We start from the raw sequence: 42504 nt of genomic DNA, 5'->3' as shown, positions 1-42504 counted from the left end.
CGGCTGACGGTGGTGGAAGTACTATTCCTAGCCTTGGCGGGTCGGGTGGGCTGACAGGGGCGGCCAAAGTGGTTCACCGCCGCATTGAAGTTCAGCCGGTCGATCCTGCTACCTACACGGTGGAAGATCACGAGGCATGGATCGCTGACCAGATTGCGCTGAACGGGCCAAGGTTCGCGTAAGTTGGAAACGGTGTCCGACGATTTCTCGATAAAACCTATGAAAGTTGAAAAACGGTCCTCCCTTTGACGGGAGGCCGCCGGGTGTATCAGCACCCAGCGACACGGGGCCAAATTTCTTACAGCCGACCCCACCGACCAGCAAGTTAGAATTCTGTCCGGAAGTCAGCGCATATCTGTCCAGAAGTCAGCGCCGCGCCACAGTTTTGGCGGTTTTCATGCACCCCCTGTGGCACGAGGCTTGGGGTGCCGACGCAGTGTGGGGGTGAAGCACGAAGTTGACCTTCGTGCTGTGTGCAGTGAAAGTCTCAAATGAGGCCTTTGTGACCTTGCCACAAAGGGCAGCGCCCGACCGCGGGTGGGCATCGGAAGGTCAGTGGATGCCACTTTATGTCTAATCTTTGGCGTGTGGGTGATGAACCGCAATACGGTGAGGAAGCGCCCGCCCGTCGCACCAAAGGTGCGCCGATACCTTCAGGCACGCCTCCGGCGTGACGGGCGGTCGGGCGCTGCCCGGCGGTGCTTTGCACCTTGATTCTGGGCTTTGGTGGTTGGCAGCTTTGTCCCCTTAGCCGCCATTCACGACGACCACGATTAATGTCCCGAAACATCCGATCTGTGCATGCTTATGTGTGCAGTGTGCAAGGTTATGCCCATGTTGAAAGACGGGTCGTCCCTAAGTCGCTGTTCGAAAATCCCTTTTTAACCTCATGAACGGGGCCGAAGCGGTCGGGTGTGCGCGCTTGTGCGAGCAAGACTTCGCCTTGCGCATCGCCCTTTGCTTTGTTGCTCTCCACGAAAGCTCCACAAAATCTCGGCGGTTCTTCCACTCGGCGATGCCATTTGGTTGCAGTGTGAAACCGTCGGGGCCTCCTATGACACGCAGCAAGATCCTTATCCTGTCCTTCCTCAGCCTGGTGGCCGTGGCGGTGGTCTCGTTTCAGTGGGGGCCGCGTTCGGACGCTGCCGCTTCGCAAGAGGCCGGCGTGGAGCCGGCGGTGCAGCTGACCGTGGCGACCATCGAGCCCGAGCGGATCGTGCTTATGTCCGAGTATTCGGGTCGCGTTGCGGCCAGCCGGCGGGTGGAGATACGTCCGCAGGTGGGCGGCCTGATCCTTGAGCGCAATGTCGAGGAAGGCGCGCGGGTCTTGGCTGGTGACGATCTCTTCCGCATTGATCCCGCGCCGCTGAAAGCGGATCTTGCTGTCGCAGAGGCGGCCCTGGCGCGCGCCGAAACCACTGTGGCGCATGCGCGGCGCGACGCCGAGCGCTCGGATTCGCTTTTGGCGAAGAACATTGTCAGCCGTCAGGCCAACGACAATGCGCACAATGCGCTTAGCCTGGCGCACGCCGGAGTTAAGGAAGCGCACGCTGCGGTGGAGCGCAAGCGCCTGGATCTCGATTTCGCGACCCTGCGCACACCGATCGGCGGCTACGTCGCGGCAGGTCTGGCCGAGATCGGCGGACTGGTCTCGGTCGGCGGGGACACGGCGCTGGCTGTGGTGCAGGACCTCGAGACCGTAAATGTCGATCTGCGCATACCCGAGGGGGATCTTGACGCGGTCCTGGGGGCGGCAGAGGACGGGCTGGGTACGGTCACGATCCACAAGAACCGCGGCGCATCAGAGCCGTTGACCGGGAAGCTGAAATCGTCGGACGTCATCGTCGACCAGGGAACGGGCTATGTCAGCGTGCGCATTGAGGCGGCGAACCCTGGCCTTGCCCTTCTGCCGGGCATGTTCGTCCGCGCGCGCCTCCCCCGCGGGGTGATCGAGGGTGCCCTTGTCGTGCCCGAGGACGCCGTGTTGCGCACGTCGGCAGGAGGGGCGCAGCTTGTCATCGTCTCTCCGGACGGCAGGGCCACGCGCCGCAACGTGGAGCTGGACGCGCGCGTTGGTAACCGCATTGTGGTCGCCGCGGGCCTCAGGTCCGGAGAGATCGTGGCGATACGCGGCCAGAACCGCGTGCCCGCAGGCGCGAGCGTCGCGGCTGAGACGCGCAGCTCTGATGCCGCCGCTCCTGATGTCCACTCTTGAGAAGCGTACGACATGGCCCAGTTTTTCATCCATCGCCCGGTCTTCGCCTGGGTCATCGCGATCTTCATCGCGCTCGCCGGGATCGTCGCGATCCCGAAACTGCCCGTCGCGCGCTTTCCCGACATTGCGCCGCCAAGCGTCAGCATCTTCACGAGCTATTCCGGGGCCGACGCCCAGACCGTCTCCAACAGCGTCATCCGGCCGATCGAGAAGGAACTCTCGGGTGTCAAGAACGTGCTTTACTACGAGTCGACCGTCGATGCGACGGGCGGCGCGAACATCATGCTGACCTTTAAGCCAGGCACCAACGCCGATCTGGCGCAGGTCGAGGTGCAGAACCGTCTGAAGAACGCCGAGGCCCTGCTGCCCGAGCCGGTGCGCCGCTCGGGCGTGAGCGTGGAGGCGGCGGACTCCAGCTTTCTCATGGTGATCACGCTGCGGTCGAAGAGCGGAGCCACGGATGAACTGCGCTTGGGCGAATACCTCAACCGCACGCTTGGCGAAGAGCTCAAGCGCGTGCCCGGTGTCGGGCGGGTGCAGTCCTTCGGGTCCGATCGCGCGCTCAGGGTCTGGGTCGATCCGGTAAAGCTTGCGGGCTACAATCTTACCATGGGCGACGTAACGGCGGCGATCGCGCGCGAGAATGCGCAGGCTGCGCCGGGCCGTGTGGGCGACGATCCGACCGTGCCGGGCACCCGCACCTCGACCCCGCTGACCATCGAAGGCAAGCTGACCTCGCCCGGGGCCTTTGCCGCGATCCCCCTGCGCGCCACCGCGGATGGCGCACGCCTTGTGCTGGGCGACGTGGCACGGGTGGAGATGGGCGCGCAGACCACTGCCTTCAGCGTCAGCAGCAACGGCAAGGCCGCCGCAGCCGCGGCGGTCCAGATGACGCCGGGTGCCAACGCTGTCCGCACCTCTGCCGCCATCGAGAAACGTCTGGACGCGTTGCGCCTTGCCATGCCGGACGACATGGAGGTGTCGATCTCGTACAACACCGCGCCCTTCGTGAAGGTGTCGATCTCGAAGGTGATCCACACGCTGATCGAGGCGATGGTGCTGGTCTTTGCGGTGATGCTGCTGTTCCTGCAAAAGCTGCGCTACACCCTGATTCCGGCTATCGTCGCGCCCATCGCGCTTCTTGGTACCTTTGCGGTGATGTGGGCGGTGGGCTTTTCGATCAATGTGCTGACGATGTTCGGCATGGTGCTGGCCATCGGCATCATCGTCGACGACGCCATCGTCGTGGTCGAGGCGGTCGAGCGGATCATGGCGCGGCAGGGGCTGTCGCCCAGGGCCGCAACGCAACAGGCGATGCGCGAGATCACCGGGGCCATCGTCGGCACGACGCTTGTCCTTGTCGCGGTATTCATCCCGATGGGCCTGGCGAGCGGATCGGTCGGGGCGATCTACAAGCAATTCACGTTGTCGATGGCCGTGTCGATCCTGCTGTCGTCGGTCCTCGCGCTGACCCTGACACCGGCGCTTTGTGCTACGCTTCTGCGCCCGGTGACGGACCATGCTGCGGCCCGCGGGTTTTTCGGGTGGTTCAACCGCAGGTTCGACGCGTTGACGCGGTCCTATACCGGTTGGGTCGGCTGGACCCTGCGTCGCGGGGGGCGGATGTGTGTGCTTTACATCGCGCTTGTCGCGGTGCTGGCCGTCGCCTACACGCGGATCCCAACCTCTTTCGTTCCCGAAGAGGACCAGGGCAGCTTCATGGCGATGTTCGAGCTTCCGGCGGGTGCAACGGCCGAGCGCACCAAAGACGTGATCGCCGCCTACGAGGCGCATACCGCCACCCGTCCCGACATCGCCGAGAACACCGTGATCCTTGGCTTTGGCTTCTCGGGCTCGGGGCCGAACGCGGCGCAGGCATTCACCAGCCTCAAGGATTGGGATAAGCGGAGGAGTAGCGTGGACGAGGAGATTGCCGCCGCGGAAGCCGCGATGGCCGACATTCCAGAGGGGATTGCCATGATCATGAAACCGCCCGCCATCGAATCGCTTGGCACGACCTCGGGCTTTTCCCTGCGTCTGGAAGACCGTGCCAACGCTGGTCCCGAAGCGCTGAAGGCGGCCGAGGACAAGCTGGTTGCCCTCGCGTCCCGGAGCCCGACGCTCTCGGGCGTGATGAGCGAGGGGCTGCCCGACGGCATGGCCATCGCGCTTAAGATCGACCGCGAAAAGGCGCAGGCGCTCGGACTGGGCTTCGATGCGATCACCGACACGATCGGCACCGCCATCGGATCGACCTACGTCAACGATTTTCCATATCAGGGCCAGATGCGGCAGGTCATCGTGCAGGCTGAGGCCCAGGCCCGGATGCATGCCGAGGATGTACTGCGGCTTGAGGTGCGCAGCGACAGCGGCGCCATGGTGCCGCTTTCCGAAGTGGTGACGCCGGTCTGGGAGCCCACACCCTCGCAGCTCGAGCGCTACAACGGCTATCCTGCCGCGCGGATCTCTGGCGAGGCGGCGGGCGGCGTGTCGAGCGGCGCCGCCATGGCCGAGATGGAACGTCTGGCCAGGGAGCTGCCGTCCGGGTTTGCCGTGGAATGGACCGGGCAGTCGTTTCAGGAGAAGCAATCCGCCAGCCAGGCACCGATGCTTTTCGCAGCCTCGATGCTGATCGTGTTCCTTGTGCTGGCGGCGCTCTACGAGAGCTGGTCGATCCCGTTCGCGGTGATGCTGGTGGTGCCGCTGGGGGTCCTGGGGGCCGTGACGGCGGTGCTGCTGCGGGGCGCGGACAACGACGTGTTCTTCAAGGTCGGGCTGATCACCATCATTGGTCTCTCGGCCAAGAACGCGATTCTCGTCGTCGAATACGCCCGCCACCTGCGCGCGGGCGGCATGGGGCTGAACCGCTCGATCTTGCAGGCCGCGCGCCTGCGTCTGAGGCCCATCGTGATGACCTCGCTTGCCTTCATCCTCGGCGTCATTCCCCTTGTGATGGCCAAGGGCGCGGCGTCCGAGATTCAGAACGCGATCGGCACCGGCGTCTTTGGCGGTATGCTCTCGGCCACGGTCCTCGCCATATTTTTCGTGCCGCTCTTCTACGTCGCGGTCAGCCGCCTCGTACCGGGTGCTTCGCAAGCCGACCCTGAAGCGCAGGAGGCCTCTGCATGACCGGCTCCCTGATCCTGATCGTCGAGGATGAACCCGAGATCGCCGAAATCCTCGAAGGCTATTTCGCGCGCGAGGGCTTTCGTGTGATTTGCGCCCGCGACGGCACCACCGGCCTTGCCCATCACCAGACCCTGCGGCCCGACCTGGTCGTGCTTGACATCAAGCTGCCGGGGAAGGACGGTTTTGAGGTTCTGGCCGCGATCCGCCGCAGCGGCGAGACGCCGGTCATCATGGTGACGGCTTTGGCCGAGGATCTTGACAAGTTGCAGGCGCTCCGGATCGGGGCCGATGATTACGTGGTCAAGCCGTTCAACCCCCGCGAGGTGGTCGCCCGCGCCCGTGCCGTGCTGCGCCGCACGATGGGCCAGACGGGGAAGAGCCTTTTGCGGGTGGGCTTGCTTACGGTCGATCCCGAGGCCCATCGCGCGACGCTGGACAGCGACGGCGCGCCGGTCTCGCTTGACCTGACGCCGACGGAGTTCCGCATCCTGTCGCACATGGCACGCGCGCCGGGGCGGGCGTTCAGCCGCGCCGACCTGGTCGATGCCTGCCTGCCCGAGGGCGCCGCGCTTGACCGCACCGTCGACAGCCATGTGAGCAACCTGCGCCGCAAGCTTGCGGCGGCGGGTGCCGGCGACATGCTGACCGGCGTGCGCGGCTTCGGTTATCGTCTGGATGTGTCCCATGGCCGCTAACCTGAACGCGCGGATCTCGCGCACCATCGTGGCGCTGACGCTGATCGCGGCGCTGATCGTCTGGCTTGGTCTGATGGCCTATTTCTTCGTGATCTATGAGTGGCTCTATCCCGTCGAGCCAGAGGGGTTCGTGGGCTGGCGGACGGCCGACACCGTCATGGTGCTGACCGTGCTTGCTTTCGGTCTGCTTACGGCATCGTGGATCGGGTGGCGCCTTGCGCGGCGGATCACCGAGCCGCTGAAGTCGGTCGGCGGCGCCGCGCGCCGGATCGCCGAGGGCGATTTCTCCGCCCGAGCGGAGGGCCCCCATGGCAGTTTCCGCGAAGCCGCGGACCTGCTGACGGACTTCAACGCCATGGCCCAGCGCCTTGAGCGCGCCGAGGCGGAGCTTGCCTATTCCAACTCGGCCATCGCGCATGAACTGCGCACGCCGCTGACCATCCTGCGCGGCCGGTTGCAGGGCCTTTCGGATGGCGTCTTTGATCCAACGCCCGAGGCCTACGGACGGCTCATCGCGCACGTCGACCATCTCGCGGCGATCGTGGAGGAGCTGCGCACGCTTGCGCTTGGCAATGCCGGTCGGCTGGAACTGACGGGGGTGCGGCTTGATCTGGCCGAGGAGGCGGGTGCGGCCCTGAGCAGCCTCGAGGCGGAACTTGACGACGCAGACATCACCGTGACCCGTGCGCTTGGCTCGGCTTGCGTCATGGCAGACCGGACGCGGCTACGTCAGGCATTTGTCGCGGTTCTGGAGAACTGCCGCTGCTACGCCCCGCAAAGCCGCGTTCACGTCGAAACCCTGGTGGAGGGCGATCACGTCGTCTTCCGCTGCGCCGACACCGGACCGGGGCTTGCCGAGGAAGATCGGTCCCGCGCCTTCGACCGGTTCTGGCGCGCGGACGCCTCGCGCGGGCGCAGCCACGGGGGCTCGGGCCTTGGCCTGTCTATCGTGCGTGCCATCGCCCGCGCCCATGGAGGCGAGGCGCGCGTCCTGCCGAACGCACCCACGGGCCTGATCGTCGAAGTCCGGCTTCCGAGCAAGGCCCACTCTTGAGGTCAGACAAATGACCGACGATCCCGAAGCCTGCGCCGCGCGGCATGTGTCGATGCGGCGTGTCCTCGCGCTCTTCGCCCCGTTCCGGGTGCGGATCGCCGGGGTGATGACGCTGATGGTGCGCGCCTTGGCCATCGGACTGGCCGGGCCGTTCGTGTTGCGCGCGATCACGCGACACAGAAGGGCCTGGGCCTTCGTCGCAAAGTCACGAATGACCGCTGTCGGGTAAAAACCTCCGGTTGGAGCAGGTGGGACAAATACGGTGGTTTTTGTCACTCTGCGAGGCTTGGCCTAAGTTGTGACTCTTCACGATAAATGGCACTGATATTTGCACGCTAATTGGCACTCTCGGTGCGTTGGAGGGTGCGGTAGATCGTAGGCCGCGAGACGGCAAATACATCTGCGAGATCGCTGACGGAGTAGTCGCCGGTGTCGTACATGCGGCGCAGCTCGCGGTGCTGTTTTTCGGAGAGCTTTGGTTTCTTGCCGCGCAGCTTGCCCTTGGCGCGGGCGATTTTCATGCCTTCGCGGGTGCGCATCCTTATGAGGTCGGACTCGAACTCGGCGAAGGTGGCGAGGATGTTGAAGAACATCTTTCCCATGGGATCGGTTGGATCATAGACCGAAGCGCCCAGGGCGAGGCGGATGCCGCGTTCCGCCAAGCCGTCTGCAATGGTGCGGGCATCGGGAGCAGACCGCGCCAGCCTATCCAGCTTGGTCACGACCAGAGTGTCGCCTTTTCGGACTGCGGCCAGGGCCTGATCGAGGCCCGGTCGGGCGCGCGTGCGGCCTGTCAGGCCGTGGTCAGTGTAGATGCGATCCGGGGCAACACCGAGGTCGATCAGGGCGTCCCGCTGTGCGGTCAGGTCCTGTTTGTCGGTGGAGCAGCGTGCATAGCCGATTTGGGTCGATGTCATTAACTGATTGTACGTAAGAGCTACCTCTATTGCAAATCAATGCGTACCATTCTTATGGTACATCATGACGTCAAAGAAACCTGATCCTGCTAATGCGCCGACAAACCGTCCGCTGATCGATCCTCTTACGGACAGCCTGGCTGCGTTTTCAGACGAGGATCGGGCCGCAGCAATGGAGCGGTTCCGGGTCCTGCAGCCGCACATTGAGACCGGCGTCCCGCTGACAGGAGTGGCGGACACATCGGGCCATCCGATCCGAACACTGCGCCGGTGGGCGGCGCGATATCATGAGGCCGGGCTTTCAGGATTGGTACGGCGTCAGCGCTCCGATGCAGGACGCCGGAAACTCCATGCCGATCTGGCGCAACAGATCGAGGCCCTTGCCTTGCAGAAGCCGCGCCTGTCGGCGGCTTTGATCCATCGGCGCATCGCGGAGGCGGCAAAGGCAGAGGGCCATCCTGCCCCATCACACGCGACAGTGCGCAGGGTGATGGGAGCGCTTGATCCAGCCATGCTGTGCCTCGTCCATGAGGGTCCAACCGCCTATCGTGACCGCTACGAGCTGATCCACCGGCACCGCGCTGAGCGCCCCAATGCGGTCTGGCAGACGGATCACACCCAGCTCGATCTCCTTATCCTCGACGCAAACAGCAAGCCCGCCCGTCCCTGGCTGACCATCGTGCAGGATGATTATTCCCGCGCGGTCGCAGGCTATTGCGTGTTCCTGGGCGCACCCTCTGCTTTGCAAACCGCTCTGGCTTTGCGTCAGGCAATTTGGCGAAAGACGGACCCGGACTGGCCGGTCTGCGGTATCCCCGAGACGCTCTATACTGACCACGGATCAGACTTCACCAGCCAGCACCTGGAGCAGGTCGCGGCAGAGCTACGGATCGAGCTGGTATTCTCGGCCGTGGCGCGCCCGCAGGGGCGGGGCAAGATCGAACGGATATTCGGCACGGTGAACACCGAACTCCTGCCGGAACTTCCGGGCTATCTTGCCGAGGGTAAAACAAGACGCCCGCCTGCGCTGTCGCTTTCAGAGCTAGATCAAGCTGTCGGGCACTTTCTGGTCGGAACACACAATGCCCGCCGCCACAGCGAGATCGGCATGGCTCCCAATGCGGCCTGGCGCGGCGACGGTTGGCTGCCAAACCTGCCTGAAAACGTTGAAGCCTTGGACCTGTTGCTGCTCACCGTTGCCAAAGCCCGGCTCGTGCGTCGGGATGGCATTCACTTCCAGGGCCTGCGCTACATGGACCCGACGCTGGCCGCATTCGTCGGCGAGCACGTCACCATCCGTTTCGACCCCCGCGACATGGCGGAAATTCGGGTGTTCCACCGAAACCTCTTCCTCTGCCGCGCGGTCAGCCCGGACCATGCCGGGCGCACGATATCCCTCAAAGACATCCAGCAGGCGCGTGTCGCACGGCGGCGCTCCTTGAGACAGGAGATCAAGGCGCACACCGGTTCCGTGACCGACCATCTGCCGGACGCCGATCAAAAGCCGAAATCAAAGCCTCCGGCACAATCCAAACTCCTGCTCTACAAAGAAGACCGGCGCACATGACAAACACCACCTTCATCGAAACAAGCGCCCATAAGCGCTTCGTGGAGTTCGCCCGCACCGTGCGCAAGGATCGCACTATCGGGCTGTGCTATGGCCCCGCCGGGGTTGGCAAAACACTGTCTGCCCGGCGCTATGCCAAGTGGGACATCGCGGAGCCACTTCTGGAAAGCTGGGGGCCTCGCGATCCATCCGATGAAAAGGTCTACGCTGCCCTGGCGCGATCTCGCACCGTCTTCTACACGCCGCCGGTCGCAAGCGCCTTCGCTGCGTTGCGCAAGGACCTGAACCAGCTCAGAAACCGTGTCGAAGCCTGCATCGACCAGGCCCTCGACCCGCGATCCGCCCAACCGACAAGGCCACGCGAGGGTCACACTGAGCTGATCATTGTCGATGAAGCCGAGCGCCTGACAAACAGCGCCTTGGAATACCTGCGCGACCAGTTCGACCGCGCCGAGATCGGGCTGATCCTGATCGGCATGCCCGGCATAGAAAAACGCATGAGCCGCTATCCGCAGCTCTACAGCCGCATCGGCTTTGCGCATCCCTATCCGCCGCTCTCGCGCGACGAGATGGACTTCATCCTCAAGAAGCAATGGCAAAAGCTGGGGAAGGAATTCGACGCCGAAGACTTCGCAGATGTTCAGGCTGCCACCACGATCTCCCGCCTCACAGGCGGCAACTTCCGGCTGCTGCAACGCCTTTTCAACCAGATCGACCGAATCCTCCACATCAACGAGCTGCGCGAAATCACCGATGACGTCATCCAGGCCGCCGCCTCAACCCTCGTCATCGGAGCGGCCAATTAACGTGCAAAAATCAGTGCCACTTACCGTGAAAAGTCACACTAAGTCGTCAAAAAACCTTGTGCCACAAACCTCTGGCAAAACTGTTCTGAGTTTTGTCACGTTTTTGGCCACCCGGTTAAAAGCTGCCGTTCGTGCCATGCGCAGTGACCTGCTCCACGCTCAATTTACATCTGCTGCGTTTACCATCTGTTAACATCTTTGCGCTTAACTGAAGCGGCACGGGCGTGTGCGCACAAATCAAAACGGGCTGCCCCGGTCAGGACAGCCCGCACGGGTCGAAACGGATTGGCAGCTTTGGTCAGGCGGTCGCCATTCCGGCCTGGTCCCACGAAACGGCGGAACTGACGTTCATGATCGCCGCCTGCGTGTTGTCGCCGCTGATGTTCAGCTTGGGGCCCATGGGCACCGCGCTGAACCCCAGTCGGGTCATCCAGCGTTGGAAAATCGCGGGGACGATGCCGATCACGAACTTCGCGCCTTGGGCGTTGGCCGAACTGGCCATCGCCTGCATCAGCTTTGTCTGCACCAGAATGCGCCGCTCGGCCGAGACATCCGGCGTGATGAACAGGCGGGTGGCCTCGATCACGTGGGGGGCTACGGGCGCTTCTTCGTACAGGACCGTTTCGGGGATGTCTTGCAGCATGCCGCGCTGGGCGTCCTTCAGCATATAGGTATAGCATCCACAATAGGCCGTGGTCGGCAACAGGCGCACGCCGCCCAGCACACGCCCGAATTCGTGAACCACAACAGCCGAACTTTGCGGCGTGTCGTACTGATCGAATTCCATGCCGTCGGTGTTGGGCAGGTCCCACTTTTTATGGTCGATAAAGACGCGCTTTCTGGCGCGCAGAAAATCAACATACAACTCGCCGAACCGGTGCTGGTTCGTCACCGAAATGGTGGTCGCCATGATCCGGTCGGTCGGCAGTTTCACAGCTTCAACGTTCACATATGCGGAACGGGGCTTGATTGAACTGTCAATTCTGGCAGTCTGTTCTGGAGCTTGCGGGCGCAGGCCGGGAAATACATCAGCGGATGTTCCGTTTCTTGCAGGGGTTTCCATCGTGTTCTTTGACCTTCTAGATTGAGCTTTCCCTGGAAATACAACTAATACGATTAGATGCCCTATTCGCCACTTTGTTGACAATATTTCCCGCTAAAGTGGTTTTGTTGACCTTTCTGCAACAATGTGGATGCGCCCAAATAGGCAAGAGACCAATATGGAGATGACAAAGATTGTTGTTCCTGACACGCCGCTCCTGCTGAGAGCACACGTGACCTGGGCCGATCGGCACCGGCTGCGCGACTACGCGCAGATCGGTCAAAAGCTGTTTATCCAGCGTTTTTTGATCTACTCGGCGGCCATTGTGCTGACCGGTTTTTACTATGATTGGGGCGTTGCCGCATTCTATTTTGGTGCCGTAGGGTTGTGCGAACTCTTTGATTTTACGGTGTTTCGTCGCATTCTGAACCGCAAGACGCTGACCCCGCGCATGTTCCACAGGGATATGGTGCGCATCTATGTCGGCACGTTTTGCAGTGCCCTGACCATTTCGATGTTCTGCGTCTCGATCGCAAGGCTTCAGGGGCTGGGCGGCGGGCACTTCTTTCCGTTGTTCATGCTGGTTTCGGCCTCGATCTTTGCGGCGATGAACAACCACCACTTCCTGCCGGTTCTTGCCTTTAGATTGATCATTTACGTGGCGGCAATCTTGTACATACCGATTCGCGACGTGGTTATCGTCAATCCGCCGCTGTCCTCGGAAATGTGGATGAGCCTGTTTACTGTGCTTTTTGTGCTGGGGTTCATCGTTGAACTGGCCCGAAATTTTCTGACCAGTTACTCAGAGCAACTTGCCAGCCGGGTCGAGCTTGAGAATGAACACAAACGTGCCCTGATGGCCGTCGACGCCAAAACCCGCTTTCTGGCGACCGTCAGCCACGAACTGCGCACGCCGCTGACCTCGATCAAGGGGGCGCTGGACATGATCAATTCGGGCGTGGTGGGCGAAGCGCCGGCCAGAATGCAGCGCCTGCTTGAGATGGCCGGGCGCAACAGTGACCGTTTGGGCGATCTGGTGGGCGATCTGTTGTTCCTGCAATCGTCGGATTCGGGGCATCTGGTGCTGAACACCGAACGGCTGGACCTGGGCCGGCTGGCGCATGAAGCGGTCGAACAGACCTTGCCTTTTGCGCAGCGTGCGGGCGTGACCATCCATGTCGATGCAACGCCCAAGGCCTATTGGATCGACGGCGACAAAAAGCGGATCGAACAGGTGCTGCTGAACCTGTTGTCCAACGCGGCCAAGTTTTCGAACGCCGGCGGCGATGTGCGCGTCAGCATCGACACGCACGAGGATCAGGTGCGCCTGCACGTCAAGGATGATGGCATCGGCATTCCCAAGGGGACCGAGGTTCAGGTGTTCGAGGAATTCTTCCAGATCGACAGTCAGGACGACCGCCGGTTCGAAGGGTCGGGCCTGGGGCTGAGCATTTCGAAACGCATCGTCGAGGCGCACGGCGGCCAGATCACCTATGAAAGCGAACTGGGTGTCGGCACCACCTTCAGCGTCACTTTCGCCGCGGCTGATCCGTTGGTGTAACGCGGTTATCGCCCGCTATGGGCTTTCATACATATTCGTAAGCTTCGGACAAACTGGGTGACCGGCCCGTCCGCCATACCAAGCTCAAGACGTATCGTTGATTCGCGCGATACCGAAAGGAGTTTGAACTGATGGCAGCTATCAAGGAACACACCGTTCTGGTCTTGCAAGGCGGCGGCGCGCTGGGCGCTTATCAGGCCGGTGCCTATCAGGCATTGGCCGCCTCCGGGCTGGAGCCCGACTGGGTTGCGGGGATTTCCATCGGGGCCATCAACGCCGCCTTGATCTGCGGCAACCGGCCCAAGGACCGGCTGGCCGCGCTTCAGGGGTTTTGGGACCGCGTCACCTCGCGCCTGTGTGTGACGCCGTGGCTTGCCGGTCCCCTTGGCCGTGCGATCTATGGCGAGGCGGCCGCCGCTACCGTCATGGCAACCGGCGTTCCGGGGTTCTTCAAGCCGCGCCTGCCCACCGCATTTCTGCCCGATGCTTTTCTTCCCATGTCCCAGCACACCGCAGTCAGCGTCTACGACACAGCCCCCCTGCGCGACACGCTGCTTGAGTTTGTTGATTTCGATTATCTGAACCTGACCGGCCCCCGGCTGAGCGTCGGGGCGGTCGATGTGGAAACGGCAAATTTCATCTACTTTGACAGCGCCAAAACACAGATCACCCCCGAGCACATCATGGCCAGCGGGGCCTTGCCGCCGGGATTTGCGCCGGTCCAGATCGACGGGCATTTCTATTGGGATGGCGGGCTGGTGTCGAACACGCCGCTGCAATTCGTCATGGACAACCTTGGCACCGAACCGACGCTGATCTTTCAGATCGACCTGTTCAGCGCCCGCGACACGATGCCCGCCGCGATGGCCGATGTGGCACAGCGTCAAAAAGACATCCAGTATTCCAGCCGCACGCGTCTGACCACCGACCGCTATCGCCAGTTGCACGACATCCGCATGGCCGCGAACCGTCTGGCTGCCGCGCTGCCGCAGGATCTGCGCGACAACCCCGACCTGCGCGCCTTGCAGGCCACCGGCCCCGATTGCCCGATCACATTGGTCGAGCTGATCCACCGCAAGCAAAGCTTCGAAGGCAGCGCCAAGGATTACGAATTCTCGCGCCTGTCCATGACCCAGCACTGGCAAGAAGGCCAGCAGGACGTGGACCGCACCCTGAACCACAAGGACTGGACCGCGCGCATCGCAGGGCAGGACGGTTTGCAACTGTTCGACCTTGGCGCGCCCGAAACCCCCACCAAAGGAAAATCGAAATGAAAGTTGCAGATGTCACCGCCCGGGCCTTTTCCATGCCGCTGACCAGCCCGTCGTACCCGCGCGGTCCCTACCGGTTTGTGAACCGTGAATTCCTGACCATCACCTATCGCACCGATATGGACGCCCTGCGCGCCGTGGTGCCCGAACCGCTTGAAGTGACGGAACCGCTGGTCAAGTTCGAGTTTATCCGAATGCCCGATTCAACCGGATTTGGCGACTACACGGAATCCGGTCAGGTGATCCCGGTCACCTACAAGGGCCAAAAGGGCGGCTATGTGCATGGCATGTACCTGAACGACGATGCCCCGATTGCCGGAGGACGCGAGATCTGGGGCTTTCCCAAGAAGCTGGCGGAACCCGCCCTGCGCGTCGAAAGCGAAACGCTGGTGGGCACGCTGGACATGGGGTCGGTGCGGGTGGCCACCGGCACCATGGGCTATAAACACCGCCCGCTGGATCATGACGCGGTCCTGCAAAGCCTGACCGCCCCCAGCTTTCTGCTGAAGATCATCCCCCATGTCGATTGCACGCCGCGCATCTGTGAGCTGGTCCGCTACTACATGACCGATCTCACGCTGAAAGGCGCGTGGGAAGGCCCCGCCGCACTGGACCTGCACGCCCATGCGCTTGCCCCCGTCGCGGATCTGCCGGTGCGCGAGGTCGTCAGCGCCGTGCATCTGGTGGCCGACCTGACGCTGGGTCTGGGCGAAGTCGTGCACGACTACCTCGGCAGCGCCCGCTGACATTTTCTTAATCTCCCAACCGAAAGGAACCCAAACCATGAACCTCAAAGACAAAGTGTGCATCATCACCGGCGCGGCCAGCGGCATCGGCCTTGGCATCGCCAAACGCTACGTGGCCGACGGCGCGCGTGTCGTCATTGCCGACCTCAAGCTGGACGTGGCCGAAAAAGTGGCCCGCGACCTGACCGCCCAAGGTCCGGGCAAGGCGATGGCCGTGGAAATGAACGTCACGGATGAAAAACAGGTGAACGACGGCGTGGCGCAGGTGGTCAAGGCCTGGGGCGGCGTCGATGTGCTGGTGTCCAACGCCGGCATCCAGATCGTGCACCCCTTGCAGGACTTTCCCTATGACGAATGGAAAAAGCTGCTGTCGATCCACCTCGACGGTGCCTTCCTGACCTCCAAGGCGTGCCTGCCGCATATGTACAAGGCGGGCAGCGGTTCGATCATCTTCATGGGCTCGGTCCACTCGAAAGAGGCATCGGCGCTGAAATCGGCCTATGTCACCGCCAAACACGGCCTGCTGGGGCTGGCCCGCGTCATCTCGAAGGAAGGCGGCGAAAAAGGCGTGCGCGCCAATGTGATCTGCCCCGGTTTCGTGAAAACCCCGCTGGTCGAGAAACAGATCCCCGAACAGGCCCGCGACCTTGGCATTTCCGAAGAGGATGTCGTGAACAAGGTCATGCTGGGCGAAACCGTCGACAAGGAATTCACCACCGTCGAAGACGTCGCAGACGTCGCCTGGGTCTTTGCTGCCTTCCCGACCAATGCGCTGACCGGGCAATCGCTGAACGTCAGCCACGGCTGGTCGATGACCTGACCGCGCCGGGCTGGTGCTGCATCTGAAACCGAAATCTGAACACGAATGGAGAGAGAAAATGAATGAACTGATCGTCATCGGGTACGACACCCCCGAAGCCGCCGAAGCGGCCCGCACCGAGCTGTTCGGCATGTCGCAGGAATATCTTGTCGATGTGGCCGACGCTGTCGTCGCCACTGCCGATGCGGATGGCAAGATCAAGCTGAACCAGATGGTCAACACCTGGACCGTCGGCGCCACCGGCGGTGCCTTCTGGGGGCTTCTGGTGGGGATGCTGTTCTTCAACCCGCTGCTGGGCGTCGCCGTTGGGGCAGGGGCCGGTGCGCTGTCGGGCGCGCTGACCGATTATGGCATCAACGACGACTTTATGAAGGACGTCTCGAAGGTGCTGCAACCGGGGCAGGCGGCGCTGTTCATGATGATGCGCACCGACGCCAGCGACCGCGTGATCAAACGGCTGGGCATCAAGGGCGGGCACATCCTGCGCACCAACCTTGACCGCAGCAAGGAAGACCACCTGCGCCGCGCCTTCAACGAAACCCACGCAGGGATCAGCGCGGACACCGCCGCCTGATCCGGTGACCCGCCAGACGTCAAAAAGGCCCGGCAAGTGTGACTTGCCGGGCCTTTTCTTTTCCAGATGAACAGGCCTTACGCCCGACGCACCAACCGGATCAACAGCAACAGGATCACCGCCCCGATGGTGGCATGGATGATCGACGCCAGAATACCGCCGCCCAGCGCCAGCCCGAACATCGGGAACAACAGCCCCGCGATAAACGCCCCAAGGATGCCGACCGCGATATTGCCGATCAGGCCAAAGCCGTAGCCATCCACCAGCAAACCGGCCAGCCAGCCTGAGACTGCGCCGATCAGGGCGACGATAAGAAGTGATTGCAGTGCCATGACGAACCCCTTTCAAGGATTGCTTCCGTGGCCGCCACCCTGCCTGCGCGCTTATGCCTGCGTCTGGCGCAAACCTTACAAATCCGACAACTTCGCCGCATCCTTCGACCCGAACACCACCCGCACCCGCAGCCCCGGCGCGTTGTCGGACAGCGTGATCGCCGCCCCGTGCCGGTCCGCCACGCTTTTGACCAGCGTCAGGCCCAGCCCATTGCCCGCAGTGCTGCGTGCCTCTTCGGCGCGGAAAAAGGCGTCGAAGACCCGCGCCTGATCGCCCGGCGCAATGCCGGGGCCGGTGTCGGCCACCTCGATCGCGGGGCCTTGCGGACTGTGGGACAGGCGCAGCGTGATGTGGGTGCCGTCGGTCCCGTGGGTCACGGCGTTTTGCAGCAGGTTCGCCAACATCTGCGTGATCATCCGCGCGTCGCCGCGTACTGTCGGCAGCGCGCCATCGGGCAGGTCCAGTGTCATGGCCTGACCGCTTTCTTCGGCCACCACCTGATATGTCTCGGCAATGTCGCGCACCACCGCGACCAGATCCACATCTTCGGGCTGCGCCATCCCCTGATCCGCATCAATCCGCGCGATCCGCAGGATGGCGTCGAAGATACCGTTCAGGTTGACCAGTTCTGCCAGACTGTCCTCAAGCGTCGCTTGCGGAACCTGGCCTTGCTCGGCCAGCACCAGCGCGTGTTCCATCCCCAGCAACGCCCGCGCCAGAGGCCGCTTCAGGTCGTGCGAAATCGCCACCGCACTGGTGCGCGTTTCCGTCATCAGCACCGACAGCCGGTCAAGCTGGCCGTTCATTGTCTGCGCGATCCGGTCCACCTGATCGTTGGTCGTGGCCACCGGCAAGCGCGCATCGGTGTCGCCACCCGCAAAGGCCCGCAAGGCCGCTCCCATCCGCTCGAGCTTGCGCTGCACGCTGTGGCTGGTCAGATAGCCCAGCGCGATAAAGGCCAGCGACAGAAACGCGCCGATGATCATCAGCGTGCGGATGAAAATGATCTCGACCCGCTCCAGCGGCGCCAGCGCCTCGCCAAAGACGAACCGCAACCCGCCGATCTGTTCAACGCGCAGGTAATACCGCTCGGGCGTGCCGTCGGCTGCTGCTGCAATGTCCTGCACCTGCCAACCGCCGGGCGGCAGCGTCAGGTCGAACCGCCCGCCAACTTGCGCGCCGCCTTCATCGCGCACGCTCAGCACCCGCTCGACCGGGCCGAGCCGCGCCGGCGTCCCGCGCAGGTGGGCCACCACCGCCGCATCGCCACCCCGCGCCTGAATATCGCGGTACATGTCGATTACCGGCGCGGTGCGGGTGCGGGCCTGTTCGTATTGCTCTTCTTGCAAATAGCGGTATCCGGCAATCGCCGTTGCCACGAACACGATGGCCAGCACCAGCGTTGCATAGACCGTGACCCGGAACGCGCCGCCGGAAAAGACGTTACCGCGGTCCATGCATCGCATACCCGGTGTTGCGGATGGTGTGGATCAACGCCACGTCAAACGGCTTGTCCACCTTGGACCGCAGGCGGCTTATGTGGGTCTCGACCACGCTGGTGTTGGGGTCAAAGTTGAAATTCCACACTTTTTCCAGCAGCATGGTGCGCGTCACGATCCGCCCTGCGTTGCGCATCAGGATCTCAAGCAGCGCGAATTCCTTGGTCTGCAATTCGATCAACTGGTGTTGCCGCTGCGCGGTGCGCGCCAGCAGGTCCAGCGTCAGGTCATGCACCACCAGTTCGGTCTGGGTGACATGATCGGTGCGCCGCCGCGTCAGCGCCAGAACCCGCGCCAGCAGTTCCGAAAAATGGAACGGCTTGGCCAGATAATCGTCGGCCCCTGCCTGCAACCCTTCCACGCGGTTGTCCACATCGTTCAGCGCGGTCAACATCAGCACGGGCATGTTCTTGCCCGCCGCGCGCATCGCCTTGAGCACGCTCAACCCGTCCATGCCGGGCATCATCCGGTCCAGCACCGCAACATCACAATCGTTGTACATCGAATAGCTTAGCGCATCGCGCCCGTCGGTGACGTGATCGACACTGTGGCCGCTTTCCTCGAACCCCGAGACGATGAATTTCGCAACCTCGGCGTCGTCTTCGGCCAGCAGGATTTTCATATGACATAGCTCCCGAACGGTCCGCACGCCGGACCGGATGTTGACTGCAATCATCCGGTGGGTGGGCGTGATAGACAACCCTGTACGGCCTTTCTGAAAAATAAGTAAGGTTCGCACAAGGCTGGGACCGGACCACGGGCCCATATGTGTGGCAACAGTCATCGCCACATGGCGCAGCCAAAGGAGACTTTCATGCCAGGTCACATGCTTTCCCCAACCGCTCTTTCGCGATCCGCGCGGTCCTTTCGCACGGTCGGCATCGTCTTTGCGGGGCTGGGCGTCCTCGCCATTCTGATCCCCGCCGCCGCGACCGTGATCGTCGAACAACTGGTCGCCTGGCTGATGCTGTTCTGGGGCGTCGCGGGGTTGTTGTTTGCGCGGTCGTTCAAGGCGTTCTCGGAATGGAAAATCGTCGCCGCAGGCTTTGCCGTGGTTGCGCTGATCGGGCTGTTCTTCGTGGTCTATCCGGGCACGGGCGCGGCGGTCATGACCGCGATCCTGATCGCTGTGTTCCTGATGGAGGGCATCCTGTCGATCCTGCTGGGTCTGCGGACAAGCGGTCAGGTCGCGCATTGGCAATGGGTCGTGGCCAGCGGCGCCTGTTCGTTCATCCTGGGCGCTGTGATCCTGTCGCAATGGCCACAAACGGCGAATTGGGTTGTGGGCTTTCTTGTCGGTCTGAACTTTCTCAGCACCGGCCTTGCAATGCTGCTGCTGTCGCGCGCCGCGCGCGGCTGATGCTGCACCGCGCCCGTAGCAAGCCATTTGCCAAACCGCTTGGCCGGGCGGCAAAACCGGTGATATTGGCCGGGCCGGGGCACACCACCGCAGGGGAACACCATGATCGAACGCTATTCGGAACACGCCGCGAACGAACGCACTTTCCTGTCATGGGTCCGCACGGCTCAGCCAGACCCGCGCCGACCTGTGGTCCGAGGTGGCGATGCTGGCGGCGGGCGCGCTGGTGATCCTGCTGGCCTTCCTGCGCATGCGCCACGTGCGCCGCAACATCGCCGCAGCCGAGCCGATCGACGACACCGCGCTGACGGCGGATGCCTTTCTGATGGTGCTGGTCGCGGCCTTGTTCGGGTTGATCGCGGCCTTTGGCTTCCACGTCACCCCGCAGTAGGGGCTGCCCCGGCCCATGCATTGCGCTGGGCTGCCGAATAGACTTCCGCCGTGCCATTGTGCACCGCGTCAAAGAAGATCGCGGCGGCGGTTTCGGCGGTGAGGGGTCGGATGTGTATCGTCATAATCTTTCCGTTCAACCTGCGCGCCTAAAACCCCACCGCAGCCCCGTCCTTGCGCGGGTCCGATCCGCCGGCATAGCCGCCTCCCGACAGCCGGTGGATCAACTGCGCCCCGCCAAAGCCGAACGCGTTGTCGGGCGCTTCCAGTGTGATCTGGTGCCCCAGATCGCGCAGCGCCTGCAAGGTCGCGGCGGGCAGGGTGGTCTCGCAGGCCACGCCCAGTCCTTCGGTCACCCGCCAGCGCGGTGCGTCGGCTGCGACCTGCGGATCATTGCCCCACACCTGCGTGCGCAGCACCATCTGCACATGCCCCTGCGCCTGCATCGGCCCGCCCATCACGCCAAAGCTCATGCGTGGCCCTTCCGGTCCCATCAGGAACGCCGGAATGATCGTGTGAAAGGGCCGCTTGCCACCGGCCACCACGTTCGGGTGACCCTGGTCCAGCACAAAGCCCCCGCCACGGTTCTGCAAGGCCACGCCGGTGCCCGGCACCACCACGCCCGAGCCGAAGCCCGCATAGTTCGACTGGATGAACGACACCATCATCCCCGACGCATCCGCCGCCGCCAGATAGACGGTGCCGCCCTGCTTGGGTGCGCCTGCGCCAAAATCCTGCGCCCGGGCGGGATCAATCAGCGCCGCACGGGCCGCAAGATAGCCGTCGTCCAGCATGTCCTGCGCCGTGACATCGACCATATGCGCAGGATCGGCCACATAGGCCTCGGCGTCGCGCAGCGCCAGTTTCATCGCCTCGATCTGCAAGTGCAGCGCCTGCGGGTCGTCGGCGGCCATCTCGCGGATCGGCGTGTGGGACAGAATGCCCAAGCCCATCAGCGCCGCGATGCCCTGACCGTTGGGCGGAATCTCGTGCAGCGTCGCGTCGTCGAATGCGGTGCTGATCGTGCCGCACCATTCGGGCCGGTGGCTGGCCATATCCGCAAGGCTCAGCGCCGCGTCGTGCTTTTTGGCAAAGGCTGCGATGGCCTCGGCAATCTCGCCTTCGTAAAAGTCGCGGCCATGCGTCTGCGCAATCGCCCGCAGGGTGCGGGCATGGCCCGGCGCGCGAAACCGCTCTCCGGCGCGCGGGGCGCGGCCATCGGGCAGGAACGTTTCGGCAAATCCGGGCTGGTCGCCCAACTGCTCGGCGGCCCGCGCCCACAGCGCCGCAATCACCGGCGACACGGCAAACCCGTCCTCGGCATAGCGGATGGCAGGCACGAAAAGATCGGCAAAGGGCAGGGCGCCGAACCGCTTGGACAGCGCCACCCAGGCCGACACCGCACCGGGCACCGTCACGCTTTCCCAGCCGCGAAACGGCATCTCGACCCGCCCGGCAAAGCGCTGGGCGTTCCACGCTGCAGGTGCCGCCCCCGAGGCGTTCAGCCCGTGCAATTCCTGCCCGTCCCACAGGATGGCAAAGGCATCCGACCCCAGCCCGTTGCCCGTGGGTTCCAGCACCGTCAGCGCAATCGCCGTGGCCAGTGCCGCATCGACCGCATTGCCGCCCTGCGCCAGCATCGCCAGCCCCGCCTGTGCGGCCAGCGGCTGCGAGGTCACCACCATATTGTCCGCCAGCACCGCCGAGCGGCGCGCGGGATAGGGGGATTGGGCGGCGATCTGCATGGGCTGTCCTTTCAGGCTGCGGTCACATTGGCGCGCCGCGCATATGACAGCGGTGTGACATAGGCCGCGCGCCCTTGGCAAACCTTCTGTCTTTTGCCATCAGTCGGGCACCGCACCCGAAAGGCCGCCCCATGTACCACCGCTATGCGATCTATGTCACCGCCGCCCCCGACACCGCCCTTGCGCAGTTCGGGGCCGAATGGCTGGGCTGGGACAGCGCCACCGGCACCACCGTGACGCAGCCGCAGGTGCCGGGGCTGGACATGCCCGCGATCACCGCAGCGCCGCATCCTTACGGCTTTCACGGCACCATCAAACCGCCTTTCCGGCTGGCCGAGGGCAGCACCCCCGACGCGCTGCTGGCCGACCTGACGGCGCTGTGCACGCGGCTGCCCGCCGTGACCTTGCAGGGGCTGGAGCTGGCACGGCTTGGCGGTTTCTTTGCGCTGGTGCCCCATGGCGACGACACGGCGCTGGCCGATATGGCGGCACAGGTGGTGCAATCGCTGGACCACCACCGCGCTGCCCCCTCTGAGGCCGAGATGGACAAACGCCGCGCCGCCCGCCTGAACCCGCAGCAAGAGACGCATTTGCAGCGGTGGGGCTATCCTTATGTGCTGGATCAGTTCCGCTATCACATGACCCTGACCGGACGGCTGGACGCGGACACCCGCCCGACCGCACAGGCCGCAATGGCCGACCGTATCGCGGGGCTGCCACTGGCGCCGTTTATCATCGACGCGCTGACCCTGCTGGGGCAGGACGACGCGGGGCGGTTTCACCAGATCGCCCGTTTGCCATTGACGGGCTGACAGCGCCGGTTTGCGCGGATTCGCGGTGAACCAGACCCAACCGTGGGTTCACAAGGTTGCGGGATCAACCACAGGCTGCACGGTCTGATAAAATGTCTTTTGCTTTCAAGCGCAGAACGGAAATATTAATTCGTTAAGCTTGCGCAACATCATCTCTGACCGTAATTTGGCCGCAACACTCCCAATCCAATTTAGCCCAAAATTGATAGGATCAATCGCATGGCACTTTATACCGGAACCCACCCCACAACCTACATCGGCTACGACACCGATTTGAACGACGACGATCAAAATACCGACGCACAGATTAGTGGAAACACGTGGGATCTGTCCAACACGCGCACTCTGGCCTTCAGCTTTCTCAAATACGAGGAAGAAAAGAACTATTACGACAGCGCTTATAACGAAACCGAGTTCACCGAGGTCTGGAAAACCCAGGCCCGCCTGGCCTTGCTGGAATTCACCAAGGTCACCGACATCACCTTCGAGGAACAGGCACAACCCACCGACGTGACCGATGCCATCAACAACGGCTCGGACGGCGTGTTGCGCTTTGCCACGGCCGACGGCATGAGCACGGCCTTTGGCTATTACCCGAACTCGGGTGAATCCGGCGGCGACATGATGTTCAACTATTCGAACTATGACGACAACGCCAACATCGGCACCTACACCTATGCCACGATGATGCACGAGATTGGCCACACGATGGGTCTCAAGCACGGTCACGAAACCAATGGCCCTGGCAGCCTGACCGCTGACAAGGACTCGATGGAATATTCCATCATGACCTACCATGCGCACATCGGCGACCCGGCCCCGTTTTACACAGTCGCCGACGGGCACTACGCCCAGACGCTGATGATGTATGACATCTCGGCCATTCAACGCATGTATGGCGCCGACTTCAGCAAGGAAGCCGGGGATACCGTCTATACTTTCGACACCACCACCGGCGAGATGTTCATCAATGGTGTCGGCCAAACTGCCGCCCGTGACGATTTCAACACCCTGTCGAATGTCACATTCCGCACCGTCTGGGACGGCAACGGAAAAGACACCTATGACCTGTCGAACTTTACCAACGACATGTTGATCGACCTGACACCGGGCGGCTATTCCGACTTTGACGTGAACGGCAACGACCTGCGGGCGATGCTGAACCAGGGCTGGGATGAAAACGGGAGCTGGGTGGGGGCTTCGGCAATCGAATATGCCCGCGGTCACCTGTTCAACGCGCTGCAATACGAAGGCGACGTGCGGTCCCTGATCGAACGCGCCATCGGTGGTACGGGCGATGACACCATGATCGGCAACGTTGCCAACAACAAACTGTACGGCGGCGAAGGCGATGACCAGTTGCTTGGCAACAACGGCCGCGACGACCTGCGCGGCGATGCAGGCACGGACATCATCTATGGCGGCAACGGTTACGACTTTATCCGGGGCGGCAAGGACCGTGACTATATCTATGGTGACAATGGCAACGACAAGATCAACGGCAACAAGGGCCGTGACATCATCACCGGCGGCAAGGGCGACGACACCCTGACCGGCGGTGCGGGGGCCGACAAGTTCAAGTTCGCCAAGAACGATGGCGACGACAATATCACCGATTTCGAGCTGGCCTTTGACACGCTGGTCATCGACATCGACAAATCCGCCAGCCCGATCACCGGCAGCACAGTGGGCGGGGATTTCGTGATTGATTACGGCTATGGCGAAACGATCACGCTGGACGGTCTGGCAGGCATCACGCTGGCCGACATCGACATCATCCTGACCTGATCCGGGCCAAAGCCAAACAAACCAAAGCCCCGCGCGTCAGGTGATGCGCGGGGCTTTTTTGTGCGGTGGAAGCGGGGCCTAAACCGTCTCCGGCACACCCTGCAAACTGCGCAACGCCTCTGCCGCAATCTCGAACGACCGCACCCGTGCGGCGTGGTCGTGGATCATGCCGGTGACCATCAATTCGTCCGGCTGGTGCGCCTCAATGATCCGCGCCAGACCGTCACGCACGTTCGCAGGCGACCCTTGGGCTGAACAGGACATCGCCTGTTGCACGCCTGCCATCACCTGCGGCGGGATCTGTTCCTCGACGTTTTTCACCGGATAGGGCAGCTTGCCCGGACGCCCGGTGCGCAGCCGCGCGAACGACAGCAACTGCGACGACCGCAGATATTCAGCCTCGGCCTCGGTTTCAGCCGCACAAACCCCCGCCGCGACGATCACATAGGGCTTGTCCAGCCACGCCGACGGCTTGAAATCGCGCCGGTAGATCGCCAGCGCCTCGTCCAGCATCGCGGGCGCGAAATGCGACGCGAACGCATAGGGCAGCCCGTAATGCGCCGCCAGTTGCGCGCCATACAGGGACGATCCCAATATCCACACCGGCACCTTGGTCCCTTCCCCGGGAAAGGCGCGCACAGCCGCCGTGCCGTCGCCGTCTTCCATGTAGTGGATCAGCTCGGCCACATCCTGCGGGAAACTGTCCTCGGGCGCCATGTACCGGCGCAGGGCGCGGGCGGTGGCCATGTCGGTGCCCGGCGCACGGCCCAGCCCCAGATCAATCCGGTCGGGATACAGCGTAGCCAGCGTGCCGAACTGTTCGGCCACCATCAACGGCGCGTGGTTGGGCAGCATGATGCCGCCCGCGCCCACACGTATACGTTTCGTGGCCCCCGCAACATGGCCGATGACCACGGCGGTGGCGGCGCTGGCGATGCCGGGCATGTTGTGATGCTCTGCCAGCCAATAGCGGTGATAACCAGCCGCCTCGGCAGACTGTGCCAGCTTGACGGTATTGGCCAACGCATCCGCAGCAGTGGACCCTTCGGGCACGGGAGACAGGTCAAGAAGCGAGAAATGTTGCATATCCGGTGATACCTTTCGTTTCGACTAACTTAGGTATCCGCGTCCTCGGAACCAACCACCTGACCGGTTTCAATCTGTGGCAGCAGGATCGACACGGTGGTGCCCCGCGCCCCGGAACGGATCAGAACCCCGCCGCCAAAGCTTTGGGCAATGGAATGCACCATCGCCAGCCCCAGCCCGGTGCCCTTGCCTTCGGGCTTGGTGGTGTAAAACGGCTCGACCACATGCGGCAGCAACTCGGCCGGGATGCCGTCGCCGGTGTCGCGCACATCATAGCTGACATAGCGCCCCGGCGGCAGCAAATGCCCACCCGCAACGATCAGGGGCGAACTGATGGTGACCAGACCGGCCCGAACGATCAACGTGCCGCCCTTGGGCATCGCGTCATTGGCATTGACCACCAGATTCAAAAGCGCGGTGACAATCTGCCGGTGGTCCGCCTGCACAACAGCCTGATTTTGCAAAAAACCCACGATCATCTCGACATCGCGTGACAGCAACCGCCGCGCCAGCAGGTCCAGATCAATCAGCGGCGCGTTGGCATCCAGGTTGACCAATCGCATCGGCGTCCGGCGGGCAAACACCAGCAGCTCGTTCACGATGGTCGCTGCCTGATCGGTGGCCACCCGCGCCGTTGCCAGACAATCGGCGCGGCCTTGGGCGTCTTCCAGATCTTCGTACAGCTCCAGACTGCCGCTGATCACGGTCAGATGGTTGTTGAAATCATGCGCGATGCCCCCGGCCATCTGGCCGATGGCCGCCAGTTTCTGCGCCTGTGCCGCATTGTCGCGCGCCAGTTGCTCGGCCAGTTTCAATTTGCGGGCCTGCAACATGGATTGCGCGAAGTAACTGACCAGCGCCATCCAGCTCATGACCAGCCCGACCCGCGCCGTCAGGCTGTCAAAGTCGGGCAGAACCTTGAACAGAACACTGGTCATCGTCACCCAGATCACCACGATTTCGCTGACAATAACGTAAAGCGAGATGTCGTTTCGCCGGATCAGATAAACCAGAATACAGCCAAACAGACCCGCCCCGACCAGACTGAGCGCGCGGTCATTCTGCGCCACCATCCATGCCGGGGCCCAGACAAAGCTGACCAGAAGCACCAGGAACAAAGTTTGCGCAATCCGCAGATCGCGCATGGTTGCGGCCTCGGTTCGGCTGCTGAGAAACAGGTAATAGACAAGATGCGCTGCGAGAAAGCCCACGATCCACAACAAGGCAAACGGCTTTGCCGCATAGCTGGCCAGCAGAACACTGCCCAAGGCAATTCCGAACAGGCGGGCCAGCCACTCGGGCAGGTCCGAATATTCCAGCTTACGCAGGCGTTTGATCTCAGAAATCGGTTTCATCTGCGGTCAATGTACAAGGTAATAGCCAAAGGTCATTGAAATTCCGGAAGTCTCTCGTCCGTTTCACATATAGCGCAGCCGCCTTTGCCTATTGCCGCGGCAACATACAAGGCGTGTACGCTGCAAAACCGGGTTTTCCGGCGAATTCCCAAGGCACGGGTTGCACCTGTGCGTTCAGGCTTCATACTTGGTGCACTGGACGGGCGCAGTGCCAACTTCAAAAGCGGAGCCAGATGACCCGAAACACCCAATCCCTCAGCCGCCGCCTGCAAGAACTTGTTCAGCAGATCTATCCCGATCTTGACGCCGCGATCCTGTCCAGCCTGATCATCGACGCCTTCTGGCCCGACGACAGCCATCCCCGCAGACGCGGGCGCGTGCGCGGCAATACACTGTGGTCCGAACATGACGCGCTGGTCATCACCTATGGCAATTCGATCATCGACGGCGCGCACAAGCCGCTGGATTTGCTGAACGATTTCCTGCACTGCTACCTGCGCGGCGCGCTGAACAGCGTGCACATCCTGCCGTTCTTTCCCTACACATCCGACGACGGCTTTGCGGTGTCGGATTTCCGCGCCGTGAACCCGCAGCTGGGGGACTGGGCCGACATCAACCGCATCGCGCGCGATTTCAAGCTGATGTCCGATCTGGTGCTGAACCACGTGTCCAGTCAGGGCCACTGGTTCAACGCCTACCGTCAGGGGCAGGACCCCTACGACACGTTCTTTTTCGAAGCCGACCCGTCCGACGACCTTTCCATGGTCGTGCGCCCGCGCACCACGCCGCTGCTGCGCCGCGTCGACACCGCGAACGGGGTGCGCCACGTCTGGTGTACCTTCAGCCACGATCAGATTGATCTGGACTTCCGCAACCCGCAGGTGCTGCTGGAATTCCTGCGCATCATTCGCCTGCACGTCGACAACGGGGTCGAGATCATCCGGCTGGATGCGGTGGCCTTCCTGTGGAAGGAAATCGGCTCGCCGTCGATCCACCTGCCGCAAACCCATGCGGTTGTGCAACTGATGCGCCTGCTGTGCGACTTTGCCCGCGAAAAGATCATCCTGCTGACCGAAACCAACGTGCCCAAGGCCGAAAACCTCAGTTATTTCGGGCAGGGCAACGAGGCGCACGCGATCTACAACTTTCCGCTGCCGCCGCTGATCCTGCACGCGATGATGTCCGGCTCGGCGCAACATCTGCGCCGCTGGCAACGCGGTATGCCGCCCGCACCGATGGGCTGCGCCTATCTGAACTTCACCGCCAGCCACGACGGCATCGGAATGCGCCCCGCCGAGGGGTTGCTGCCCGAGCACGAAAAACAACAGATGATCGACACCGTCCGCGCAGCGGGTGGGTTGGTGTCGATGCGCACCATGCCGGATGGCAGTCAAAGCCCCTACGAGCTGAACACAACCTTTTACGCCGCACTGGAACGCACGTTCAAAGGCGCGGACCAGTACCACCGCGAACGCTTCATCTGTTCGCAAACCATCGTCATGTCGCTTGAAGGTATCCCCGCGTTTTACATCCATTCGCTGCTGGCCACGCCCAACGACCACGAAGCCGTTGAACACCGCGGCATGAACCGCGCGATCAACCGGCACCGCTGGGACTATCCCGCACTGCGCGCCTTGCTGGACGACCCCGCCAGCCCGCAATCGCAGGTGCTGGGCGCGCTGACCGACCGGCTGAAACTGCGCGGCCGCCAAACCGCCTTTCACCCCAACGCCACCCAGTTCACCGTGAACATGGGCGACGACCGCATTTTCGGCGTCTGGCGGCAAAGTCTGGACCGGCACCAGTCGATCTTTGCCCTGCACAACATCAGCGACGAAACCGTGACCATCTCGTCCGAGGCGCTGAACCTGATCGAGGACGTGGCATGGCACGACCTGCTGTCCGGCGAGGCGGTCGATCCGCTGGCCCCGCAGATCACGCTGGCCCCCTATCAATGCCGCTGGATCAGCAACCGCACCTAGGGCAGGGCGGCCAGACCACCCAATGTCGCACATCGGCGAAATAACGCCACCTCTGCGCCATTGCCTCGCACCCCGCGCGGTCTACGTCCAAGGTCAATCCTGTCACATCCTTGGGATGTGCCCCGAAACAGTACGAATATCGGATGGTGACCCGCCTGGCTGTTGGTTATGATCTTCCCCAAGTGGTCCGGCAATTTGTGGTATTAGGTTACGTGACGCAATCCAGCATTAGAACAACACTCGCGGCGGTTTCGACCGTGCTTTCCCTGGCCGCAGCCGCGCCTGCATCCGCCGTGGAAATCGGCAGCTTTGACGTGGCCACCAGCGACAAGGACCTGCGCGAGACGCTGATGCAGGCGTCGTTGACCGTGGCTGCCGCCGACAACGCCGAAGCCACCCCGCGCGAGGTGCTGGCCGCCGCCACCGCCGACTATGCCCGCATCGTGCGCACGCTTTATGCGCTGGGCTATTACAGCGGCGTGGTGACCATCAAACTGGATGGCCGCGAGGCCGCCGCGATCCCCACGTTCAACGTGCCCGCCCAGATCGGTCAGGCCCGGATCTCCGTCACCCCCGGCCCGCTGTTTTCGCTGGGTGTGGCACAGATCGCCCCGCTGGCCCCCGGCGACACCCCGCCGCCAGATTTCCGCGCAGGCGAACCCGCCCGCAGCACCGTGTTGCAGGAAACTGTCGACAGCGGCGTCAAGGGCTGGCGCAACGCAGGCCACGCCAAGGTTGCCCTGTCCGAACAAAGCGTTACGGCCAACCACGCGCAAAACACCCTGTCGGTGCGTCTGGGGCTGGCCCCGGGTCCGCGCGTTACCTTTGGTCGGCTGGTGCAAACCAACGACAGCGCCGTGCGCTCGGCAAAAATCGCCCGCATCGCAGGCTTTCCCGAAGGCACGGTATTCTCGCCCGAAGAACTGGAAACCGTCGCCAAACGCCTGCGCCGCACCGGCGCGTTTTCCTCTGTCTCGCTGACCGAGGCGGACACCCTGCGTGCGGGCGACGTGATGGACGTCAATCTGGCACTGGTCGACGAAAAACCCCGCCGCTTCGGTTTTGGCGCTGAAATCTCGTCATTCGAGGGGGTGACCCTGTCCAGCTACTGGATGCACCGCAACCTGTTTGGCGGGGCCGAACGGCTGCGCATCGACGGCGAAATATCGGGCATCGGCAGCCAGACCGGCGGCATCGACTACAGCCTTGCGGGCCGCCTGAACAGCCCTGCCTTTTTCGGCACCGACACCGACGGATTTGTTTACGGCTCGATCTCGGACGAGGAAGAAGAAAACTATGACCTGCAACAGGTCCGCATCGGGGCAGGGGCGTCGCGCATCTACTCCGACCACCTCAAGGCCGAGGCGGCGCTGGAACTGCGCTATGTCAACACCTTCGACGACTTCTACGGCGAACGCGACTTCTTCTTTCTGAACGCGCCGATCTCGGCCACGCTGGACCACCGCGACGACGTGCTGAACCCCACAACCGGCTATTACCTCAAGGCCGAGGCGATGCCATTCGTGCGGCTGGACGCATCTGACGTGGGCCTGCGGTTCTTCGCAGACGGGCGTATTTTCCGCGCCGTGGGCGAGGCAAAGCGGCTGGTCTTCGCGGGCCGCGCGCAAATCGGCTCGACCCTTGGCCCCGATCTGGCCGACCTGCCGCCCGACTTCCTGTTCTACTCGGGCGGCGGCGGCACCGTGCGCGGACAACCCTATCAGTCGCTGGGCGTCGATCTGGGTGGCGGCAACGTTTCGGGCGGCAAATCCTTTGTCGGCCTGTCGGGCGAAGTGCGCGCGGCGATCACCGACACCATCGGCATCGTGGGCTTTGTCGATGCGGGCTTTGTTTCGGCGGACACGCTTTTTGCCGATTCCGGCGACTGGCACGCAGGCGCGGGCTTGGGCCTGCGCTATGACACGGGCATCGGCCCGATCCGTCTGGACGTGGCCGCCCCCGTGGGCGGCGACACCGGCGACGGGGTGCAATTCTACGTCGGCATAGGACAATCGTTTTGAAACATCTGCTTCTCCTTCTGTCCGCTGTCCTGTTCCTGTGCCTGCCACATGGTGCCACCGCACAGGAAAACGACGACCGCGGCTACCTTCAGGCCTTTCTCGAAGACAGCCTGTCCGGTGCCGGCCGTCAGGTCCGCATCGTGGGCTTTGCCGGTGCGCTCAGCTCGCGCGCCACCATCGACGAGCTGACCATCGCCGACGACGAAGGCATCTGGCTGACCCTGCGCGATGTGTCACTGGACTGGAGCCGCTCGGCCCTGCTGACAGGCCGCCTTCAGGTGACGGAACTGTCCGTGGCCGAGGTGCTCTTGCCGCGCAAACCGGTGACACCCGACACCGTTGACGTGCCCGCGCCCGAAGCCTCGGGCGGCTTTTCCATCCCCGACCTGCCGGTGTCGGTGAACATCGAACAGATCAAGGCCGGTCGCGTCGAGATTGGCGAGCCGGTCTTTGGGCAGGCCGCCGTGATCGCGCTGGACGGCTCGGCACAACTGGCCGACGGCGAAGGCACCGCCAGGATCGAGGTCAACCGCCTGGACGGCACCAAGGGCAACGTGACCCTTGCCGCGACTTATGCCAACGCCACCGATGTGCTGGATCTGGAACTGACCGTGTCCGAGGACGATGGCGGTATCCTGTCCACGTTGATGGCGCTGCCGAACAATCCGTCGATCGACCTGACCGTCGCAGGTTCGGGTCCGCTGGACGACTTTGTCGCCGACATCACGCTGGCCACTGACGACACGCCGCGCCTTGACGGATCGGTCACGCTCAAGGGCACGCCGTCTGACGCCGCCCCCGAAGCAGGCGATGAAGGCACCACGGCCCCCGCCACCGACCGCAGCTTTGCGCTGGACCTTGGCGGCGACATCGCACCGATGTTCGCCCCGCGTTACGGCGCGTTCTTTGGCGATGACATCACGCTGAAATCCTCGGGCACGCTTTTTGCCGATGGCCGCCTGACGCTGGACACGCTTGACCTGAACACCCGTTCGCTGACCCTGACCGGCAACCTGGCACTGGCCGCGGGCGGCTGGCCCACCCTGGTCGAACTGGACGGACGCATCGCCGACGCCGAAGGCACGCCCGTGCTGCTGCCCCTGCCGGGCGAACAGACCCAGATCGACACCGCCACCCTCGCGGTCCGCTTTGACGCGGCATCCGGCGACGGCTGGGACGCCGATATCGCAGTCAACGGGCTGAACCAGCCGACGCTGAAACTGGGCACCCTCAGCCTGAAGGGCGACGGCACGCTGACCCAAGGGCAGGGCACCAGCGTCGGCGGCGTGATGGGCCAACTGACCTATGCCATCGACGGGATCGACCTGACCGACACCGCGCTGGCCGCAGCGGTCGGCCCGCGCATCGACGGTGGCCTGTCCTTTGACTGGACCGAAGACGCGCCGCTCGAACTCAGCCAGATCGACCTGACAGGGGCCGACTATGGCCTGACCGGACAGGCGCAGCTTTCGGGGATCACCCAGGACCTGAACCTGTCGGTCGCAGGCAACATGACCCTGACCGCCGACAACCTTTCGCGCTTCTCGGAACTCTCGGGGCAGGACCTGCAAGGTGCCACCAAGTTCGACGCAAAGTTCACCTTTGCCCCCATTTCCGGCGCTTTTGACGTGGACCTGCAAGGCACCGGCGACAATCTGGCCGTCGGCATCCCGCAGGCCGATCCGCTGATCGCGGGCCAAAGCCGCCTGACCCTGACCGCCGCCCGCGACGAGACCGGCACGCGCATCGACACTTTCAAAATCACCACCGACCAGATCAACGCCACCGTCAGCGGCACCCTGTCCTCGGACGCCAGCGACCTGCAAGTCGCCGCCCGCGTTGCCGAAACCTCGCTGATCCAGCGGGGCCTGAACGGACCGTCCACCCTGAACGGCACCATCCGGCAGGCCGGCACCGACTTTACCGTCGACGTGCGCGCCACCGGACCGGGCGGCGCAGACCTGAACGTCGACGGCACGCTGGCGCTGGTCGAGGGGGCCTTGGGCCGCATCAACGCCGACATCGACGGGTCGGTGCAATCGCTTGCCCCCTATTCGGAGCTGGCAGGGCGCGACCTGTCCGGCGCGGCCAACATCACATCCCAAGGCTGGGTGGACCTGCGCGATTATACCTTCGATCTGAAAACCGACCTGACCGGCACGAACCTGTCCGCAGGCATCCCCCAGCTTGACGGGTTGCTGCGTGGCGACAGCACGCTGAACGTCGTGGCAAAGCGTGCCGACACCGTGACCACAATTGACACCTTCAAACTGAACTCGGACCACATCACCGCCAGCATCAACGGCACGCTGGGCACCGACGAAGGGTCCCTGCGCGTCGATGCCCGCGTGCCCGACACCGCCGTCGTGGCCCCCGGCCTGACCGGCGAGGCGACCCTGAACGGCACCCTGCGCCAGACCGGCGACGACTGGGCCGTGGACATGCGCGCCACCGGACCGGGCCGCGCCGACCTGCGCGTGGCTGGCACCGTGCCCATCGTAGACGGCGCGCCGCAGCGCATCACCGGCACCGTGCAGGGGGCTGTGCAATCGCTGTCGCCCTATGCCGCATTGGCGGGCCAGTCTTTGGCGGGGGCTGCGAACATCAACGCCGAAGGCTGGTACGATCCGCGCGACGCCACCTTTGACATCACAACCGACGCCACCGGCCAGAACCTTGCCGTTGGCATCCCGCAGGTTGACCAGTTGTTGCGCGGCGCCAGTTCGCTGGACCTGGCCGCCCACAAGGACGCAGACCAACCGCTGATCGTGGAAAAGCTGGACCTGAAAACCTCGCAAGTGACGGCATCGGTCACCGGCAACACCTCTGACGCGGGCGCGTCGCTGACCTTTGACGCCAGCCTGCGCGACATCGGCCTGTTCGCGACGGGCATCAACGGCCCCGCCACCGCCAAGGGCACAGCCGAGCAAGTGGGCGACAACTGGCAGGTGAACATCGACGCCACCGGCCCCGCAGGCACCACCGCCACCGTGCGCGGACAGGTTGCCACCGACGCCAGCCGCGCCAACATCGACGTGACAGGGGCAGCACCCATTGCGCTGGCCAACACGTTTATCGCGCCCAATATCGCCGCCGGTCAGGCGCGGTTCAATCTGGCGCTGAACGGCCCGCTGGCCCTGTCGTCGGTCACCGGCCAGATCACCACCGACAACGCCCGCCTTGTCCTGCCGGAACCGAACATCACGCTGGCGCCTATCGTGACATCCATCGCCCTGTCGGGGGGCCGCGCCACGCTGGACACCACCGCGACCGTGTCGTCGGGCGGCACCGTCCGTATCAGCGGCCCCGTGTCGCTGGACGCGCCCAACACCGCCGATCTGGCGATAGCCGTCAACAACGTCCGCATCACCGACCCCAAGCTGTATGACACCACCATCAACGGCAGCGGCTCGGTGCGCGGGGCGCTGACGGGCGGGGCGGCAATCACGGCCGACCTGACGCTGGACAGCACCGAAATCCGCGTGCCCGAAGGCGGCGCCGAAGCCGCCCCGGTGCTTGACGGGCTGACCCATGTGAATGAACCCGCCGCCGTGCGCGCCACCCGCGCCCGCGCCGGGCTGATCGAGGAACAGGGCGACGCCGCCAGCGGCAGCGGCGGCGGCGTGGCCTTTCCCATCGACATCACCCTGCGCGCGCCCTCCCGTATCTTTGTGCGGGGCCGTGGTCTGGACGCCGAACTGGGCGGGCAACTGCGCATCACCGGCACCACCGCCAACGTGGTCCCCATCGGCCGCTTCGACCTGATCCGGGGCCGGTTTGACATCCTGACCAAACGGCTGGACCTCGTGGAAGGTTCGGCCCAGCTTCAGGGCGGGTTCGATCCCTATATCCGCTTTGTCGCCGAAACCAGCGCCTCTGACACCACCATCCGCATCATCGTCGAGGGTCTGGCCTCCGAGCCCGAGATCACCTTTACCTCGACCCCCGACAAACCAGACGACGAAATCCTGGCGCAATTGCTGTTCGGGCGCGGGCTGGACAAAATCTCGCCGCTACAGGCGGTGCAACTGGCCGCAGCGGTGCGCACCCTGACCGGCAAGGGCGGCGGCGGGCTGCTGAACGGCATCCGCGAACGCTTTGGCCTGGACGATCTGGACATCGTGACGGACGAGAACGGCGAAACCGGCGCGCGGGTCGGCAAATACGTGACCGACAACATCTACACCGACGTCACTGTCGGCGCCAAAGGCGACGCCGAGGTGAACCTGAACCTCACCATCTCGCCCTCGCTGACGGCACGGGGCAGCGTGGCATCCGACGGCGAAACCGGCCTGGGCCTGTTCTTCGAGAAGGATTATTAGGGCCACGCTGGCACACCTGAAAAGCGATGGTCATTTGCCCGCACTTGTCGGATTGAACTGTCGTGGCTACATTGGGTCTGCGTACCGTAATTGGGGACGCGGATGTGATGCAGGAACTTTACCCATGACCAATGGCAAACATTATGTCACCCGCAGCGGATCGGGTCAGGTGACGGGTCACTGCAAAAAAGCTGTGCCTGCGGCTGACAGCGCCGCGCGCGGCGGTAAAACAGCCACCGTGTCCCGCTCGTCCAAATCCGGCGTGTTTGTTGTCAGCAAAGACAGCGGCAATTCCGAAGTCGTGACCGCACACGACAAAACGCCCGAGACGGTAAGATCCATCATCTCAAAACGCAGGGACGCCTTGCAGCGCCTCGCAAATCGGTAGGCGGCATTATCGCGTCACCTTTGGCGACGCGCTGGAAGCCCACGAACAATCCCTTGAAGGCTTTGGCGGTCTGGCGGGCATCAGCAACATCGACGCGCTTTTGGGCGCACTTGGACGCCCCTATCATGGGTATCATCGCATGATTTATGCCAAGGGGGCCGCGTTGCTTCACGGGATTGCGACGGCGCATGGGTTCAATGACGGCAACAAACGCACGGCGTGGCTGTTGACGGAATACCTGTACCTGAAATCCGGCTATGTCTTGGACATTGCCGATGACGAACCGATTGACGATCTGGTTGTGGGGGTTGTGGTCGGGGACATCACGCAAGATCAGTTGCAGGCATGGCTAAAGAACAAGACGGTGCGCTTCGGCAAATAAGTCTTCTGGACCTCTATGGCACACCTGAACTGCCCTATCGACAACCCCGCACATCCCTGCCAAGCCTTGCGTGACCCAACGCCCCATCTCAGGACGCCGCCATGACCGACGAATCCTCTTCCGCCTTCAAGGTCCACTACATCTGCCAGACCTATACCGAGAAAAAGACCGGCCGCGCGGGGCAGGTGGCCTTGGTTGTCGACAAGCAGTTTCAATACACATCCGCCGATCAGGCGCGTTCGCGCGCCGAACGTGAAAGCCGGCTGGACACCTGCGCCGGGGCTGACGCCTATAGCGTTACCGAAGACGAAGGCTCGGGCGAGGTGTCGGAGCCGACATTTCTGGTCCGGCTGGGCAACGTGCCCGAATTCGACGCCTTCTAATGAGGCATCGCGCGGGCATCACGCCCGCGCCGCGTCCTTGCCGATCAAAAGCTGCAAAGGTCAGTAGGCCCGCGCCACGTCCTTGTCAAAGTTCAGATCCGCATAGCTCAGTGTCCCGGCACCCGGCACGGTCGCAATGACCCGGTCGAACAGCAGAATATTGCTGCCCTCGCCATTTTCCCAAGCCTCAACCGTGACATCCTCGCTCGACGGTCCGGTAAAGCCGGAAAAATCGCCGAAATAGCCAATGTTGATCACGTCCTCGGTCGGGTCGAAATCGGTGATCTGGACCGGCTCGGGGAACAGGTTGTCGCCATCATAGGCGTCATCGTCCACGTAGCGCATGTTGTGGTTGATCACGAACACATCCTCGCCTTCGCCGCCGGTCAGAATGCCGCCATCGTTTGCAACCAGCGTATCGTTCCCTTCGCCGCCGTTCAGCGTGTCGACGTGCAGATCGTGGACAACCTCGATGGGCGAGGTGCCGTCATTATAGGCCGTATAGGTGGCGCTGTTGGCGACGATGTAATCGGCCCCGGCACCGCCATTCAGAACGTCGCTGCCACCGTGATAGTTTTCGCCCGCGTAATCGCCACCGACATAGCCCGCGAAAATACTGTCGTTGCCATCGCCGCCGTTGATCACATTGTCGGAATGGTTGCCCTCGATGATCGAACCGGCATCGCCGTCGGTGTAATCAACGTCGCCCGCATTCTGTTCCAGAACGAAAGCAACATCCAGATCGTCAAGCGTCATGCCCTGACCGCCGGTGATTTCCGCCACCAGCGTGTCGCCCAGGTACACTTCGGCGCCCGTGCCATCGGCGCTGTCCTGAATGGTCAGCGGACCGGTGTCGCCTTCGCTGATGACAATGCTAAAGGCCAGCGTGTCCTGTCCCTGGACAAAATCGGTGATCTCGGTGACCCCCTCTTCGCCAATGTCGGCATGGACGAAAATGCTGTCATTGCCATCCCCGCCGGTGATCGTGCTGCCGCCATCGACACGGATGTCGTCGTCGCCGGCCCCCCCATCCACGACCGAGCCGTTTTCGATGCCTTCGTTCCAACTCAGGTCATAGTCAACGATCAAATCGTCGCCGTCGCCCCCGTTCAGGGTATCGACCCCGCCGCCGCCATACAGCCGGTCATTGCCCGCGCCGCCATCCAGAAAATCCGCACCGTCCGTCTCCGACGACGTGCCGATCTGCGACGCATCTCCGTACAGTATGTCGTTCCCTTGTCCCCCGTACAGGCTGTCCGCACCGCTGTTTCCAGCGATGTCATCCCTGCCGAACTGCCCATAAAGCTGGTCATCACCGGCGGCACCGCTCAGCGTGTCGCTGCCCGCACGCCCGTACACGATGTCATCGCCTTCTTCTCCCAAAAGAAGATCCGCGCCGCTTGTCCCTTCAAGGGTCAACGACGGATCAGGGATCGGGTCAACGGGATCAACAGGGTCCGTGGGCGTTTCAGGCGGAAGCGGATCAGATGTATCGTCCGTCTCGGTCGCAGAATCGTCGTTATCAATAAATGCGACGACACCAAACATTGCCGCCATCATAAACAAAAGTCCCATGGAATTCCCCCCGGAGCGTAAGGCTTTTATTAAAGGTCTAATATGTGCAGAATCATTTTTACTATGGGTGGGTGATTTTTGGTTGTCCATAGACGGGGCGCGGAAATCCAAACCGTTCAACGCCTTGTCAGGTTTTGAACAGGGTTTATGGCAGCATCACACAAGGCGTTTTGCGAAAGTACCCTGATTCCGGGCTTTGGCAAACGGCGGCTTCGTCCCGCAGTGCAGCCCGTCACGGCGCGGGAATAGAAAATTCCCCCAGCCGACCCACAGGCAAAACCCTGTCCTGAAAATGCAGACCTGTCTGGGTGTCTTCAAAGGGGGTGGGAAGATGGTGCTGTGAGAGAGGATTGAACTCTCGACCTCACCCTTACCAAGGGTGTGCTCTGCCACTGAGCTACCACAGCATCTTTGTTCCGTTCGCTACACCGGGCGTTGCCCCGATGCAAGCGGGCCTGAAACAGCCCTTTCGTTCCCGTCGCCTTGCCGTTCAGAGGGATGCGAACAGCAAAAGCATTCGTTCTCCGGGCGACAGCAGCGCCAGTGTGCGGGGTGATTAGACGCAAACGCGCGCCCGCGCAACCCCCTACGGCACCAGAAATGCAACCCATTCTGGACGCCCCCGCGCCCCTGCGCTAACAAGGCCGCATGGCAGAAAACAACCGCACCAAACCCCAACAGCCCAACACGCGCGATGCGCGGCTCAAAGCGGCGCTCAAGGCCAATATGGCCAAGCGCAAGGCGCAGGCCCGCGCGCGGGCCACCACGGGGCAACAGACGGCGCAGGCAAAGGACAAAGACTGATGGATTCGATTCTCGTACGGGGCGGCGGTCCGCTCAAGGGGCAGATCCCCATTGCCGGTGCCAAAAACGCCTGCCTCACCCTGATGCCCGCGACCCTGCTCAGCGAGGAACCGCTGACGCTGACCAACGCGCCGCGCCTCAGCGACATCAAGACAATGACCGCCCTGCTGGGATCACTGGGGGCCGAGGTCACCAGCCTGCAAGACGGCAAGGTGCTGGCCATGTCCAGCCACAACATCCACAACCACACCGCCGATTATGACATCGTGCGCAAGATGCGCGCGTCGATCCTGGTGTTGGGCCCGATGCTGGCGCGCGACGGCCATGCCATCGTGTCGCTGCCCGGCGGCTGTGCCATCGGCGCGCGCCCCGTCGATCTGCACCTCAAGGCGCTCGAAGCGATGGGCGCCGAGCTTGAGCTGAAAGACGGCTATGTGCACGCACGCGCCCCCAAGGGCCTGCGCGGCGGCACCATCGACTTTGACTTCGCCTCGGTCGGGGCCACGGAAAACGCGCTGATGGCCGCCACATTGGCCAAGGGCACGACTGTTATCAACAACGCCGCCCGTGAACCCGAAATCGTCGATCTGGCCGAATGCCTGACCAAGATGGGCGCGCAGATCGACGGCGCGGGCACTTCGACCATCACCATTCAGGGCGTCGACCGTCTGGGCGGGGCCACGCACCCCGTGGTCACCGACCGCATCGAACTGGGCACCTATATGCTGGCCCCGGCCATCTGCGGCGGCACGGTCGAACTGCTGGGCGGGCGCATCGAACTGGTGCAGGCGTTTTGCGAGAAACTGGATGCCGCGGGCATTTCCGTTTCCGAAACCGCGAACGGCCTGACCGTCACCCGCAACGGCGGCGACGTGCGCGCGGTGGATGTCACCACCGAACCCTTCCCGGGCTTTCCCACCGACCTGCAAGCGCAGATGATGGCGCTCTTGTGCACCGCCAACGGCACCTCGGTTCTGGAAGAGAAAATCTTTGAAAACCGCTTTATGCACGCCCCCGAACTGATCCGCATGGGCGCCGACATCGAGGTGCACGGCGGCACCGCCACGGTCAAGGGCGTCAAGCGGCTCAAGGGCGCGCCGGTGATGGCCACCGACCTGCGCGCCTCGGTCTCGCTGATCCTGGCGGGGCTGGCGGCCGAGGGCGAAACCAAGGTCAGCCGCGTCTATCACCTGGATCGCGGCTATGAACACGTCGTCGCCAAACTCTCGGGCGTCGGCGCCGACATCGAACGGGTCAAGGACGCATGAGCGACGACGCAACCTTCGAGGATGGCGCCGAGCGCCCCCTGAACCTCGGCGCGCTGGATGCCGACGACCTGTCGGTGATCTCGTCACTGGCACAGGACGCGGTGTTCCCGATCACCGAGATGAAATGGGCCATCCGCCAGCGCCGCTTTGCCGTGCTGCTGAACCGCTTCCGCTGGGAAGACACCGCCGCCCGCACCGCCCAACCCGAACGCGTGCAGGCGCTGCTGTCCTTCGACACGGTGCTGGAGGTGGCCAGCCAGGGCATCGACCGCAGCGACAAGGACACGGTGCTGTCGCTGCTGTCGGTGACGTTCGAGCCCACCGGCGACGGCGCGGGGCACATCCTGCTGACCCTGGCCGGCGACGGCGTGATCCGCCTGACCGTCGAGGCCATCGAGGCCACGCTGAAAGACGTGACGCGCCCCTATCTGGCCCCGTCGAAAAGCACGCCGCGGCATCCTGAGTAAGCTGGACAGCATCAAAGCACATGCCCCACGACACCTCTTTGCAACGCGAACTGGACCGCGCCGGCCGCGTCTGGCTGCGGGGTGCCGTGGCCGACCCCGACCTGTCGGATCTCGACACCGCCGCCAGCCTGCAATCCAAAGCCGGGCAGCGTCTCGAATCCTCCGCCGCCCTGCGCCGGGCCCTTGCACCTGACAGCGCGCTGCTGACGGCCATCCGGCGGATCGACCCTGCTGCGTATCCCGTCCGCGTTGTCGGCTTCAACAAGACCGATGGTACCAACTGGGGGGTGCCCTGGCATCAGGACCGCGTTATCGCCGTGGCGGACAGGGCAGACTGCGACGGCTACGGCAACTGGACCCGCAAAGCAGGCGTTTGGCACTGTGAGCCGCCGCAACAGGTGCTTGACGCGATGTTGTTCGTGCGCGTCCACCTTGATGATACGGGTGCAGAAAACGGCGCCATGCAGATCGCCACAGGCAGCCACAGATACGGGATCGTTCCAGCCAAAAGCGCCGAAACCACCGCACTGTCCTGCCCCGTCGAGGTTTGCACTGCCAAACGCGGCGACGTGCTGATCCTCAAAATGCTGACCCTGCATTGCTCCAAACCGTCAACCGCCCCGGGCAACCGCCGTGTCCTGCGCATCGACTTCGCGTCTTCAAGCTTGCCGCATCCGCTCCACTGGACCAAACCCGACGAAGGCGGTTGAGGCAGGGCACCACACCCACCACCAAGGGCGGGGGGGGGGCTGGTGTTTGGCGAAGTTGCTGCAAAGGTCTGTTTGGAGCCCAGAGTGACGTTACCACAGAGGGCAGCGCCCGACCGCGGGTGGGCATCACAACACCTGTTAGCACCATTTTATTTCAATGCCTTGGCGTGAGGCCGAAGAAGCGCAAGCCGGTGAAAAAGCGCCCGCCCGTCGCACCAAAGGTGCGCCGACTATTTCAGGCACGCCTCCGGCGTGACGGGCGGTCGGGCGCTGCCCGGCGGTGCTACGCACCTTGTCTCCGGGCTTTGGTGGGGGGGGCTGGTGTTAGGTGAGGTTGCGGTGAAGGTCGGGTTTGAGGCCAGAGTGACCTTGCCACTGAGGGCAGCGCCTGACCGCGGGTGGGCATCGGGACGTCCGTGGGTGCCACTTTATTTCTGATCTTTGGCGTGGGGTTGCTGAACTGCGCCACGGTGAGGAAGCGCCCGCCCGTCGCACCAAAGGTGCGCCGATTGTCTTAGGCACGCCTCCGGCGTGACGGGCGGTCGGGCGCTGCCCGGCGGTGCTACGCACCTTGATTCCGGGCTTTGGTGGACGTCCGCTCTGTCCGCATAGCTGCCGTTGGCCGTCAGGTTTGGCACCGATCTTTCTTGCAGACGCGGCGAAGGTCCGGTTTGAGCCCATTTTACCGGATGCTGCGGGATGCACGAATGGCCGCTTCATTGCGAGTCATGCACACAATCAATGCAAGTTGTTGTCACAAATGACCGCAGTGGCCTTCCTCGAAATCCCACGCGCCTTTTTGCTCTCCGCGTTCCAAAAACGCATACGCGATTTCGATGCCTACTTTCTCGGGAACGTCTACCGCGTACAGTTGGTATCCAAAGTCTCCGTGTTCGTATGAGCATCCAAGGCGCTCGAGTGGTTCCCAAAGTTCGGCAAACAGCGTTGGATTATGTTTGCCGTGCGAAACAAGAATTCGGTACGTGGAATGCCCAGATTTTGGACCGAGGCCGACAACTTTTATTTGGCCTTCAACCTGGCTCGTCATGACTGCGTCCCTTAAGCTGATGCCTTTTGCAAAGAACGGCGAATTCTCAAGCTGATGGACACCGGAACCAAGATTGGTTGCCCAAACACTTTCAGTTGAAAAACCATGCCAAGTGTCTGAGCCGAGATCAAATATGACCTTCTGCATTTGATTGTTTGTTGCGTTCATATGTGTACGTTAGGTTGCGCCTGACGTTGTGTCACTACCTTAGACGAACCCTGAAGCCGCCATTGGCACCATCGCAGCGAAAGCTCACTTTGTCCGCAAACCCGCCATTTACCCCCCCCCTTCATCTCGCCCCCTAAACTCCGGGGCAGGCGCGCCAGCGTCGCCCCCCCCATCCCCCGCTTGAGCCTGCCGCCCGCGCCCGCTATGTCACGACCGACACT

General features: G+C 63.1%; 38 protein-coding genes and 1 tRNA gene. 27 read left to right on the top strand and 12 right to left on the bottom strand.

What is annotated here, in order from left to right; translation table 11 throughout:
• From AAC077_RS18910 to AAC077_RS18885, 6 genes are all read left to right on the top strand, one after another.
• Positions 1-182, top strand: a 182-nt coding sequence (locus tag AAC077_RS18910) for a hypothetical protein (protein WP_339773070.1), incomplete at its 5' end; no start/stop codon positions are given.
• 872 nt (positions 183-1054) lie between these two features.
• Positions 1055-2215: an efflux RND transporter periplasmic adaptor subunit gene (locus tag AAC077_RS18905; protein ID WP_339773067.1), complete on the top strand. Its 1161-nt coding sequence runs from the start codon at positions 1055-1057 to the stop codon at positions 2213-2215.
• 12 nt (positions 2216-2227) lie between these two features.
• On the top strand, positions 2228-5344 hold the full coding sequence (locus AAC077_RS18900) for a multidrug efflux RND transporter permease subunit (protein WP_339773064.1): 3117 nt from the start codon (positions 2228-2230) through the stop codon (positions 5342-5344).
• Positions 5341-6039, top strand: coding sequence for a response regulator (locus tag AAC077_RS18895; RefSeq protein WP_339773061.1), 699 nt, complete (start codon positions 5341-5343; stop codon positions 6037-6039). The genes AAC077_RS18900 and AAC077_RS18895 overlap by 4 nt, the downstream gene beginning before the upstream one ends.
• On the top strand, positions 6029-7093 hold the full coding sequence (locus AAC077_RS18890) for an ATP-binding protein (RefSeq protein WP_339773058.1): 1065 nt from the start codon (positions 6029-6031) through the stop codon (positions 7091-7093). Before AAC077_RS18895 ends, AAC077_RS18890 begins: the two co-directional genes overlap by 11 nt.
• Positions 7094-7103: 10 nt before the next feature.
• A complete protein-coding gene (locus tag AAC077_RS18885) occupies positions 7104-7322 on the top strand; it encodes a hypothetical protein (RefSeq protein WP_339773055.1) in 219 nt (72 codons plus the stop codon).
• 106 nt (positions 7323-7428) lie between these two features.
• On the opposite strand, the gene AAC077_RS18880 is transcribed toward AAC077_RS18885, so the two are convergent.
• Positions 7429-8010 (bottom strand): recombinase family protein, encoded by a 582-nt coding sequence (locus AAC077_RS18880; RefSeq protein WP_339773052.1) that lies wholly within the window; start codon positions 8008-8010, stop codon positions 7429-7431.
• Between the two features lie 64 nt (positions 8011-8074).
• Between AAC077_RS18880 and AAC077_RS18875 the strand changes: the two genes are divergently transcribed.
• Entirely contained in the window at positions 8075-9577 is a 1503-nt protein-coding gene (locus AAC077_RS18875; protein WP_339773049.1) for a Mu transposase C-terminal domain-containing protein, read from the top strand.
• The gene (locus tag AAC077_RS18870) at positions 9574-10383 is read left to right on the top strand and encodes an AAA family ATPase (RefSeq protein ID WP_339773046.1); all 810 of its coding nucleotides are present in this window, start codon (positions 9574-9576) and stop codon (positions 10381-10383) included. Before AAC077_RS18875 ends, AAC077_RS18870 begins: the two co-directional genes overlap by 4 nt.
• A 298-nt stretch (positions 10384-10681) precedes the next feature.
• On the opposite strand, the gene AAC077_RS18865 is transcribed toward AAC077_RS18870, so the two are convergent.
• Positions 10682-11332, bottom strand: a complete 651-nt coding sequence (locus AAC077_RS18865; RefSeq protein WP_339773042.1) for an acyl-homoserine-lactone synthase — start codon at positions 11330-11332, stop codon at positions 10682-10684.
• A gap of 325 nt (positions 11333-11657) precedes the next feature.
• On the opposite strand from AAC077_RS18865, the gene AAC077_RS18860 reads away from it, so the two are divergent.
• From AAC077_RS18860 to AAC077_RS18840, 5 genes are all read left to right on the top strand, one after another.
• Positions 11658-12986 carry a HAMP domain-containing sensor histidine kinase gene (locus tag AAC077_RS18860; RefSeq protein WP_339773039.1) on the top strand — a complete coding sequence of 443 codons (1329 nt, stop codon included), beginning with the start codon at positions 11658-11660 and terminating at the stop codon, positions 12984-12986.
• 131 nt (positions 12987-13117) lie between these two features.
• Complete coding sequence (locus AAC077_RS18855; RefSeq protein ID WP_339773036.1) at positions 13118-14260, top strand: patatin-like phospholipase family protein; 1143 nt, start codon at positions 13118-13120, stop codon at positions 14258-14260.
• A complete protein-coding gene (locus AAC077_RS18850; RefSeq protein ID WP_339773033.1) occupies positions 14257-15003 on the top strand; it encodes an acetoacetate decarboxylase in 747 nt (248 codons plus the stop codon). The genes AAC077_RS18855 and AAC077_RS18850 overlap by 4 nt, the downstream gene beginning before the upstream one ends.
• Positions 15004-15040: 37 nt before the next feature.
• A complete protein-coding gene (locus AAC077_RS18845; protein ID WP_339773030.1) occupies positions 15041-15823 on the top strand; it encodes a 3-hydroxybutyrate dehydrogenase in 783 nt (260 codons plus the stop codon).
• Positions 15824-15881: 58 nt separating this feature from the next.
• Positions 15882-16397, top strand: a complete 516-nt coding sequence (locus AAC077_RS18840; RefSeq protein ID WP_339773027.1) for a DUF1269 domain-containing protein — start codon at positions 15882-15884, stop codon at positions 16395-16397.
• Positions 16398-16474: 77 nt separating this feature from the next.
• Here AAC077_RS18840 and AAC077_RS18835 read toward each other — a convergent pair whose 3' ends face one another.
• The 3 genes from AAC077_RS18835 to AAC077_RS18825 form a co-directional block, all read right to left on the bottom strand.
• A complete protein-coding gene (locus AAC077_RS18835) occupies positions 16475-16729 on the bottom strand; it encodes a GlsB/YeaQ/YmgE family stress response membrane protein (RefSeq protein WP_339773024.1) in 255 nt (84 codons plus the stop codon).
• A 75-nt stretch (positions 16730-16804) separates the two neighbouring features.
• On the bottom strand, positions 16805-18187 hold the full coding sequence (locus tag AAC077_RS18830) for a HAMP domain-containing sensor histidine kinase (protein ID WP_339773021.1): 1383 nt from the start codon (positions 18185-18187) through the stop codon (positions 16805-16807).
• A complete protein-coding gene (locus AAC077_RS18825; RefSeq protein WP_339773018.1) occupies positions 18174-18851 on the bottom strand; it encodes a response regulator transcription factor in 678 nt (225 codons plus the stop codon). Before AAC077_RS18825 ends, AAC077_RS18830 begins: the two co-directional genes overlap by 14 nt.
• A 204-nt stretch (positions 18852-19055) precedes the next feature.
• On the opposite strand from AAC077_RS18825, the gene AAC077_RS18820 reads away from it, so the two are divergent.
• Entirely contained in the window at positions 19056-19589 is a 534-nt protein-coding gene (locus AAC077_RS18820; RefSeq protein ID WP_339773015.1) for a DUF308 domain-containing protein, read from the top strand.
• 199 nt (positions 19590-19788) lie between these two features.
• Positions 19789-19980, top strand: a complete 192-nt coding sequence (locus tag AAC077_RS18815; RefSeq protein ID WP_339773014.1) for a hypothetical protein — start codon at positions 19789-19791, stop codon at positions 19978-19980.
• Here the strand turns inward: AAC077_RS18815 and AAC077_RS18810 are convergent.
• Both AAC077_RS18810 and AAC077_RS18805 read right to left on the bottom strand, forming a co-directional pair.
• Complete coding sequence (locus tag AAC077_RS18810) at positions 19967-20104, bottom strand: hypothetical protein (RefSeq protein WP_339773013.1); 138 nt, start codon at positions 20102-20104, stop codon at positions 19967-19969. The genes AAC077_RS18815 and AAC077_RS18810 overlap by 14 nt on opposite strands.
• A 24-nt stretch (positions 20105-20128) precedes the next feature.
• Positions 20129-21724 carry a gamma-glutamyltransferase family protein gene (locus AAC077_RS18805; protein WP_339773011.1) on the bottom strand — a complete coding sequence of 532 codons (1596 nt, stop codon included), beginning with the start codon at positions 21722-21724 and terminating at the stop codon, positions 20129-20131.
• Positions 21725-21855: 131 nt separating this feature from the next.
• On the opposite strand from AAC077_RS18805, the gene AAC077_RS18800 reads away from it, so the two are divergent.
• Positions 21856-22536 (top strand): DUF1045 domain-containing protein, encoded by a 681-nt coding sequence (locus AAC077_RS18800; protein WP_339773007.1) that lies wholly within the window; start codon positions 21856-21858, stop codon positions 22534-22536.
• Positions 22537-22755: 219 nt separating this feature from the next.
• A complete protein-coding gene (locus AAC077_RS18795) occupies positions 22756-24324 on the top strand; it encodes a matrixin family metalloprotease (protein WP_339773004.1) in 1569 nt (522 codons plus the stop codon).
• A gap of 78 nt (positions 24325-24402) precedes the next feature.
• Here the strand turns inward: AAC077_RS18795 and AAC077_RS18790 are convergent, their stop codons facing one another.
• A complete protein-coding gene (locus AAC077_RS18790; protein ID WP_339773001.1) occupies positions 24403-25410 on the bottom strand; it encodes an LLM class flavin-dependent oxidoreductase in 1008 nt (335 codons plus the stop codon).
• A 29-nt stretch (positions 25411-25439) separates the two neighbouring features.
• Complete coding sequence (locus AAC077_RS18785; protein WP_339772998.1) at positions 25440-26765, bottom strand: ATP-binding protein; 1326 nt, start codon at positions 26763-26765, stop codon at positions 25440-25442.
• A gap of 233 nt (positions 26766-26998) precedes the next feature.
• Here AAC077_RS18785 and AAC077_RS18780 point away from each other — a divergent pair, with 233 nt between their 5' ends.
• From AAC077_RS18780 to AAC077_RS18755, 6 genes are all read left to right on the top strand, one after another.
• The gene (locus tag AAC077_RS18780) at positions 26999-28747 is read left to right on the top strand and encodes a sugar phosphorylase (RefSeq protein ID WP_339772996.1); all 1749 of its coding nucleotides are present in this window, start codon (positions 26999-27001) and stop codon (positions 28745-28747) included.
• Between the two features lie 257 nt (positions 28748-29004).
• Positions 29005-30768 (top strand): autotransporter assembly complex family protein, encoded by a 1764-nt coding sequence (locus AAC077_RS18775; protein ID WP_339772994.1) that lies wholly within the window; start codon positions 29005-29007, stop codon positions 30766-30768.
• Positions 30765-35090, top strand: a complete 4326-nt coding sequence (locus tag AAC077_RS18770; protein ID WP_339772991.1) for a translocation/assembly module TamB domain-containing protein — start codon at positions 30765-30767, stop codon at positions 35088-35090. The genes AAC077_RS18775 and AAC077_RS18770 overlap by 4 nt, the downstream gene beginning before the upstream one ends.
• A gap of 124 nt (positions 35091-35214) precedes the next feature.
• A complete protein-coding gene (locus AAC077_RS18765; protein WP_339772989.1) occupies positions 35215-35478 on the top strand; it encodes a hypothetical protein in 264 nt (87 codons plus the stop codon).
• Complete coding sequence (locus AAC077_RS18760; RefSeq protein ID WP_339773071.1) at positions 35471-35860, top strand: Fic family protein; 390 nt, start codon at positions 35471-35473, stop codon at positions 35858-35860. Before AAC077_RS18765 ends, AAC077_RS18760 begins: the two co-directional genes overlap by 8 nt.
• 101 nt (positions 35861-35961) lie before the next feature.
• Positions 35962-36243 (top strand): hypothetical protein, encoded by a 282-nt coding sequence (locus AAC077_RS18755; RefSeq protein WP_339772986.1) that lies wholly within the window; start codon positions 35962-35964, stop codon positions 36241-36243.
• 60 nt (positions 36244-36303) lie between these two features.
• On the opposite strand, the gene AAC077_RS18750 is transcribed toward AAC077_RS18755, so the two are convergent.
• Entirely contained in the window at positions 36304-37818 is a 1515-nt protein-coding gene (locus AAC077_RS18750) for a calcium-binding protein (protein WP_339772983.1), read from the bottom strand.
• Between the two features lie 332 nt (positions 37819-38150).
• Positions 38151-38225, bottom strand: a tRNA-Thr gene (locus AAC077_RS18745).
• A 241-nt stretch (positions 38226-38466) separates the two neighbouring features.
• Between AAC077_RS18745 and AAC077_RS18740 the strand changes: the two genes are divergently transcribed.
• The 4 genes from AAC077_RS18740 to AAC077_RS18725 are packed head-to-tail and all read left to right on the top strand — an operon-like array spanning position 38467 to position 41067.
• Positions 38467-38622, top strand: coding sequence for a hypothetical protein (locus tag AAC077_RS18740; protein ID WP_339772980.1), 156 nt, complete (start codon positions 38467-38469; stop codon positions 38620-38622).
• Complete coding sequence (gene murA / locus AAC077_RS18735) at positions 38622-39890, top strand: UDP-N-acetylglucosamine 1-carboxyvinyltransferase (protein ID WP_339772977.1); 1269 nt, start codon at positions 38622-38624, stop codon at positions 39888-39890. The genes AAC077_RS18740 and murA overlap by 1 nt, the downstream gene beginning before the upstream one ends.
• The gene (locus AAC077_RS18730; RefSeq protein ID WP_339772975.1) at positions 39887-40357 is read left to right on the top strand and encodes a DUF2948 family protein; all 471 of its coding nucleotides are present in this window, start codon (positions 39887-39889) and stop codon (positions 40355-40357) included. Before murA ends, AAC077_RS18730 begins: the two co-directional genes overlap by 4 nt.
• A 20-nt stretch (positions 40358-40377) precedes the next feature.
• Positions 40378-41067, top strand: coding sequence for a phytanoyl-CoA dioxygenase family protein (locus tag AAC077_RS18725; protein WP_339772973.1), 690 nt, complete (start codon positions 40378-40380; stop codon positions 41065-41067).
• A gap of 754 nt (positions 41068-41821) precedes the next feature.
• On the opposite strand, the gene AAC077_RS18720 is transcribed toward AAC077_RS18725, so the two are convergent.
• Positions 41822-42283, bottom strand: coding sequence for a DUF4265 domain-containing protein (locus AAC077_RS18720; RefSeq protein WP_339772971.1), 462 nt, complete (start codon positions 42281-42283; stop codon positions 41822-41824).
• Positions 42284-42504 lie beyond the last annotated feature (221 nt).

Origin of the sequence: uncultured Pseudosulfitobacter sp. (genome assembly GCF_963976325.1) — a bacterium.
Lineage (GTDB): Bacteria > Pseudomonadota > Alphaproteobacteria > Rhodobacterales > Rhodobacteraceae > Pseudosulfitobacter.
This window is presented reverse-complemented; position numbering and strand designations above follow the sequence as displayed.

What these genes read in the sequence shown, in the direction of transcription:
- AAC077_RS18755 (WP_339772986.1), top strand. Translation starts at nt 35,962, where the DNA reads ATGACCGACGAATCCTCTTCCGCCTTCAAGGTCCACTACATCTGCCAG.
- AAC077_RS18795 (WP_339773004.1), top strand. Translation starts at nt 22,756, where the DNA reads ATGGCACTTTATACCGGAACCCACCCCACAACCTACATCGGCTACGAC.
- AAC077_RS18850 (WP_339773033.1), top strand. Translation starts at nt 14,257, where the DNA reads ATGAAAGTTGCAGATGTCACCGCCCGGGCCTTTTCCATGCCGCTGACC.
- AAC077_RS18870 (WP_339773046.1), top strand. Translation starts at nt 9,574, where the DNA reads ATGACAAACACCACCTTCATCGAAACAAGCGCCCATAAGCGCTTCGTG.
- AAC077_RS18875 (WP_339773049.1), top strand. Translation starts at nt 8,075, where the DNA reads ATGACGTCAAAGAAACCTGATCCTGCTAATGCGCCGACAAACCGTCCG.
- AAC077_RS18840 (WP_339773027.1), top strand. Translation starts at nt 15,882, where the DNA reads ATGAATGAACTGATCGTCATCGGGTACGACACCCCCGAAGCCGCCGAA.
- AAC077_RS18835 (WP_339773024.1), bottom strand. Translation starts at nt 16,729, where the DNA reads ATGGCACTGCAATCACTTCTTATCGTCGCCCTGATCGGCGCAGTCTCA.
- AAC077_RS18765 (WP_339772989.1), top strand. Translation starts at nt 35,215, where the DNA reads ATGACCAATGGCAAACATTATGTCACCCGCAGCGGATCGGGTCAGGTG.
- AAC077_RS18780 (WP_339772996.1), top strand. Translation starts at nt 26,999, where the DNA reads ATGACCCGAAACACCCAATCCCTCAGCCGCCGCCTGCAAGAACTTGTT.
- AAC077_RS18730 (WP_339772975.1), top strand. Translation starts at nt 39,887, where the DNA reads ATGAGCGACGACGCAACCTTCGAGGATGGCGCCGAGCGCCCCCTGAAC.
- AAC077_RS18855 (WP_339773036.1), top strand. Translation starts at nt 13,118, where the DNA reads ATGGCAGCTATCAAGGAACACACCGTTCTGGTCTTGCAAGGCGGCGGC.
- AAC077_RS18805 (WP_339773011.1), bottom strand. Translation starts at nt 21,724, where the DNA reads ATGCAGATCGCCGCCCAATCCCCCTATCCCGCGCGCCGCTCGGCGGTG.
- AAC077_RS18740 (WP_339772980.1), top strand. Translation starts at nt 38,467, where the DNA reads ATGGCAGAAAACAACCGCACCAAACCCCAACAGCCCAACACGCGCGAT.
- AAC077_RS18725 (WP_339772973.1), top strand. Translation starts at nt 40,378, where the DNA reads ATGCCCCACGACACCTCTTTGCAACGCGAACTGGACCGCGCCGGCCGC.
- AAC077_RS18785 (WP_339772998.1), bottom strand. Translation starts at nt 26,765, where the DNA reads ATGAAACCGATTTCTGAGATCAAACGCCTGCGTAAGCTGGAATATTCG.
- AAC077_RS18905 (WP_339773067.1), top strand. Translation starts at nt 1,055, where the DNA reads ATGACACGCAGCAAGATCCTTATCCTGTCCTTCCTCAGCCTGGTGGCC.
- AAC077_RS18830 (WP_339773021.1), bottom strand. Translation starts at nt 18,187, where the DNA reads ATGGACCGCGGTAACGTCTTTTCCGGCGGCGCGTTCCGGGTCACGGTC.
- AAC077_RS18810 (WP_339773013.1), bottom strand. Translation starts at nt 20,104, where the DNA reads ATGACGATACACATCCGACCCCTCACCGCCGAAACCGCCGCCGCGATC.
- AAC077_RS18900 (WP_339773064.1), top strand. Translation starts at nt 2,228, where the DNA reads ATGGCCCAGTTTTTCATCCATCGCCCGGTCTTCGCCTGGGTCATCGCG.
- AAC077_RS18790 (WP_339773001.1), bottom strand. Translation starts at nt 25,410, where the DNA reads ATGCAACATTTCTCGCTTCTTGACCTGTCTCCCGTGCCCGAAGGGTCC.
- AAC077_RS18825 (WP_339773018.1), bottom strand. Translation starts at nt 18,851, where the DNA reads ATGAAAATCCTGCTGGCCGAAGACGACGCCGAGGTTGCGAAATTCATC.
- AAC077_RS18800 (WP_339773007.1), top strand. Translation starts at nt 21,856, where the DNA reads ATGTACCACCGCTATGCGATCTATGTCACCGCCGCCCCCGACACCGCC.
- AAC077_RS18720 (WP_339772971.1), bottom strand. Translation starts at nt 42,283, where the DNA reads ATGAACGCAACAAACAATCAAATGCAGAAGGTCATATTTGATCTCGGC.
- AAC077_RS18880 (WP_339773052.1), bottom strand. Translation starts at nt 8,010, where the DNA reads ATGACATCGACCCAAATCGGCTATGCACGCTGCTCCACCGACAAACAG.
- murA (WP_339772977.1), top strand. Translation starts at nt 38,622, where the DNA reads ATGGATTCGATTCTCGTACGGGGCGGCGGTCCGCTCAAGGGGCAGATC.
- AAC077_RS18890 (WP_339773058.1), top strand. Translation starts at nt 6,029, where the DNA reads ATGGCCGCTAACCTGAACGCGCGGATCTCGCGCACCATCGTGGCGCTG.
- AAC077_RS18895 (WP_339773061.1), top strand. Translation starts at nt 5,341, where the DNA reads ATGACCGGCTCCCTGATCCTGATCGTCGAGGATGAACCCGAGATCGCC.
- AAC077_RS18845 (WP_339773030.1), top strand. Translation starts at nt 15,041, where the DNA reads ATGAACCTCAAAGACAAAGTGTGCATCATCACCGGCGCGGCCAGCGGC.
- AAC077_RS18885 (WP_339773055.1), top strand. Translation starts at nt 7,104, where the DNA reads ATGACCGACGATCCCGAAGCCTGCGCCGCGCGGCATGTGTCGATGCGG.
- AAC077_RS18820 (WP_339773015.1), top strand. Translation starts at nt 19,056, where the DNA reads ATGCTTTCCCCAACCGCTCTTTCGCGATCCGCGCGGTCCTTTCGCACG.
- AAC077_RS18750 (WP_339772983.1), bottom strand. Translation starts at nt 37,818, where the DNA reads ATGGGACTTTTGTTTATGATGGCGGCAATGTTTGGTGTCGTCGCATTT.